Source organism: Ciceribacter ferrooxidans, assembly GCF_004137355.1.
Classification (GTDB): domain Bacteria; phylum Pseudomonadota; class Alphaproteobacteria; order Rhizobiales; family Rhizobiaceae; genus Allorhizobium; species Allorhizobium ferrooxidans.
The window spans coordinates 1-57,236 of record NZ_SDVB01000216.1 but is presented as its reverse complement, the minus strand read 5'-3'; the positions used below and the strand labels follow the sequence as shown (position 1 = coordinate 57,236).

Annotated in this window: 53 protein-coding genes and 1 pseudogene (1 of these 54 running past the window's edge); 34 read left to right on the top strand and 20 right to left on the bottom strand. The window is 60.8% G+C overall.

Annotated elements, in window-relative coordinates; genetic code table 11:
* The 25 genes from EUU22_RS10580 to EUU22_RS10460 form a co-directional block, all read left to right on the top strand.
* Positions 1-1,138: the 3' portion of a KpsE/RkpR family capsule polysaccharide export protein gene (locus EUU22_RS10580; protein ID WP_129331981.1), read on the top strand. Its footprint begins 125 nt before the window's first position; 1,138 of the gene's 1,263 nt are visible here — the last part of the coding sequence; the start codon falls outside the window, past its left edge; the stop codon is at positions 1,136-1,138.
* A complete protein-coding gene (locus tag EUU22_RS10575) occupies positions 1,138-1,962 on the top strand; it encodes an ABC transporter permease (RefSeq protein ID WP_245484981.1) in 825 nt (274 codons plus the stop codon). The genes EUU22_RS10580 and EUU22_RS10575 overlap by 1 nt, the downstream gene beginning before the upstream one ends.
* Positions 1,963-1,967: 5 nt before the next feature.
* Complete coding sequence (locus EUU22_RS10570; protein WP_245484979.1) at positions 1,968-4,166, top strand: glycosyltransferase family 2 protein; 2,199 nt, start codon at positions 1,968-1,970, stop codon at positions 4,164-4,166.
* Positions 4,167-4,428: 262 nt separating this feature from the next.
* The gene (locus EUU22_RS10565) at positions 4,429-5,748 is read left to right on the top strand and encodes a hypothetical protein (protein WP_129331980.1); all 1,320 of its coding nucleotides are present in this window, start codon (positions 4,429-4,431) and stop codon (positions 5,746-5,748) included.
* A gap of 15 nt (positions 5,749-5,763) precedes the next feature.
* Positions 5,764-6,516, top strand: coding sequence for a glycosyltransferase family 2 protein (locus EUU22_RS10560; RefSeq protein WP_129331979.1), 753 nt, complete (start codon positions 5,764-5,766; stop codon positions 6,514-6,516).
* Positions 6,498-7,496, top strand: coding sequence for a glycosyltransferase family 2 protein (locus tag EUU22_RS10555; protein WP_165351141.1), 999 nt, complete (start codon positions 6,498-6,500; stop codon positions 7,494-7,496). Before EUU22_RS10560 ends, EUU22_RS10555 begins: the two co-directional genes overlap by 19 nt.
* Positions 7,497-7,628: 132 nt before the next feature.
* The gene (locus EUU22_RS10550; RefSeq protein WP_129331977.1) at positions 7,629-10,595 is read left to right on the top strand and encodes an FkbM family methyltransferase; all 2,967 of its coding nucleotides are present in this window, start codon (positions 7,629-7,631) and stop codon (positions 10,593-10,595) included.
* A gap of 55 nt (positions 10,596-10,650) precedes the next feature.
* Positions 10,651-11,382, top strand: coding sequence for a DUF6270 domain-containing protein (locus EUU22_RS10545; protein ID WP_165351140.1), 732 nt, complete (start codon positions 10,651-10,653; stop codon positions 11,380-11,382).
* An 89-nt stretch (positions 11,383-11,471) separates the two neighbouring features.
* Positions 11,472-12,068, top strand: a complete 597-nt coding sequence (locus tag EUU22_RS10540; RefSeq protein WP_129331975.1) for a hypothetical protein — start codon at positions 11,472-11,474, stop codon at positions 12,066-12,068.
* 115 nt (positions 12,069-12,183) lie between these two features.
* Positions 12,184-13,236, top strand: a complete 1,053-nt coding sequence (gene rfbB / locus EUU22_RS10535; protein WP_129332026.1) for a dTDP-glucose 4,6-dehydratase — start codon at positions 12,184-12,186, stop codon at positions 13,234-13,236.
* Positions 13,237-13,283: 47 nt separating this feature from the next.
* Positions 13,284-13,856 (top strand): dTDP-4-dehydrorhamnose 3,5-epimerase, encoded by a 573-nt coding sequence (gene rfbC / locus EUU22_RS10530; protein WP_129331974.1) that lies wholly within the window; start codon positions 13,284-13,286, stop codon positions 13,854-13,856.
* Between the two features lie 13 nt (positions 13,857-13,869).
* The gene (gene rfbD / locus EUU22_RS10525; RefSeq protein ID WP_129331973.1) at positions 13,870-14,775 is read left to right on the top strand and encodes a dTDP-4-dehydrorhamnose reductase; all 906 of its coding nucleotides are present in this window, start codon (positions 13,870-13,872) and stop codon (positions 14,773-14,775) included.
* Positions 14,772-15,680, top strand: a complete 909-nt coding sequence (gene rfbA / locus EUU22_RS10520; RefSeq protein ID WP_129331972.1) for a glucose-1-phosphate thymidylyltransferase RfbA — start codon at positions 14,772-14,774, stop codon at positions 15,678-15,680. Before rfbD ends, rfbA begins: the two co-directional genes overlap by 4 nt.
* Positions 15,681-15,794: 114 nt before the next feature.
* Complete coding sequence (locus tag EUU22_RS10515) at positions 15,795-17,174, top strand: UDP-glucose dehydrogenase family protein (RefSeq protein ID WP_129331971.1); 1,380 nt, start codon at positions 15,795-15,797, stop codon at positions 17,172-17,174.
* Positions 17,175-17,252: 78 nt separating this feature from the next.
* Positions 17,253-18,251 (top strand): capsular polysaccharide export protein, LipB/KpsS family, encoded by a 999-nt coding sequence (locus tag EUU22_RS10510; RefSeq protein WP_129331970.1) that lies wholly within the window; start codon positions 17,253-17,255, stop codon positions 18,249-18,251.
* A 139-nt stretch (positions 18,252-18,390) separates the two neighbouring features.
* Positions 18,391-19,137, top strand: coding sequence for a FadR/GntR family transcriptional regulator (locus EUU22_RS10505; protein ID WP_129331969.1), 747 nt, complete (start codon positions 18,391-18,393; stop codon positions 19,135-19,137).
* 39 nt (positions 19,138-19,176) lie between these two features.
* Positions 19,177-20,154, top strand: coding sequence for a sialic acid TRAP transporter substrate-binding protein SiaP (locus EUU22_RS10500; RefSeq protein WP_129331968.1), 978 nt, complete (start codon positions 19,177-19,179; stop codon positions 20,152-20,154).
* Positions 20,155-20,227: 73 nt separating this feature from the next.
* Positions 20,228-20,800, top strand: a complete 573-nt coding sequence (locus EUU22_RS10495; RefSeq protein WP_129331967.1) for a TRAP transporter small permease — start codon at positions 20,228-20,230, stop codon at positions 20,798-20,800.
* Between the two features lie 3 nt (positions 20,801-20,803).
* Complete coding sequence (locus EUU22_RS10490; RefSeq protein WP_129331966.1) at positions 20,804-22,210, top strand: TRAP transporter large permease; 1,407 nt, start codon at positions 20,804-20,806, stop codon at positions 22,208-22,210.
* Between the two features lie 10 nt (positions 22,211-22,220).
* Positions 22,221-23,264, top strand: coding sequence for an L-idonate 5-dehydrogenase (locus EUU22_RS10485; protein WP_129331965.1), 1,044 nt, complete (start codon positions 22,221-22,223; stop codon positions 23,262-23,264).
* A gap of 148 nt (positions 23,265-23,412) precedes the next feature.
* Complete coding sequence (locus tag EUU22_RS10480; protein ID WP_112691827.1) at positions 23,413-23,550, top strand: DUF1127 domain-containing protein; 138 nt, start codon at positions 23,413-23,415, stop codon at positions 23,548-23,550.
* A 494-nt stretch (positions 23,551-24,044) separates the two neighbouring features.
* Complete coding sequence (locus tag EUU22_RS10475) at positions 24,045-25,643, top strand: peptide ABC transporter substrate-binding protein (protein ID WP_112691826.1); 1,599 nt, start codon at positions 24,045-24,047, stop codon at positions 25,641-25,643.
* Positions 25,644-25,761: 118 nt separating this feature from the next.
* The gene (gene oppB / locus EUU22_RS10470) at positions 25,762-26,685 is read left to right on the top strand and encodes an oligopeptide ABC transporter permease OppB (RefSeq protein ID WP_112691825.1); all 924 of its coding nucleotides are present in this window, start codon (positions 25,762-25,764) and stop codon (positions 26,683-26,685) included.
* Positions 26,678-27,826, top strand: coding sequence for an ABC transporter permease (locus tag EUU22_RS10465; protein ID WP_129331964.1), 1,149 nt, complete (start codon positions 26,678-26,680; stop codon positions 27,824-27,826). Before oppB ends, EUU22_RS10465 begins: the two co-directional genes overlap by 8 nt.
* 2 nt (positions 27,827-27,828) lie before the next feature.
* Complete coding sequence (locus tag EUU22_RS10460; protein WP_112691823.1) at positions 27,829-29,421, top strand: ABC transporter ATP-binding protein; 1,593 nt, start codon at positions 27,829-27,831, stop codon at positions 29,419-29,421.
* Between the two features lie 107 nt (positions 29,422-29,528).
* Here EUU22_RS10460 and EUU22_RS10455 read toward each other — a convergent pair whose 3' ends face one another.
* From EUU22_RS10455 to EUU22_RS10450, 3 genes are read right to left on the bottom strand one after another with little or no spacing between them, the layout of a single operon-like run.
* Positions 29,529-29,966 (bottom strand): hypothetical protein, encoded by a 438-nt coding sequence (locus tag EUU22_RS10455; RefSeq protein ID WP_439329137.1) that lies wholly within the window; start codon positions 29,964-29,966, stop codon positions 29,529-29,531.
* Between the two features lie 27 nt (positions 29,967-29,993).
* On the bottom strand, positions 29,994-30,239 hold the full coding sequence (locus tag EUU22_RS26260; RefSeq protein ID WP_439329136.1) for a nucleotidyl transferase AbiEii/AbiGii toxin family protein: 246 nt from the start codon (positions 30,237-30,239) through the stop codon (positions 29,994-29,996).
* A complete protein-coding gene (locus EUU22_RS10450) occupies positions 30,240-30,509 on the bottom strand; it encodes a hypothetical protein (protein WP_165351139.1) in 270 nt (89 codons plus the stop codon). It abuts the gene before it with no gap.
* A gap of 374 nt (positions 30,510-30,883) precedes the next feature.
* Here EUU22_RS10450 and EUU22_RS10445 point away from each other — a divergent pair, with 374 nt between their 5' ends.
* The 4 genes from EUU22_RS10445 to EUU22_RS10430 all read left to right on the top strand — a co-directional run bounded on the left by EUU22_RS10445 (position 30,884) and on the right by EUU22_RS10430 (position 35,907).
* Entirely contained in the window at positions 30,884-32,944 is a 2,061-nt protein-coding gene (locus EUU22_RS10445) for an ATP-dependent helicase (protein ID WP_129331962.1), read from the top strand.
* A gap of 141 nt (positions 32,945-33,085) precedes the next feature.
* Positions 33,086-34,135 (top strand): aromatic ring-hydroxylating dioxygenase subunit alpha, encoded by a 1,050-nt coding sequence (locus tag EUU22_RS10440; protein WP_112690530.1) that lies wholly within the window; start codon positions 33,086-33,088, stop codon positions 34,133-34,135.
* 5 nt (positions 34,136-34,140) lie between these two features.
* Positions 34,141-34,884, top strand: a complete 744-nt coding sequence (locus EUU22_RS10435) for a GntR family transcriptional regulator (protein ID WP_112690467.1) — start codon at positions 34,141-34,143, stop codon at positions 34,882-34,884.
* A gap of 42 nt (positions 34,885-34,926) precedes the next feature.
* On the top strand, positions 34,927-35,907 hold the full coding sequence (locus EUU22_RS10430) for a PDR/VanB family oxidoreductase (RefSeq protein WP_129331961.1): 981 nt from the start codon (positions 34,927-34,929) through the stop codon (positions 35,905-35,907).
* 63 nt (positions 35,908-35,970) lie between these two features.
* Here EUU22_RS10430 and EUU22_RS10425 read toward each other — a convergent pair whose 3' ends face one another.
* Complete coding sequence (locus EUU22_RS10425) at positions 35,971-36,891, bottom strand: nucleotidyltransferase and HEPN domain-containing protein (protein WP_129331960.1); 921 nt, start codon at positions 36,889-36,891, stop codon at positions 35,971-35,973.
* 559 nt (positions 36,892-37,450) lie between these two features.
* Between EUU22_RS10425 and EUU22_RS10420 the strand changes: the two genes are divergently transcribed.
* Both EUU22_RS10420 and EUU22_RS10415 read left to right on the top strand, forming a co-directional pair.
* Positions 37,451-37,729, top strand: a complete 279-nt coding sequence (locus tag EUU22_RS10420) for a helix-turn-helix domain-containing protein (protein ID WP_112690470.1) — start codon at positions 37,451-37,453, stop codon at positions 37,727-37,729.
* Positions 37,726-38,958: a type II toxin-antitoxin system HipA family toxin gene (locus EUU22_RS10415; RefSeq protein ID WP_129331959.1), complete on the top strand. Its 1,233-nt coding sequence runs from the start codon at positions 37,726-37,728 to the stop codon at positions 38,956-38,958. The genes EUU22_RS10420 and EUU22_RS10415 overlap by 4 nt, the downstream gene beginning before the upstream one ends.
* A gap of 58 nt (positions 38,959-39,016) precedes the next feature.
* On the opposite strand, the gene EUU22_RS10410 is transcribed toward EUU22_RS10415, so the two are convergent.
* The 13 genes from EUU22_RS10410 to EUU22_RS10350 all read right to left on the bottom strand — a co-directional run bounded on the left by EUU22_RS10410 (position 39,017) and on the right by EUU22_RS10350 (position 51,246).
* Positions 39,017-40,435: a 4Fe-4S binding protein gene (locus tag EUU22_RS10410; protein WP_129331958.1), complete on the bottom strand. Its 1,419-nt coding sequence runs from the start codon at positions 40,433-40,435 to the stop codon at positions 39,017-39,019.
* Positions 40,432-41,268 carry an FTR1 family iron permease gene (locus tag EUU22_RS10405; RefSeq protein WP_129331957.1) on the bottom strand — a complete coding sequence of 279 codons (837 nt, stop codon included), beginning with the start codon at positions 41,266-41,268 and terminating at the stop codon, positions 40,432-40,434. Before EUU22_RS10405 ends, EUU22_RS10410 begins: the two co-directional genes overlap by 4 nt.
* A gap of 72 nt (positions 41,269-41,340) precedes the next feature.
* A complete protein-coding gene (locus EUU22_RS10400; RefSeq protein WP_129331956.1) occupies positions 41,341-41,685 on the bottom strand; it encodes a cupredoxin domain-containing protein in 345 nt (114 codons plus the stop codon).
* 57 nt (positions 41,686-41,742) lie between these two features.
* Positions 41,743-42,300 carry an iron transporter gene (locus tag EUU22_RS10395; protein ID WP_439329135.1) on the bottom strand — a complete coding sequence of 186 codons (558 nt, stop codon included), beginning with the start codon at positions 42,298-42,300 and terminating at the stop codon, positions 41,743-41,745.
* A gap of 181 nt (positions 42,301-42,481) precedes the next feature.
* Positions 42,482-42,964, bottom strand: a complete 483-nt coding sequence (locus EUU22_RS10390) for a GNAT family N-acetyltransferase (protein WP_112690475.1) — start codon at positions 42,962-42,964, stop codon at positions 42,482-42,484.
* Positions 42,964-43,248, bottom strand: a complete 285-nt coding sequence (locus EUU22_RS10385; protein ID WP_112690476.1) for a type II toxin-antitoxin system TacA family antitoxin — start codon at positions 43,246-43,248, stop codon at positions 42,964-42,966. The genes EUU22_RS10390 and EUU22_RS10385 overlap by 1 nt, the downstream gene beginning before the upstream one ends.
* A gap of 124 nt (positions 43,249-43,372) precedes the next feature.
* Positions 43,373-43,951: a cysteine hydrolase family protein gene (locus EUU22_RS10380; protein WP_112690477.1), complete on the bottom strand. Its 579-nt coding sequence runs from the start codon at positions 43,949-43,951 to the stop codon at positions 43,373-43,375.
* A gap of 86 nt (positions 43,952-44,037) precedes the next feature.
* Complete coding sequence (locus EUU22_RS10375) at positions 44,038-45,327, bottom strand: amidohydrolase family protein (protein ID WP_129331954.1); 1,290 nt, start codon at positions 45,325-45,327, stop codon at positions 44,038-44,040.
* A gap of 16 nt (positions 45,328-45,343) precedes the next feature.
* Positions 45,344-46,288, bottom strand: a complete 945-nt coding sequence (locus tag EUU22_RS10370; RefSeq protein ID WP_129331953.1) for an ABC transporter permease — start codon at positions 46,286-46,288, stop codon at positions 45,344-45,346.
* Positions 46,285-47,334: an ABC transporter permease gene (locus EUU22_RS10365; RefSeq protein WP_129331952.1), complete on the bottom strand. Its 1,050-nt coding sequence runs from the start codon at positions 47,332-47,334 to the stop codon at positions 46,285-46,287. The genes EUU22_RS10370 and EUU22_RS10365 overlap by 4 nt, the downstream gene beginning before the upstream one ends.
* Positions 47,324-48,844, bottom strand: coding sequence for an ABC transporter ATP-binding protein (locus EUU22_RS10360; RefSeq protein WP_129331951.1), 1,521 nt, complete (start codon positions 48,842-48,844; stop codon positions 47,324-47,326). The genes EUU22_RS10365 and EUU22_RS10360 overlap by 11 nt, the downstream gene beginning before the upstream one ends.
* Positions 48,841-50,250, bottom strand: a complete 1,410-nt coding sequence (locus tag EUU22_RS10355) for an amidase (protein ID WP_129331950.1) — start codon at positions 50,248-50,250, stop codon at positions 48,841-48,843. The genes EUU22_RS10360 and EUU22_RS10355 overlap by 4 nt, the downstream gene beginning before the upstream one ends.
* A gap of 9 nt (positions 50,251-50,259) precedes the next feature.
* Positions 50,260-51,246 carry a BMP family protein gene (locus EUU22_RS10350; RefSeq protein ID WP_129331949.1) on the bottom strand — a complete coding sequence of 329 codons (987 nt, stop codon included), beginning with the start codon at positions 51,244-51,246 and terminating at the stop codon, positions 50,260-50,262.
* A gap of 317 nt (positions 51,247-51,563) precedes the next feature.
* Here EUU22_RS10350 and EUU22_RS10345 point away from each other — a divergent pair, with 317 nt between their 5' ends.
* Positions 51,564-51,980 carry a TadE/TadG family type IV pilus assembly protein gene (locus tag EUU22_RS10345; protein ID WP_245484975.1) on the top strand — a complete coding sequence of 139 codons (417 nt, stop codon included), beginning with the start codon at positions 51,564-51,566 and terminating at the stop codon, positions 51,978-51,980.
* Between the two features lies 1 nt (position 51,981).
* Complete coding sequence (locus EUU22_RS10340) at positions 51,982-53,706, top strand: pilus assembly protein TadG-related protein (RefSeq protein WP_245484973.1); 1,725 nt, start codon at positions 51,982-51,984, stop codon at positions 53,704-53,706.
* Between the two features lie 111 nt (positions 53,707-53,817).
* Here EUU22_RS10340 and EUU22_RS10335 read toward each other — a convergent pair whose 3' ends face one another.
* Positions 53,818-54,642 (bottom strand): transporter substrate-binding domain-containing protein, encoded by an 825-nt coding sequence (locus tag EUU22_RS10335; protein ID WP_129331947.1) that lies wholly within the window; start codon positions 54,640-54,642, stop codon positions 53,818-53,820.
* 160 nt (positions 54,643-54,802) lie between these two features.
* A complete protein-coding gene (locus tag EUU22_RS10330) occupies positions 54,803-55,732 on the bottom strand; it encodes a LysR family transcriptional regulator (RefSeq protein ID WP_129331946.1) in 930 nt (309 codons plus the stop codon).
* A gap of 158 nt (positions 55,733-55,890) precedes the next feature.
* Here EUU22_RS10330 and EUU22_RS10325 point away from each other — a divergent pair, with 158 nt between their 5' ends.
* Positions 55,891-57,060 carry an NAD(P)/FAD-dependent oxidoreductase gene (locus EUU22_RS10325; protein ID WP_129331945.1) on the top strand — a complete coding sequence of 390 codons (1,170 nt, stop codon included), beginning with the start codon at positions 55,891-55,893 and terminating at the stop codon, positions 57,058-57,060.
* A gap of 8 nt (positions 57,061-57,068) precedes the next feature.
* On the opposite strand, the pseudogene EUU22_RS10320 reads toward EUU22_RS10325, so the two are convergent.
* Positions 57,069-57,236, bottom strand: a pseudogene (locus tag EUU22_RS10320) (IS110 family RNA-guided transposase); the annotation flags it as partial.

The following is a 57,236-nucleotide window of genomic DNA, read 5'->3' as shown; positions in this document are numbered from 1 at the left end:
CAAGGCGGTTGGCCTCAGACCGCGGCTCATTGATCGCATCTTCCGCTGGATGTTCGTCTTGAACACGGTGTTCCTGCTGATTGTGCCTATTATCGGGTCCGTAGTGTACTTCGGTCTGATCGCGTCGGCTCAATATCAGTCAGAAACCCGTTTTGTCGTACGGACGTCAACTCCGGCGATCGGCAAGGATCAGCTTGGAAAAGTGACAGGGCTTCCATCGGCGAAGATTGCGCAGGACACGCAAATCGTCATCAACTTCATCCATAGCCGTACCATTCTCGAAGAACTCGAAAAGAGCATGGACATTCGCTCGCGTTTCTCGCATTCAGACATAGATTTTGCGGCTCGATTGAGATCGGACATCACTTACGAGGAATTCCTCGATTACTGGAACGGAATGGTCAAAACCACGGTGAGTCCTTCCAGCGGTATCATTACGGTGACTGTGAACGCTTTCTCGGCGGAAGACGCGCGTGATATTGCAGCCGGTGTCACCGCGGCGTCTGAAAGAATGATCAATCAGCTCAGCGAGCGGATATGGCAGGACGTGAGCGACTCTGTTCAGGTCAACCTTGACCGTGCCACGGAAAAACTTCGGGAGGTGCGCGAGCGCGTTGCCACGCAGCAGAACGAAAGCGGCGTCCTGACGGTAGAAGGTGCCTCGGCAATGCTCTCTGCGTTACTGACCAAGCTTCAGCAGGAGAAGATCGCGCTGGAGCAATCCTACACCGTCAAGCTGGAAAGCGTAGCCAGCACAGCACCACAAATGAAGATTCTCGCTCGGGAGATCGAAAGCAAACAAGCGCAAATAGACGATCTTCAACGTCAGATTGCGAGTCCCGAAGGTGATGGCGTTGGAAACCTGGCGAGCGTGTCCGCAGAGCTCTCAAGCCTCGAGTTCGAAACCCGGCTTGCGGAGGAGCAGTTCGCGGCAAGCGTCCGTACGTTCGAACAGGTCCAGTTCGCCAGCAAGCAGCAACTCATGTATCTCGACAGCTTCTTGCCTCCGAGCCTGCCTGACGACGCGCTTTACCCTCGGCGCGGCCTTTCGATGGCGCTGACGGTGCTTGGTTGCTTTTTCGTTTGGCTGATCTCGATAGGCCTCTTGAAGGTGGCCAGAAGCAAGGTCGACGTCTGATGACACGGACGATTACGCAATATGATCCCGGTCACGATCCCAGATCGACGCACTACGCTTTGAAGCAGAAAGGGCACGTCATGCAGGCTGTAATCCTGCGTGACGTGAGAACTCGCTTCTTCAATCATGGGCTCGGCTTTCTGCTGGTACCGCTCTGGCCGCTTGCCCATATGTTTATTCTGTTAATGATCTACACGTTCATGGGACGAAAGGCGCCATTCGGGGACAGTCTAAGGCTCTTCTTCGCAACGGGCCTGTTGCCTTGCTTGACATTTATGTATGTCTCGCGGTTCATGGCGCTATCGATCGTAATCAATCGCCCTATGTTGGCCATACCTGCGGTAAAAGTGCTTGACATCTTGTTTGCGCGTGCCTTCTTGGAGGTCATCGCCGCGTTCTTGATGGTCTTTCTGACCTTTTTGATCTTGCTATCCCTTGGAGACAACCCATTCCCCAATGACTGGGAACAGGCTACGCTTGCATTTCTGTCGACGATCCTTCTCGCCATCGGCGTGGGCGTTCTGGTCGGTGTGATCACCTCAATGTTCACCTTCTTCGCGACCGTCTATGCCTTGACGCTAATTGTTGTCTATATTAGTTCCGGTACGCTCTTCGTGGTCTCCGCTCTCCCGGCTCAGGCCGCCTATGCGCTTTCCTGGAACCCCGCGTTGCAGGCAGTCGAATGGATGCGTTCGGCCTTCTTCCCTACCTATAACAGCCCCGTCCTGGACAAGTACTATCTCTTGTCGTTCGGCCTTGGAGCTCTGTTCCTAGGTCTGGTGTTGGAGCGAAGCGTCCGCCGCATCGTTCTGGAAGGGAAGTAAGTCTAGTGGTTGAAATTGTTGCACAGAATGAGCTGTCTGCCGACCTTACGGATCATTCCATTTGGCTTGCGGAAGGCGATGATCCATTCTTTCTCCTGCGCTTTCCGTTCATTCGGAAGCGCTTTCTCGCGATTCGCCTGACGGCGTGTGACGGAGAAATCGAACCGAAAGTCTACGTCAACAAGGGGCGTGGTTTTCGAGAGGAGGATAGCCGCGAGATTGGTCGCGGTAAGGACATCATCATCATCGTGGACGTAGGTCACTTCGGTACAATAGGAACCGTGCGCCTCGATCCTGCAACAGAGCCTTGCCGCTTTGCCATAAACGTCGAGGAATTTGATACGACTATCGCCGTCGAGCGTCATGTTGCAGAGCAGGAGGGTTTATCTTCGATACTGAAGTGCGTACGGCTTGCCAAGCTGCCGCGCTTCTGGAAGTCATTGCCAATCTTGTCATTTCGGCGGAAGAGCAGTGCCTTACAGAATTATATCCGAACAGCAGCCGGTCTAGCTGGCGAGATAACCCTTGCCGAGGCACAGTCCTCCGACCCGCCATGGCTCAGCATTGTTGTTCCCGTCTATAATGCGCCGGCCCGGTACCTTAATGAGCTTGTGTCATCTTTTCTCGAGCAGGATGTCGCCGGCGCCGAACTGATCTTGTCTGACGACGGTTCGACGGCGGAGGAGACTCTTGGTTGGTATGCCGCTCACGAACATGACGCCAGGGTCAACTGCATACTCAACCCGGTCAACAGCGGTATAGCGCGCGCTACCAACGTGGGCCTAGCCGCCGCTAAAGGCGATTGGGTTACTTTCCTGGACCACGACGACGTGATTGCGCCGCATGGACTAAAGGTCATTCGTCAGGCGATGGAAGCTTCTCCCGACTCCGGCTTTTTCTATACGGACGAGTTGGTTGTCAACGACGATCTCAAGCCGACCGGGCTTCTGCTTAAGCCCGCATACGACCCCATCCTCCTCTCCGGCGTTAACTACATCAATCATTTCTCGATTTACCGTCGCGAGAGATTGCGTGATCTGAACTTTCTTCGTCCCGAATTTGACGGCTCACAGGATTACGACCTCCTGTTGCGCTACCTGGACGGATTGGACAACTCTCAAGTCTTGCATATACCCTATCCTGCTTACTGGTGGCGCCGAAACGGCAAGACGTATTCGCGCACGTTTCTCGGAAAGGCGACCAAAAGCGCGCGCCGTGCATTGCAAGAGCACTTCGAGCGCAAGCACAAGCCGAATACCATCCTGCCGGCGCTCACCGAGACGCTTCACCGAGTTAGCTTTGAAGCAGGCGCCGAGGCGACTTGCCCGAAGATTTCGATCATTATCCCTAACAAGGATTCCCATGCTCTTATCTCGACACTTCTGACGGGCATCTATGAAGAAACGAACTACGCCAACCTTGAGGTGATCGTCGTCGACAACGGAACGACGGATCCTGCTACGATTGAACTCTACCAAGAATATGGAAATCGCCATTCTACGTTCCAGTTCCATATAAAGCCTGCACCTTTCAATTTCTCTCGTGCGATTAACGAGGGTATGGCGCGTGCCAGTGGAGATCATTTCCTCCTGCTCAACAATGATGTCGAAATCATCAGTCCGGACTGGCTCGATGAAATGGTGCAGTGCCTGAACTATGACGACGTGGGTATCGTCGGAGCGAAGCTTCTTTATCCGGACAGAAGAATCCAGCACGCGGGCGTCATTGTCGGTTTCGGAGGATTGGCCGGTCACTGGTATTTGAATAAGCCTGAGACGTTCGGAGGCCCGATGAACCGTCTTCATTTGCGTAGCTCGATGGCATGTGTCACTGGCGCGGTCATGCTGATCACGCGTGAGTGCGCAGAGGAGATCGGGCCCTGGGATGAAGAGAACTTCGCTGTCGCCTACAACGACGTGGACTACTGTTGCCGTGCGTACAAGGCCGGTTATCGTATCGTTTGGACCCCTTTCGCGTGTCTGATCCATCACGAATCTGTTTCACGCGGGTCGGACAAATCTGGAGAGCGGCGCGCGAGGTTCGAGGTGGAGAAAGCCAATCTCTGGAGGCTACATGGGACGCAAGACTTTATCGATCCCGCGTCACATCCGGCTTACAGCCGGGATCGATCGGATCCGCGACTGGTTGCCCCGGCCCGCTTGGCGAGGGAGCGCAGATGGTTCGTTTTAAGCGAGCGGAACTGAGGCCACGGTTGGCCTTATTGAATCTCCCGGAGGATTGTCAGTTCGTGCAGCCGATACTCCAAATGAGACACAAGCGCGATATTCAGTCGCCCGATCACCGAAAGGATGGACGGACCGAACCTATGGGCGTGTATGGCAGAAATCTCAGTTGCTCAGCGCCACTCGCTGGAGCTGAAGAACCTGAGGAGATCACGCTATTCTGCGTTTGGCGAACAACAACGGGCACCTTAGGAAGCGAGAGTAGACCGCACTTGGAAATTAGATGCCGCCAAACCTCATCGAAATATTTGGATGTCGCAATCACCGAGGCTCCCGCGTCATGTTTCCGTTAAAATGGAAAGGCAGAACCGGAAAGAAACCAACGCGGAATCGTGGGCGCCTGTCATTGCAGCGTGCCAGCATAGCTATTGATCGCCTATCCCGCTTCCGCTTCTTTTCCGCTTCCGACTATCGTGCATTGCACGATGACCTGGGAATGATGGATCCGGCTGTTCACTTTATCGGCTACGGTGGGGACGAGCGTCGTAAGGCGGCGATCCCAACCCACATCGCGCGGACCTTGGGTATTCTGCAGGCGGAACCCTTGGCGCCATATCGGGGTAGGAAAGATGCCCCTCAAGTGCTTACGATCGGAGTATTTGTTAGCAGCCTAAGCGACCCGTTCTTGCGGGAAACTTCGTATGCAATAGCAACATTGATGCGTCGGGCAGGACATCAGATAATTATGGCAGACGAGAAGTCCGAAATCGAAGAGAGGCCCCGCCACTGCATTTATGTCGCTCCGCACGAGTTCTTCTTTCTCGGCAATGGTCCAGCTTGGGTGCGTGACGACGTACTCATCGACGCTTGCATGTATTGCACTGCGCCGGCACATAGGAGTGAATTCTGGCACAGCCTGCACGTTGTACTGATGGGGCAATCTGTTATCACCTCATCAAGGCCGGTGGCAGTCGCCTTTTCCGAGGTAATGCCGTCGATCAACGTCATTCCGTCAGTCGTCCGCGATGGGACGATGCCGTCAGAAACTGCGACATTGGAACATCCGCTGCTGAGCGGACAGAGATGGTGGGAAGACGCCGAACGGCCCCTAGATTTGTATTTTTTTGGGTCAGCGAGCCCCCACCGAGCTCGATTCTTCGCCAAGCACAGCGACAGGTTAAGTAACTATGACAGTTTCATCTATCTCAAGAAAAGCACAAGCCCGAACAAAACGGGCGGAACTCATTTCGCCGGTGCATTTCCGCAAGTAGCGCAGCATATAGCGCGACATTCTCGGTTGCTAATCAACGTACACCGTGACGAATTTCCTTACTTCGAATGGCATAGGATCGTCGATCAAGCCATGATTAATGGTTGCGTCGCCGTCTCAGAACCATGTTTCTTAACTCCAGAATTTCAGCCAGGCATCCATTATTTGGAGGAAGAGACCCATCGGCTTGTAGCGCTTGCTGAATGGGCTCTTAATGACGCAGATGGTCGAGACATGATGGCCGCCATAGCGGCGGCTGGACAGGCAGCAATCCGCGATCGGCGAAGTGAGCGGGCGAGCGCGCAGATGATCGCTGATGTCTTGACCACTTGAGGTGAAGAGGTGAAGATGCGAAGAAACAAGAGCCTTACAGTGTTGAGTTGGGGCCAAGTAGATCCCAAGCGGGGCGTGTCAGTCGCCATTAGTCTTTACAACTACGCGCAGTTCATCCGAGAGTGCTTAGATTCTGTTGCTGCCCAGGACTGGACCGACATTGAACTCATTGTGGTCGACGATGCGTCACAACGTGATGAATCTCTCGAAGTAGCAACGAGATGGATGAACCAACACCAGAGTCGTTTTGCCGCAGGCCTGTTGTTGCGGCACGAGTCAAATAACGGTTTGGCGGAAACACGCAATACCGCCTTCCAGGCAGCGGCATGCGAGACAGTTTTTGTGATGGACGCTGACAACGTCATTTACCCGTCATGCATTAGGAAACTAAAAAGGGCCATGGACGCGGCAGATGCAGACGCAGCCTACAGTCAACTTGTCATGTTCGGTGATATCGCCGATATAGGCTATGCAGACTATTGGTCGAAAGCCCTGCTAGCGACCGGTCCATACGTCGACGCTATGGCGCTCGTCAACAAGCGCGTTTGGGAGCGAACCGGGGGCTACTCTCATCTGGAGGGCGGATGGGAAGATTACGATTTCTGGTGTAAACTTCTCGAAGAAAGGGCCACGGTCTGTTTCCTCCCGGAACTGCTATGCAAGTATCGCGTGCACGGATCTTCAATGCTGCGCACAGAATCGGCACAGAACTACGAAAGATTGTTCAATACGATAGCGATGCGCCATCCATGGGTGCAGTTGACATGACATGGAAAGCAGACGCCCTACGTGACGACGCCCTCCTGAGCTTGTACGACGAATATCGCCGGACGGTACTTGAACCCGTGATTATCCGCAACGACATCCGGAGCGGTGATCTCTTGGTCGTGTCGGTAATGCGGGATGAGATCGCCCTAGCGAAGGAATTCCTGCGACACTACCGCGGGGCCGGAGTTCAGCGCTTCGCCATCATCGACAACAATTCTAGTGACGGTACGTTCGACTACCTCTGCCGCCAACCAGATGTCGATGTCTATCGCGCCGCCACCGACTTCACCACGGCACGCAAACAGGCTTGGTTGACCATGCTGGTGGACCTTTACCGCAAGGAAGGTCAATGGTTTCTCCATGCGGACGCCGATGAACATATCGTTTTTGATGGTCTGGAATTTGGCTTGACGTTCGCCGATCTGGCGGCGGCGATGGACCGCCAAGGCATTCGCCGCGCACGCGGCTGTCTCGTCGATATGTACGCTGCTGACGATGGGCAAGCTCGGGATAGCGAGAACGAGTTTCTGCCATTGCAGCTAGCATATCCTTGCTTCGACGGCGAGGGGTACCGCGAATACCACTTGACCGAACTAATTGCCCGAGAGGGCGGGCCACGACAACGACTGTTCGGCGCGGTGTCTGAACGGTTCAGACCGCAGCTGACGAAGTACCCACTATTTAGACCGGAGTCTGGCTGTGTCTTCGTGAATCCACACTTCCTTTGGCCGTACCCTGGAAATTTCCGCTCTGCTTGCTTTCTGGGCATCCTGCACTTCAAGTTTCTCCCGGATTTTGAGCGCAAGGTCGAGAAGGCCGTCGAGGAAGGAAATTACTGGCAAGATAGTCTCGAGTACCGGTGCTATCAGTCGGTCATATCACAGACTGGTCGTCTGTCCCTCGCAGACAAATGCACACACGTGTATCAAGGACCAGCCTCCCTGTTGCGTTGCCAAATCATTGCGCCAGTGCCGTGGTGAGACCTGCAAAAATGTCAAAGCGACGTGTTCACGTTCGGGGCGCTCCGTAGTAGATGAGTGCTGCGAGCGAGAGGCCCTAGGCCTAACTGATCAGACATACGGCAACCGGTGAAGACGTGGTGGACGGATAAAATGGAAATAGCGAACGAAGAGTGGAAAAAGGCAGACGTTGTTTGGGACGGGAAATCGTTTGTCTTTTTTCACAAAGACGAGAACGATCACATATTCTCAAGCATCCGAAATTCAAAAAATTTCTACGAACTTGAATTACTTAACGTTTTGGGAGCGTTGCTTCGTCCGGGCGACTGTGTAGTTGATGTCGGGGCAAATATTGGCAATCACGCGGTTTACTTTGCCGGCGTGTGCGGCTGCCGTGTTCTGGCTTTCGAACCCAATCCCGCTGCTGCGGAAACTCTGCGTAAGAACATTGAAACGAATGGTCTTGAGGATAGGATTCAAGTATATGAAGTCGCACTCGGGTCACAAACCGGGAGCGGAAACTTGGTGGTGCCCGTCAACCACAATCTGGGCATGGTATCTGTCGAGGAAGTTGAAGGTGGCGGTGGATCTGTGCGTATTGATCCCCTGTCGAACTATGTTGGCTCCGCCCCTGTTCGGCTAATCAAGATCGATGCCGAGGGCATGGACTATCAAGTTCTCGCCGGTGCGGAGGACGTCCTTGCACGCGATGGCTGTGCCGTGTCTATAGAGGCAGCCACACGGGAAGAGTATCTGAAGATTGACGCTTTGATGGAGCGGCACGGCTACGTAGCGGCGGGCTCGCACAATTACACGCCAACGCATCTTTTTCTTCACCAGCGCTGGGACGAGTCGCAATCTTTCATGCGATGGATGTCTCGTCAGATCTCCCTCGACTACATCGATCGTGCCATCATAAGGGAGGCGCTGAACCGCGGGCGGAGGGAAACCTCTTCACAGATTGAACATGCAAACGAGGAAATCTCTTCACAGGTTACGCGAGCGACCAGTGAAATCTCGTCGCAGGTCCAACAGGCAAACAGGGAAATCTCTTCACAAGTCGAAGAGACAAAAAGAGGGCTGGACTCGATCGCCAGCGCTATCCGCGATCTGGAGGAGAGAGTCAGCCGCCGTGTGACGGACGTAATCCAAGTAGTGCAGGAGTTCGAAAAACGCGTGCAGGACCGCTACAATGCAGGTCAACAACTCACCGAGAACTTGTCAAGCGAAATGACAAGTTGGAAAGACGAGATCAAGGCCCTTTTCCAGTGTACAGTGCTTGCGGCAGAGGTCGACAATCTTCACGAAGCGGTACAGGCGCAGGAACAAGTTTGGTTGATAAGAGAAGTTCAAACGCTCAAGCAGCGGGCTTTTGCCGAATTGCAGCAAGTTGACCTTGTGTCCCATGCTCCGAGGCCCGCAGGAGAAGACATCACGTCAACGATGGAGCAAAAGGAAAAGGACCAACCGCCCCCCAGTAGCGCCGTCCCACCCAGTCTTCTAGACGAGCAGTTTGCCCGGGGAGTGATCGTAAGTCAGGACGTCGTTCGACATAAGGAACTCGTTTCGCTCATCATACCAAGTTACAACAACGAGGACTGGCTGACGCGAGCGATTAACTCGGCACTTTCTCAAAGGGGAGTTAAGGTCGAGATCTTGGTAGTGGACGATGGATCGACCGACAATTCAGTTACCCTTGCACGCGCTATTTCTAATGAACACAAAAATGTGCGGGTCATTTCGCTACTGCGGAACTTTGGCTGCTATTATGCGCGTAACATCGGCGTCATGAATGCAACAGGTGACTACGTCACCATCCTTGATAGCGACGACATCATGAGCCCCGACCGGGTTGCTCTGCAACTTGACGCCCTCAAATCTAGTCCTAACAGCGTCGCATGCCAATGCCGCCTAAGGCGGTGGACCGGCGATTTCAGTCGTCCACTAAACGAACTCCGATATGGTGAGAACAGTCTCTTATGGCGGCGTGAAATTGTAGAAACGATGGGCGGCTATGACACTGTCCGTTTTGGTGGTGACACTGAATTCCGGATGAGACTTCAAGCCAATTTTGGTCCTGCAGCGATCGTGAGAATTCCGGATGAGCTCTATTACCTGCGAACAACAGAAAGTTCACTGACGAACACACGCGGAAGCGAAGCCTACTCCATCGAGAGCGGAAATCTAAAGCCCGCGCTATCTCCCGAACGGCAATCATACGCGAAGAACCTTGAGGAGTGGCACCGAGGACCAAAGCCACTAACCCTGGAGTTTCCGCAATTTTCGCGCCCGTTTGCCTTAGGGTCGGGAGTGCAGAACGCCTCGCCTTCACTCGGACAGAGACGCATCGGCGCAATGGCCAGTTTCCCGCCTCGGCGCGAAAGCCTGAAGGCGACCATCGAAAGCATCTTACCTCAATTGGACGAGCTAATTCTATACCTGAATGATTACGACGACATTCCTGAATTTGCCATCGACCCAAAAATCCGTGCTGTACGAAGCCATGAGGCTCGTGGCGATCTTCGCGACAACGGTAAGTTTTATGACTTACCGTCGGACAACAATTCCTATTTGTTTACATTCGACGACGACATTATATACCCGAAAGACTACACAGCGCGAATGATACACTATATTGAGACACTTAATAGAACAAGCGTGGTTGGTTTGCACGGAGTCATATTTCCGGAGGGAGAGTTTCATAGTCTTTCTCAGAGGACTGTATATCACTTTGCCTTTAAACAAGATGGCTACTTTGTTGACCTGCTCGGCACTGGCACAACGGCTTGGCACAGTTCTACGATGAAGCTTTCCCTAGACGATTTTGGCTCCACAGGTGTCTGCGACCTTTGGTTTGCCGCCGCCGCCGCAAAAAGGGAGGTTCCCCTTTTCTCCATTCCACGAGAGAAAGGTTGGCTGAGAGTGTACGCCAACTTTGAAGAGAGTCTCTATCAGGAAGCGCTTAGCCATCCGCAAAGGTACTTTGACACGTACAGAAAATACGTCGCCCCGGTGATTAATAACGGGTCTATCCGCCGGGGAGTTGAACGCAAGTTGGCGATCAACTTTGAGCGAGACATCCTAACCGCTGCGGGAATTCGCTTATCTGAATGGCACTAAGCTGCAGACTTCGCAGCTATTCATAGAGAAACGGACGACAGAAGAGATGCGAGATGTGTCAATCATCGGGAGCTGCGTTTCCAGAGACGCCTTTGATGTCAAAGCGGGCCCCCAGCTTCCGAATGTGAAATTCTATGCAGCGAGAACGTCGTTTGGCAGCGCGTTCGTGAAAGAACGTTTCCCACTGTCGCTGAGCGAGATCGATCCAAATGGCACGATTGCGAGCCAGTGGCAGAGGAGAATGATAGAGAGGGATTTCGACAAGACCCTCATATGCGCCCTTGAACAGTTCCAGCGCCATGACACCGTCATTTTGGACTTCATCGACGAGCGGTTTGATCTTTTGTGCTATAGGGGATACATAGCGACGTATTCCGCAGAGCTCAGAAAGAACACCAATATGCACAATACCTTGGACGGTGTACGTCTGATACAAAGCGGCTCTCATGAGCACGTTGAACGCTGGATCGAGGGGTTCTGTCGGTTCGCTACAATAGCGGACAAGCTATCACTGCGGTTAGTTCTAAATAATTGCCGATGGGCCGAGTACACAGATACAGGGGAAAGGGTGGCGCCTGAGGAATACGTCGTGAGAAGCAATTCATTTCTTCGTAATCTATATGACATAGCAAGAAATACGTGCGACCTGCGAACCATATACGACGACGACCACGAATTTGTTGCATCCTCAAAACACAAATGGAGTACGGCACCATTCCACTACACGGAAGATAGTTACATAGTTTTTAAGGAGAGACTAGTGAGCATTCTGGAGAGTCGGCAGTAATTTCGCGACAAAAATGAATTGACCTCAACTCAGAAGAAGATGTTCAACCCGGCCCGAAAGACTGGCTACGTATAATTGGAGACATCGCCATGCAAAGCACGACAAGCAAAGTGTCCGCTTCCAATCCGCAGACGGAACAGGGCTTGACGGCAGAGTTGGTCTTGCGCATGCAGACCGTTTTGCGCGAACGCATCGATCGTATGCGAGAAGGACTTCGCATGACCGAGAAGGCGGTTTCTGAGCTTCAAGTCGCCGAAAAGAGGATCGTCACGTTGGAGGCCGAACTGCAGGAAGTGAGGAAATCCTCGAAGGAGCAGGAAATTCGTGCTCGTAAACTCGACGCGGAGAACACCGTATTACGAAAGCGGATTGCAGATCTTGAGGAAACGGAGGATCGGGCGTTGCGCCTACAGCTGCTGCACCAAACCGCGGTCATTGAAGTAGGCCGAATCGTCAAAGCGCTATTGCCTATGATTAGCGGACGCCCTTGGAAAAAGAATATGCCCCTTAACGACAAAGCGAAGTTGTTGATCGCGAACGAGATTGTTGATCCTGTTTGGTATCTCGAACGGCATCCAGATGTGGCCGCGGCAGGTATGGAAGCGGCAGTGCACTATGTACTGCATGGTGCGAGCGAAGGCAGAGCTCCCAAACCATCGCTTGACGAGGGGAAGCCGCTACGATGAACCTCTGGTTTACGCTGCCGACCGCTGCTGTTACGCAACGATCTCAAGCCCGCATCGGTTGCGCCTTGCAGCCGTGCGCTACTGGAGCCGTATCTCAGCGGAGAACTATAAACCCATGCGCGTGTTAGTGACCGGCGGTGCCGGATTCATAGGTTCGGCGGTGGTGCGCCACCTGGTTTCTGACAAAGGCTACGACGTTCTCAATGTTGACAAGCTCACCTATGCCGGGAGCCTGACGTCGCTAAGGCCGGTGGAGAACAACCCACTCTATCGCTTTATGAAGGCGGATATCTGCGACGGACGGGCAATGGCGGAGGCTTTCGAGAGCTTCAGACCGACGCGCGTTATGCATCTGGCTGCTGAAAGCCACGTCGACCGGTCCATCACAGGCGCGCGTGATTTCGTCGAGACCAATGTCCTCGGCACCCTCACAATGCTGGAGAGCGCACGAGCGTACTGGCAGCGCCTCGACGGTGCGGAGAAGGCGGCCTTTCGCTTTCTTCATGTGTCAACGGACGAAGTCTACGGATCGCTCGGGGAGGACGGGCTTTTTGAGGAGGCGACCCCCTACGATCCTAGCTCGCCCTACTCGGCCTCGAAGGCTGCTTCCGATCACCTCGCCAAGGCGTGGGAGCGCACCTACGGCCTTCCCGTCGTTGTTTCCAACTGTTCGAATAACTACGGCCCCTACCATTTCCCTGAGAAACTGATCCCGCTCATGATCATCAGTGCGCTCGAAGGGAAGTCGCTTCCAGTTTACGGAAATGGTGCAAACGTTCGCGACTGGTTGTTCGTTGAGGATCACGCCCGTGCTTTGGATCTCATTGCCGAACGCGGCCGCCCCGGTCAGACATACAACGTCGGCGGCCGCAACGAACGTCGCAATATCGAGGTTGTAAAGCGGATCTGCTCGCTGATGGACGAATTCCGGCCAGCCGGCAAACCGCACGAGAGGCTCATTACCTACGTCCAGGATCGTCCTGGACACGATGCTCGTTATGCAATCGACGCCACCAAACTGGAGACCGAACTCGGGTGGAAGGCCCTCGAGAATTTCGACACGGGCATAGAAAAGACCGTAAGATGGTACCTTGAAAACGAGTGGTGGTGGGCGCCGTTACGCGATAATTACGATGGCACTCGACTTGGTCTGGTCGCGGCACAATAACATCGGCAGGCGGGCGCCTTTAGTTTCTCTTTGGTCAGGATTGTCTGATGTCTTCGAAAGTGCTGCTCATCAAGCCGAAACGTTTCGGGGATGATCGCGGATGGTTCACAGAAGTTTATAATAAGAAGAAATTTGCCGAGTACGGAATAGTCGAAGATTTTGTGCAGGACAATCATTCGTTGTCCGTTCCCGTCGACACATTAAGGGGGCTGCATTTCCAGACTCCTCCGTTCGCGCAAGCCAAGCTGGTGCGCTGCATAAAAGGAAGGATATTCGACGTTGCCGTCGATGTTCGCCGCGGGTCGCCGACTTATGGACGATGGGTAGGCGCCAAACTATCGGCTGAAAACGGCCATCAGCTCTTCATTCCAGTCGGTTTCGCACACGGCTTCCTGACGCTGGAGCCTGCGACCGAAGTCACCTACAAGGTGACGAATTTCTATTCGCGCGAGAATGATGGGGGTATCCGCTGGAATGATCCGCAGGTGGATATTGAATGGCCCTTGCCTGCCGGCGACACGCCCCTGCTGAGTGAGAAGGATGAGGTCCAGCCGCTTCTCGCCGATTTTGAAAGTCCGTTCGCATACGACGGAATACCCCTCACTCTTGTCGAAATCTGAAGGAAAGGCCGGCATGCGCATTCTGATTACCGGCGTTACCGGACAAGTTGGTCACGCGTTGTGCCGGTACGACTGGCCTGAGGACGCAGAAATTGTCGCTGCGTCGAGACACGATCTCGACCTAGCCGAAACCGAGTCGATCGCGTCTTATATTTCTGCTGGCCGGTTTGATGCGGTAATCAATCCCGCGGCGTACACAGCAGTCGACAGAGCGGAAACCGATCTTGTGGCCGCTTGGAGAGTAAACGCCCTGGCACCCGCGGCGATGGCAGCGGCGACGTGGAAGGTCGGAATTCCACTGATCTGCGTTTCAACAGATTATGTCTTCGACGGGACAAAGGCGGGGGCCTACAACGAGGACGCGCCGATCAGCCCTTCTGGTGTCTATGGCGCATCGAAAGCCGCCGGCGAGCTGGCAGTTCGTACAGGTAATCCGCGGCACGTAATTTTGCGGACATCTTGGGTGTTTTCTGCCCATGGCGCGAATTTCGTGAAGACGATGCTGCGGTTGGCAGAGGAAAGACCCCGCCTAAGGGTCGTGGACGATCAGCGCGGGTGCCCTACGTCTGCGCGCGACATCGCCGCAGTTCTTGCAAAGATCACTCTGAGACTTATTGCCGACCCGCAGGCACCGACCGGCACCTACCACTTTTCCAATGCAGAACCCACCACCTGGTGTGACTTTGCCAAGGAGATATTTCGCCAGACAGAGCCTTTCGGCTACCCCGTGCCGGACGTAGAGGCGATCGCGACCACGGAATATCCGACGCCTGCGCGACGGCCGGCGAATTCAGTTCTGGAGACGACGAAGATAGAGCGCGACTTTGCGGTGGTGCCTCGACCTTGGCGTGAAGCACTCGCCGAAGTGCTATCGGACCTCGCTCACGGCGTGACAGAGGAATCAGAGGTAACTCGATGAAGGGCATTATTCTCGCCGGTGGTTCTGGCACGCGGCTCCACCCCGCAACGCTGGCAGTCAACAAGCAGCTCATTCCGGTTTACGACAAGCCCATGATCTACTATCCACTGTCCGTTCTGATGCTCGCGCAAATACGGGATATCTTGATCATCTCCTCGCCCGAGTACATTGACAGCTACAGGCGATTGTTCCGCGACGGCGCAGATTGGGGCCTGAACATTTCGTATGCTGTACAGCCGAGCCCGGACGGACTAGCGCAGGCTTTCACAATCGGAGCCGAATTTATCGACGGCCACAAGGTAGCACTGGTTCTTGGAGACAATATCTTCTTTGGGGCCGGCATGCAGGAGCTGCTCGTCAGTGCACGGGATCGGAAGGACGGCGCAACAGTCTTCGCCTATGAGGTGGACGACCCGGAACGTTACGGTGTCGTCGAACTGGACGCCCAAGGGCGCGCCTTGTCTCTCGAAGAGAAGCCGAAGCAACCGAAGTCACGCATGGCGGTGACGGGCCTCTATTTCTACGACGAGAATGTCGTCGAGTACGCCCGCAATCTGCAGCCCTCTGCAAGAGGGGAATACGAGATCACTGACCTGAATCGCATTTATATGGAAGCTGGCTCCCTTTACGTCGAGCGCATGTCGCGTGGCTACGCCTGGCTGGACACCGGTACACACGATAGCCTGCTAGAAGCCTCGGAGTTTGTTCGCACGATCCAGCACCGTCAGGGCACCAGCGTCGCATGTATCGAGGAAATCGCCTATCTCAACGGCTGGATCTCGCGCGATCGACTGATCGAACACGGAGAAATGTACGCCAAGACGGCGTATGGGAAGAACTTGCTGAAACTGGCGGAAGTGCGAACAGCGGCAATTGAAGGCGTCGAGAAAGTCGTGGAGGGGTAGTCCTCCCCGTCTTAACAGGGAGGACTACCATTTCATTTGCCACTTCTTGGCTTTTCACTGCGCTTGCGGTAGGCATGCGAATCTCACGTATTGAAATCTGAGGTGGAGTGCATCTTGCGGATAGCGATCATTGGTACCGGCTATGTCGGTCTGGTTTCTGGAGTTTGCCTGTCGGAGTTCGGGCACGACGTGGCCTGCATCGACAAGGTGGAGTCGAAGATCGACCGACTGAACAAAGGTGAGGTTCCGATCTACGAGCCCGGTCTGGAGGAGATGATCGCCCGCAACGTGGCTGCCGGGCGGTTGCACTTCACGACGGAACTTGCCGGCCCCGTCTCGAATGCGGACGTGGTGTTCATCGCGGTCGGGACGCCGTCGCGCAAGAGCGACGGCCATGCGGACCTGAGCTACGTCTACTCCGCGACGCGCGAAGTGGCTGAAGCGCTGCGCGGCTTCACCGTTCTCGTCACCAAGTCGACCGTTCCGGTCGGCACTGGTGATCACCTCGAGCGGATCATCGGCGAGGTCAATCCGGATGCCGACGTTGCCGTCGTTTCCAATCCGGAATTCCTGCGGGAAGGGGCGGCGATCGCCGACTTCATGGCCCCGGACCGGGTGGTCGTCGGATCGAATGATGATCGCGCGAAAGCGGTCATGGCCGAGGTTTACGGCCCGCTCGATTCCGAGAGGCACCCGGTGGTCTTCACCTCGCGCCGCACCGCCGAACTCACCAAGTATGCGGCGAATGCCTTCCTTGCGCTGAAGCTCGCCTACATCAATGAGATCGCCGATCTTTGCGAGGAGGTCGGGGCGAACGTCCAGGACGTTTCGCTGGGCATGGGCCTCGACAGCCGTATCGGCCGGAAGTTCCTGAATGCCGGCCCGGGTTATGGCGGTTCCTGCTTCCCGAAGGACACGCTGGCGCTCGTGAAAACCGCCCAGGACCACAACAAGCCGATCCGCCTTATCGAGACGATCGTCGGCATCAACGAAACCCGCAAGCGCGCCATGGCCCGCAAGGTGGAAAGGGCGGTCGGCGGCGATGTTCGCGGCAAGACGATCGGCATTCTCGGGCTGACCTTCAAGCCCGATACTGACGATGTGCGGGAATCCCCGGCGCTTTCGATCGTCCAGGCGCTGCTCGACAAGGGGGCGCTGCTGCAGGCCTACGATCCGGAAGGCATGGAGGCGGCACGCGAACTGATGCCGGAGATCGGCTACCGCGACGATGCCGAAGGCGTGGCACGCGGAGCCGATGCGCTGGTGATCATTACGGAATGGGAGGAATTCCGTGTCCTCGACTTCCCCAAGCTGAAGGATCTGATGAACGCGCCGGTTCTGGTCGACCTGCGCAACATCTATTCGCCGGCGCATGTCGCCGACCACGGCTTCATCTACGAAAGCGTCGGGCGACCAGTTGAGTACCGACTGCGCACAATTCAGCCACCCGCACGAGACCAGCGTGTTGCGGACGTAGAGCTTGAGCTTCAGTAGCGGGGGTAACCAGCTTAAATGACTCGCCGCTCAAGTTTCCTAACTGGAACAATTGGAGTTGCGAAGAAGAGATGTGACATGGCAGGTTCTGATAAACGCAGGATCGCGGTAACCTCGACAGGGATTCTCAAGTCACCCCTAATTGAGACCTTTCTGGGCGCTACCGTATGCCGAGCGCCCCTCTTTCTGAGGCCACGGAACATCGACGCAGTCGCTGGGTGGGGCACCAAGGAAAGTGGGCGACGAGCCTCCGAGGTCGCGCGCAAATTGGGTGTGCCGGTTCTCTATCTCGAAGATGGGTTTCTCCGATCCATCCGGCCGGGAAAGACGTCGCCCGGGTTTTCGCTCGTGATCGACTATGAAGGGATCTATTACGACAGCACTCGCCCGTCTACTCTGGAGAGCCTACTCAACTCCGATAGCCAATTGCTGGTGGGCATAGAAGGATCTGTCGCACGCGCAAAGCACCTGATACTTACGCATCAGTTGAGTAAATACAATCATGCGCCTCGACTGGCCACGAGGGATCTCCGGGAACACGACAGCCAACGCGTGCTGGTCGTCGACCAGACAGCCGGCGACAATAGTGTCGAAACGGGTGGAGCAAATGCCCATACTTTTCAAAGAATGCTGGCTGCAGCGCTTACCGAGAATCCCCAGGCAACAATCTACGTGAAGACCCATCCGGAGGTCAGCGCCAAGACGAAACGTGGCTATTTGACCGACATCGTAGAGGACGAGCGAACAGTAGTTCTCCGCCATCCGATCAACCCGATGAGCCTGGTAGCCAAAATGGATCGCGTCTACACTGTAACATCGACGATGGGTTTCGAGGCTCTCCTGGCAGGTCGCCAGGTGTCGTGCTTTGGCATTCCCTGGTACGCGGGTTGGGGGGTAACCGACGACCGGCAATCTTGTAATCGCCGCCACCGCAGTCGCTCGATCGACGAGTTGTTCGCGGCTGCATATTTTCACTACACGACGTACATAGACCCCCGCGATCAGAAACGTGGCGACATCTTCGACGTCATCAGTTGGCTTGTGGAGCATTCCACGACCTCCGACACTCACGAATAGTCCCCTTCGAAATACACCTCAGAACGTCAACCGGACACCACCGTCGATTTGACTCCCACCCGACCTCAGTATACCTTCACCTCAAATTGGCTTGACCACCTGACGACCTGATTGGAAAGTCGACGCGATGGTGTCATCGATGTTCACGGTCATGGAGACGCGGCGGCTCTACCGCCAGGTCGCGGACCAGATGCGCAGCCTGATCGAGCGCGGCGAGCTGCCGGCCGGTTCGCGCCTGCCGGCCGAGCGCGAGCTCGCGCAGCGCCTCGGTGTCTCGCGTCCGACGGTTCGCGAAGCGCTGATCGTGCTGGAAGTCGAGGGCCTGATCGACATCCGCATGGGTTCCGGCGTCTATGTCGCCGCGCGCAAGGCGCCGGCGGCAGGCGCGCCGCCGGAAGATTTCGAAGGACCCTTCGAGTTGTTGCGGGCACGCGCCGTGGTGGAATGCGCCGTCGTCGAGGAGGCCGCCCGTCTCGCCCGGCCCGAGCACGTCGCCCATCTCGACCGGAACCTCGAAGAGATGGCGGCGGCGGTCGACGACCGGCATCTGGCGCTGGCACTCGACCGGGAATTCCACGTCATTGTGTCGAGCATCATCGCCAATGCGACGCTCAACCGCTTCGTCGGCAGCATGCACGACATGCGCATGACGCCCTATTTCGAGAAACTGGCGAGCTATTTTGAGAACCGCCGGACCTGGCAGGCCGCGACGGAGGAGCATCGCGCGATCCGCAATGCGATCGCCGCGAACGATCCGGCCGCCGCCCGCAAGGCGATGTGCGACCATCTGCAACAATCTGAACTCCGGCTCTCGGAGAGCTTCGGGGAAGACCATTCGTCCGAGACAGCCGCGACGGCGGCGGGAGGACAGGCCGGAGGACTTTGACGACACGTTTCAGCGACTTCAACTTGGGAGGAGAAAAAGATGAAGTTCAGACTGACAATGCTACTCGGCGCGACTGCTGCAATTCTCGCCTCGGCGATTACTGCCCAGGCGGAGACGGTGCTCAAATGGGCGCATGTCTATGAAACATCCGAACCCTTCCACACTGAATCGGTGTGGGCGGCGGAAGAAATCGCCAAGCGCACGGACGGGCGCTACAAGATCGACGTGTTCCCGGCTTCGCAGCTCGGCAAGGAAGCCGACATCAACCAGGGCCTGAAGCTCGGCACCGTTGACATCATCATTTCCGGATCGAGCTTCGCCGCGCGTGAACATCCGCCGATCGGCGTCACCTACTATCCTTATACCTTCCGCGATCCGGCACATCTGATCGCCTATACCAAGAGCGACATCTTCAAGAAGCTCGCCGCCGGCTACGAGCAGGCCTCCGGCGGCAACCACATCACCGCCGTCACCTATTACGGCACCCGCCACACCACCTCCAACCGGCCGATCGCCACGTGCGCCGACATGGCGGGTCTGAAGATCCGCGTTCCGGACGTCCCGGCCTACCTCGCCATGCCGCGCGCGTGCGGCGCCAACACGACGCCGATCGCGTTTGCCGAAGTCTACCTCGCACTCCAGAACGGCACCGTAGAGGCGCAGGAAAACCCGCTCACCACGATCGAGGCGAAGAAGTTCTACGAAGTCCAGAAGAACATCAGCCTCACCGGCCACATCGTCGATCACCTCAACACGGTGGTCTCCGGCATGCTGTGGGCGAAACTCTCCGACGAGGACAAGAAGATCTTCACCGAGGTGATGCAGGAGGCGGCCGAGCGCAGCACGAAGATCATCGAGGAGCGCGAGAAGGCGCTGGTCGACAAGTTCAAGGAGCGGGGCATCACGGTGACCGAGGTCGACAGGTCGGACTTCGAGAAGGCGGTCATGGAGAAGGTGAGCTTTGAGGAGTTCGGCTACGACAAGGCCGACTGGGAAGCCATCCGCGCCGTCAAGTAAGGCGGCACACGCCCATCGCGCCCGGTGCCACGTCGCCGGGCGCTCCCCTTCCCCGAGATTGGCGGAGTTTCCGATGAAGGAACAACAGCACGCTCAGGTCAGCGTCGAAGAGATGGCGCACGCCTTCGAGGAGGACACGGGCCCGGCGGACCTCTCTGCCTATGCGGTGGAGGACTGGGTCAACATGGCCGTCTTCTGGTTGATGGCCGCCTGCGTCTTCCTGCCGTTCTTCACCCGCTATGCGCTGAACAACAGTCTCGCCTGGACCGAGGAAATCGCCGCGAACTGTCTCGTGGTGATCGTGTTCCTCGGCTCGGTCATGTGCGTGCGCATGGCGCGGCACATCCAGGTGGACCTTCTCTACCGCTTCCTGCCACCGAAGATCGGGCGTCTGCTGCAGCTCCTGGTCGATTTCATCGTCATCGGCTTCTTCGCCTACACGACCTGGCTGATGTGGCGGTATATCGCGATCGTCGGCAATGAACGCATGGTGACGGTCAACCTGCCGCGCGGCTACGTCTTCTACACCGTGTTTGCCGCCTTCGCGCTGATGCTGGCGCGCGCCGTGCAGAACTTCGTCAGGGACATGATCAACGAAAAGACCGTTCGCGAGCAGGCGAACGAATCCGGCATTCAAGGGGTGTGACCAGTGCTGCTGCTCATCGGATCCTTCCTCGCCCTCCTAATCGTCGGCACGCCCGTCGCCGTCTCGCTCGGCGTCTCGTCGCTCCTCTATCTTCTGATCTACGGCGTCGCCCCGGACATCATCGCGGCCCAGCGGATGATCGCCGGCGTCGAGAGCTTCCCGCTGATCGCCGTTCCCTTCTTCATCCTCGTCGGCAACCTCATGAACATCGCCGGGGTCACCGGCCGCATCTACCATTTCGCGCTCTCCCTCGTCGGCTGGATGAAGGGCGGCCTCGCACAGGTCAACATCATCGGCTCGGTCGTCTTTTCGGGGATGTCCGGAACGGCGCTCGCGGATGCCGCCGGCATCGGCACGATCGAAATCAAGGCGATGAAGGACCACGGCTATCCCGTGGAAGCCGCCGTCGGGGTGACGGCCGCCTCCGCGACCCTTGGCCCGATCTTCCCGCCCTCGCTCCCCTTCGTCATCTACGGCATGATGGCCAACGTCTCGATCGGCGCGCTGTTCATGGCCGGCATCCTGCCGGGCATCGTGATGGCGGGCCTGATGATGCTGACGGTCTTCATCTTCGCGCATCGCAAGGGCTGGGGCTCGGACACGCCGTTCGAACTGAGGCAGCTCGGGGCGGCCTCGCTCGAGGTCGCCATCGTCTTCTGCTTCCCGGCCGCAGTCTACCTGCTCATTCTTGCCGGCCTGTCGATCAACATCGCCGTCTTCATCGCGCTTGCCGCGCTCATCGCGCTCGACTGGTATTTCGATTTCCATGCGGTCATGGCCCTGATGACGCCGGTGCTGCTGATCGGCGGCATGACCATGGGCTGGTTCACCCCGACCGAGGCCGCAGTCGCCGCGGTCATCTGGTCGCTCTTCCTCGGGCTTGTGCGCTATCGCACCATGACCCTGCGCACGCTGGCGAAGGCGAGCTTCGACACGATCGAGACCACCGCCTCGGTGCTCTTCATCGTCACGACGGCGTCGATTTTCGCCTGGTTGTTGACCGTCAGCCAGGCGGCACAGCTCTTCTCCGACTTCATGTTCTCGCTGACGGACAACTGGTGGACCTTCCTGATCATCGTCAACGTCCTGCTGCTGATCGTCGGTGCGTTCCTCGACACCATCGCGGCGATCAGTATCCTGGTGCCGATCCTGATGCCGATTGCGGCTCGCTACGGCATTGATCCGGTCCATATGGGCCTGATCTTCACGCTGAACCTGATGATTGGTCTCCTGACGCCACCAGTCGGCATGGTGCTCTTCGTGCTCTCACGGATATCGAAGCTGTCGGTGGAGCGCACCTCGATGGCGATCCTGCCGTGGACGATCCCGCTGTTCATCGCCCTGTTGCTGATCACCTTCATCCCGGCGATCACGCTCTGGCTGCCGACCGAACTCGGCCTGCTGCGGTAGAGGTGCGAGGATGCAGACGCGCTTCGCTCGCCTCTACGGCCGCCGTGATCTCAGGGTCGAGGATGCGCCGGTTGTGCCGCCCGGGCCCGGCGAGGTCCTCCTGAAGATGGCGGCGGGCGGCATCTGCGGCTCGGACCTCCACTACTATCAGGATGGCGGCTTCGGCCCCGTCAGGGTGCACGAGCCGATCATTCCCGGCCATGAGGCCTCCGGCCATGTCGCGGCCCTCGGCGCTGGGGTCACCGGCCTTTCGGTCGGCGATCTCGTGGCGGTCAATCCGAGCCGGCCCTGCGGCACCTGCCGCTTCTGCCGGGAGGGGCTTCCGATCCACTGCCTCGACATGCAGTTCATGGGCAGCGCCATGCGCCTTCCGCATGCGCAGGGCATGTTCCGCGACTGGCTCACGGTGCCGGCGTTCCAGTGCCTGCCGGCGGGCACCCTCGTCGGCGCGGACGAGGTAGCCTGCGCCGAGCCACTCGCCGTCTGCCTCCATGCGGCAGCCCGCGCCGGCGGCCTCGCGGACAAGCGCGTGCTGGTGACGGGCGCCGGTCCGATCGGCGCGCTCGCCGTCGCTGCCGCGCGCTATGCGGGGGCCGCCGAGATCATCGCGACCGACCTTGCCGATGCCGCGCTCGACCGCGCGATTGCCATGGGAGCGACACAGGCGATCAACGTCGGGAAAAAACTCGACGGACTGGCGGCCTACGAAAGGGACAAGGGGTATTTCGACGTCGCCTTCGAATGCTCTGCCGCCGAGACCGCGCTCCGCAATGCCATTGCAACGGTTCGGCCGCGCGGGACAATCGTCCAGGTCGGCGTGACCGGCGACATCACCCTCCCCCTGAATGCGCTCGTCGGAAAGGAACTCCAGCTCGTCGGGACGCAACGCTTCGATCGCGAGTTTGCGCTGGCCGTCGACCTCATCGCCGCCCGACGGATCGATGTTCGGCCGATCATCTCGCATAGCTTCCCCCTCGAAGAGGCAGTCGCTGCCTTCGAACAGGCCGGCGACCGCACGAGGGCCTGCAAGGTCCAGGTCACCTTCTTGCCCTGAAGCAGTCCCGATCACGGCTGGATTTTGCGGTCACGGCGAAATTCAGGCCGCAGTTTTGCTGCCAACGCATGCCTCCCGTGCAAAATCTGATCTCCTGTTTTTTCGGCAAACGCCTAAATAGAAGGCGTCAGATCGAAGGACAAATGCTATGAAAATCGGCAACGCAATCACCGAATACTTCCGCCTCCGCAAGGCCTATCGCGAACTCTCCCGTCTCGACGACGCGTCCCTGAAGGACATCGGCGTCTCGCGGTCGCAGATCCGCCAGGCCGTTTTCGGCCGCTGAGGCAAAGAGGCCCGGCGACGGGCCGACCAAAGAAGCCGGCAGGATGATCCTTTCCCGGCAGACGACGAAAACCCGGCCATGGCCTTCAAAAGCCCGCGGCCGGGAAATTTTTTGAAAGTCCCGCGGGAATCGGCAGAGCGACCTTCCTCGCCTCCTTGCCGCTCCGCATCGGGAACAGCCTCCCCGCCGCACGGCTCCTGCGGCATTCGGCCTCACCGCTTCCCATACTTCCCTTCCCCTTGCGTCAGCAGATATGGCCACCCGCCAAGCCCGAGGTCATCGGCAACTGTGGACAAGTGCGGACCGGGCCAAAGACTCTCCCGCAACCCCCTCTTGCTTTGTCAGAACTCAAGTCGTAGCGTCGGCGCACGTGCAAGTATTAGCTGTTTCTCCCCAAAGGAAGCCAGCTTATTCAAGCATTTAGGAACATGAAAACCTTGAGGAAAACGGCTCCTCAGGGCGGATCAACTGACAAGACAATAGGGGATACAACAATGAACGCTTCAATCAGGCGTACCCTCAAGGCAGTTCTGCTTTCCAGCACGCTGCTTGCCATGACCGCCAGCCTCGCTTCCGCCGAGACGGTCATCCGACGCGGCAATGGCGGCGAACCTCAGACGCTCGACCAGGCGCATATTTCCATCGACATCGAAGGCTTTGTCGTCCGCGATATGTTCGAAGGCCTGACGATCTACAATCCGAAGGGCGAAGTCATTCCGGGCGTCGCCGAGAGCTGGACGATTTCGGATGACGGCACCGTCTACACCTTCAAGCTCCGCGAGGATGCCAAGTGGTCGAACGGCGATCCGGTGACCGCCGACGATTTCGTCTTCGCCTGGCGCCGCATGGAAGATCCGAAGGAAGCGGCCGAATACGCCAATATTCTCTATCCGGTGAAGAACGCCGAGGCCATCAACACCGGCAAGGCTGCCGTCGACACGCTGGGCGTGAAGGCCGTCGATGCCAAGACGCTGGAAGTGACCCTGGAGCGCCCGACGCCCTACTTCCTGCAGCTCGCCTCGCACTACGCGGCTCTGCCGGTCAACGCCGCCGTTGTTCAGAAGTTCGGCGCGGAATGGACGAAGGCCGGCAACATGGTCTGCAACGGCGCCTACTGCCTGACGGAGAACGTTCCGAACGACCACATCACCGCCGTCAAGAACGACAAGTATTGGGATGCGGCCAACGTCAAGATCGACAAGGTGATCTACAACCCCTCCGAAGACCAGTCCGCCACCGAGCGCATGTTCGAGGCAGGCGAGCTCGACGTCGTCTACAACTTCCAGACGGACCAGAAGGCCTTCCTCGAAGAGAAGCTCGGCAAGGACCAGGTTCTCGCCGGCACCGACCTCGGCACCTATTATTACGTCTTCGACACCCGTCACGAGCCCTTCAGCGACGTGAAGGTAAGACAGGCGCTGTCGATGGCCGTCGATCGCGACTTCCTTGCCGAGAAGATCTTCTCCGGCGCCCAGCTCCCGGGCTATTCCTTCGTTCCGCCGGGCATGGAAGGCTATACCCCGGCCGCGCCCGAGTGGGCTTCGCTCGATCAGCTCGACCGCGAAGACAAGGCAAAGGAATTGCTGAAGGAGGCCGGTTACGGCGAGGGCGGCAAGCCGCTCAAGATCGACATCCGCTACAACACCAATGAAAACCACAAGAAGGTGGCGACCGCCGTCGCCGACATGTGGAAGGCCGTCGGTGCGGAAGTCACGCTCCAGAACCTCGACGTGAAATCGCACTATGCCTACCTGCAGGAAGGCGGCGCATTCGATGTGGCGCGCGCCGGCTGGTCGGCCGACTACGCCGATCCGGAGAACTTCCTCAATCTTCTCGTCTCCTCCAACACGAGCTTCAACTACGGCCACTGGGCCAATGCGAAGTATGACGAGCTGATGAAGTCCTCCTACGCGGAACGCGATCCGGCCAAGCGTATGCAGATCCTCCATGACGCCGAGCAGATCGCCATGGACGAACAGGGCAATGCCCCGTTGATGGTCCACGCTTCGACCTGGCTCGTTTCCCGCAAGGTCAAGGGCTTCGAGATGAACGCCGTCAACGAGCACCTGACCAAGTTCCTCTCCATCGAATAAAGCACATGCAGGACAGGCGGAATCCGGGACGACCGGCTTCCGCCTCTTCGCGTTTTCGCGCGTAGGCCGGAGGAACCCTCCGGCTTGTCCTGCTGTTTCCGGATTTCAGGAGAGAGCAATGCTGTCATTCATCCTGCGACGACTGTTGTCGTCGATACCCACGATCTTTATCGTGATCACCCTTTCCTTCTTCATGATGCGGCTGGCGCCCGGCGGCCCGTTCAACCTGGAGCGGCCGCTCGAGCCGCAGGTCCTCGCCAATCTGAACAAGGCCTTCCTGCTGGATCAGCCCTTGCCGGTGCAGTACCTCCATTACCTCGGCAACCTTCTCCACGGAGACCTCGGACCGAGCTTCGTCTACCGCGATTTCACGGTCGGAGAGCTGATCGCCAAGAGCCTGCCATACTCGCTGATCCTCGGCTCCTGGGCACTCGCCGTCGGTGTCACGGGCGGCATCATCCTCGGAAGCTTTGCCGCAATCCGGCAGAATTCGGCGTTCGATCATCTCGTCATGAGCTTTGCCAATATCGGCATTACCGTGCCGAGCTTCGTCGTCGCGCCCATTCTTTCGCTGGTCTTCGCCGTCATCCTGCGCATGACGCCGGCAGGCGGCTGGGGAGACGGCGGATTCAACAATCTGGTCCTGCCGGTCATCGCGCTCGCCTTGCCGCAGGTCGGGATCTTCGCGCGTCTGACCCGCGGGTCGATGATCGAGATGCTGCGGGCCGACCACATCCGCACGGTGCGCGCCTATGGTCTTCCCCAGCGCAGCATCATCGTCGTGCATGCACTGCGCGGCGCGCTGATGCCGGTCATCTCCTATTTCGGCCCCACCGCCGCAGCCGTCCTGACTGGTTCCGTCGTGGTCGAGACGGTGTTCTCGCTGCCGGGCGTCGGACGCTATTTCGTCCTCGGCGCTCTCAACCGCGACTACACGCTGGTCATGGGAACGGTCGTCCTCATCTCCGTCTTCATCGTGGTCTTCAACCTGATCGTCGACATCCTCTACGCGCTGCTAGATCCGAGGGTCCGCTATGAGTGAACCACAAATCCAAACCGGACCCGGCGCAGTCCCCCTCGAGACGGACGCCCGGGAGGGCCTCAGCCTCTGGACGCTGGCCCGCATCCGCTTCCGCCGGAACACGGCTGCCATGCTCTCGCTCGGCTATCTGCTGCTGATCGTCGTCTTCAGCTTCGGCGGGCCGATCTTCTGGCCGCATCGCTACGACGCGGTTTTCACGAGCTATGTCGCCGTGCCGCCCTCGCTCTCGCCGTACCCGCACGAGGCAACGCTGCAAGAGGTCATGACGAAAGCCGTCGAGCGCGCCCGCGTCAGCCTGAACGCCTTCGACGTCTCGGGCTCCGCCTACACCGCCACGATCTCGTCCGACAAGCCGATCGACGAGCGCGTCCTGCGCTATCTCGATCGCCCGGACGAATTCGACGGTGCCGCTCTCCAGGAGACGCAGAACGACGGCAAGACGCTCGTCGTCACCGGCCGGGTCAACGGGCAGTATTTCCCTTTCGGGACCGACCGCAACGGCCGCGACCTCCTGCCCCGCGTGATGCTGGGCGGTCAGGTCTCGATCGTCGTCGGCCTGCTTGCGACCTTCGTGTCGCTGATCATCGGCGTCACCTACGGCGCGACCTCGGGCTTCATCGGCGGACGCATCGACAACGTCATGATGCGGTTCGTCGAGATCCTCTACTCGTTGCCGTTCATGTTCTTCGTGATCATGCTGGTGGTGTTCTTCGGTCGCCACTTCGTGCTGATCTTCGCAGCGATCGGCGCCATCGAGTGGCTGGACATGGCCCGCATCGTTCGGGGGCAGACCTTGTCGCTCAAGCGGCGCGAGTTCGTCGAGGCCGCCCGCGCCATGGGGCTATCCAACTGGCAGATCATCCGCCGTCACGTCATCCCGAACACGATCGGCCCCGTGGTCGTCTTCGTCACGGTGCTCGTGCCCAAGGTGATCCTGCTCGAGAGCTTCCTCTCCTTCCTCGGGCTCGGGGTGCAGGAGCCGATGACCTCGTGGGGCACGCTGATCGCCGAAGGCACCGCCAGCATGCAATCCGCATCATGGTTGCTGATCTTCCCCGCGATCTTCTTCGTAAGCACGCTGTTCGCGCTCAATTTCGTCGGCGACGGCCTGCGCGACGCGCTTGATCCCAAGGACCGCTGACGATGACAAAGACAGATATGCTGCTTCAAATACGCGACATGCGGGTCTGGTTCGACACGCCGCTCGGCAAGGTCGAGGCGGTCAAGGGCATCAGTCTCGACGTCAAGCGTGGCGAGACGCTGGCGATCGTCGGCGAGTCCGGTTCCGGCAAGAGCCAGACCATGATGGCGATGATGGGTTTGCTCGCCGCCAACGGCTCTGCGTCCGGTTCGGCGAAGCTCGACGGTGCCGAAATCCTCGGACTGCCGCTGAAAGGGCTGAACCACATCCGCGGCGAGCGCGTGACCATGATCTTCCAGGAGCCGATGACCTCGCTCGATCCGCTCTACAAGATCGGCTACCAGCTCGCCGAGCCGATGATCCACCACAAGGGTCTCTCGGCGAAGGAGGCACGGGCGAAGGCGATCGAGCTGCTGAAGCTCGTCAAGATTCCCGATCCGGAACGCCGGATCGATTCCTACCCGTACGAGCTTTCCGGCGGCCAGCGCCAGCGCGTGATGATCGCCATGGCGCTCGCCAACGATCCGGAGCTCCTGATCGCCGACGAGCCGACCACCGCGCTCGACGTCACCATCCAGGCGCAGATCCTCGACCTGATGCGAGAGCTGAAGGAGCGGATCGGTCTCTCGATCATCTTCATCTCGCACGATCTCAACGTCGTGCGGCGCTTCGCCGACCGCGTCGCGGTGATGAAGCTCGGCGAGGTGGTCGAACAGGGGGCCGTCGAGGCGATCTTCTCGAACCCGCAGCATGACTATACGAAGATGCTGCTCGCCGCCGAGCCGACCGGCCACAAGGACCCGGTTCCCGCCGATTCTCCGAGGCTGCTCGAAGGCCGGAACGTCGCCGTGACGTTCACCGCCGGCGGCGGGTTCCTCGGGCGAAGAAAACTGGAAGTGAAGGCCGTTCGCGACGTCAGTATCACGCTCCGCAAGGGGCAGACGATAGGGATCGTCGGCGAGTCCGGGTCGGGCAAGTCCACCCTCGGGCGCGCCCTGCTCCGCCTCTTCGACAGCGACGGCAGGGTCATCTTCGACGGTCAGGACATCTCGAAGGCAAGCCCGCAGCAGATGCGTGCGCTGCGCCGCCAGATGCAGCTCGTCTTCCAGGATCCGTTCGGCTCGCTCTCGCCGCGCATGACCGCCGGCCAGATCGTGACCGAGGGCCTGCTGGTCCACGAGCCGCAGATCAGCCGTGCCGAGCGCGACAGGATCGCCATTCAGGCGTTCAAGGACGTCGGCCTCGATCCTGCCTCGCGCAACCGCTATCCGCACGAGTTTTCAGGCGGCCAGCGCCAGCGCATCGCCATCGCGCGCGCCATGGTGCTGAAACCGAAAGTGCTGGTGCTCGACGAGCCGACGTCTGCGCTCGACCGGTCGGTGCAGAAGCAGATCATCGAACTGCTGCGCGATCTGCAGCAGAAGCACGGCCTCTCCTATCTCTTCATCAGCCACGATCTCGCGGTCGTGCGGGCACTCTCCGACTATATCGTCGTGATGAAGAACGGCGTGATCGTCGAGGAAGGCGAAACTGCAGCCATCTTCGACGCGCCCCGGCAGGCCTATACGAAGGAGCTCATGGCGGCAGCCTTCTGAGACGTGCATGGGCTATGGCTGACGCCGGCGGCAAAACGCCGGCGTTGGCAGATCGATGACAATAGAGGGCCTGCGGACCTCCACGGAGGAGCCTTCGTCAGGCCTTGTCAATCCGGACTGCAATCGCACGGGTCGGAAATTCCGTCTGAAGGCGCACTGACGGTCTCCAGGAGTTCGATCGTCATCGCCTGAGCGTGTCTCGGAACGTCGGAGAAGCGGTCGCGATAGAGAAGGTTCGTCATCACCGCCTCCGCGAACTGCGGGTCCATACGCCGTGCGACAGACAAGGCTTTGCGGCATTCTTCTTTGAACGGTGACAAGGCATTGACGGCGTATTCCACACCCAGGACCGTCGTCACGCAGGCCATGTCGAACATGTCGCGCGGCTGCATCGACGCGCCCCGATAGCAGATCTTCTTGGCGATGATTTCCGCGGGCGTCTCAAGCTGGATATTGCGGCCGCGGACCTTCGCTGCCCGTGTCGGGCTGGCAGTCAAGCCGGCGGCGCAGATGAAGTCGACCTCGCCCATTTTCTCGAAGACCACCTTTAATGCCCTCGTTCCATCGAACTGCTAGCCATCCGGTGTAAGGGAGAGAGTGTACCCTTGGGTCCAAGGATTCAGAAAGGGCAGGACTTGAGGATCATCGATAAAGATGTCGACATCGAAGCTCTCGCGGTGATCGATCTGCAGCATCAGTGCTGTGTCACCCCCGAAACTCCAATTGTCAATCAAGGTGAACTTGGAGTTCGCAAGATCTATGATGTGCGCGGCCTGATCAAACAGGTCGCCCCACTTGCTGTTCACATGTTTCGACAACTAGGCCGCCCGCGCCAGCGGCAGCGTGTAACCGGCCAGCACGGAAAACTTCCGCGCCAATTCGGTGGCGATCTTCGGATCGACGCACATCTCGTCCAGGAACGAGTGCTGAAGGTCTTCATCCACTTCCGAAAAGAAGCAGAACGCCGAGGGGTCATAAAGAACGGCGCTGACGGGATCAGAAATCTTCGACGCGAGCTGCTCAGCCGAAAGCGCCGTCCCATAAGGGGCGTTGACTGTGGACAGAACTTTTACTGCAACAACCGACATGTCTCCGGACCGCATAGCGCTTTCGACCATTTATATAGCGCCACAAAACTCGGGAAACAAGAATTCCGCTTCCATGTGCCTTTGGGCGGCTAGCGGAGACCTTCCGATCTACCGCCAATACCGGCCGATGCTGCGTAACCCTCATTCACACCGACGCCCTTCCCATCTGCCGCAAGTCGAGCTATGTTCTCAATTCGTTCTCTGCGTGCCTCTCGCAGGCGCAGAGAGCGATGACGAGGAAATGCGGCGGCAAGGTCAACCCACGGAATCACAGACGCACCGGGCACGTCCCGGCGCGCGCGTGGTGTTGCTCCCTCCGCCTGTCCGGCGACGTGCGGCTGCACGCCCCGGCGCATGAGGGGACAGAGTTTTCGATGAGCCTTGCCTATCTGGAGAAACTGAACGACCGGCAGCGCGCCGCGGTCGAGCACGGTGTCGGTGCGGCCGGATTGCCCGGACCGCTGCTGATCATCGCCGGCGCCGGCTCTGGCAAGACCAACACACTCGCCCATCGCGTCGCCCACCTGATCATGAACGGCGCGGATCCGCGCCGCATCCTCCTGATGACCTTCTCCCGCCGCGCCGCATCGGAAATGGGCCGCCGTGTCGAACGCATCTGCCGCCAGGTGCTGGGCGACAAGGCCGCCGTCATGACCGATGCGCTCGCCTGGGCCGGCACCTTCCACGGCATCGGCGCCCGTCTTCTCCGCATCCACGCCGACCAGATCGGCCTTGCGGAGGATTTCACCATCCATGACCGCGAGGACAGCGCCGATCTCATCAATCTCGTGCGCCATGAGCTCGGCTTCTCGAAGACCGAGAGCCGGTTTCCCACCAAGGGCACCTGTCTCTCTATCTATTCCCGGGTGGTGAATTCGGAAACCTCGATCGCCGAGGTGCTGAAGGCGCATTACCCCTGGGTCGCCGGCTGGGAGGAGGAGCTGAAGCAGCTCTTTGCCGCCTATGTGGAGGCCAAACAGGTACAGAACGTGCTCGACTACGACGACCTCCTGCTCTACTGGGCGCAGATGGCGAGCGAACCGGACCTCGCGGGCGAAATTGCCGGCCGCTTCGACCATGTGCTCGTCGACGAATACCAGGATACCAACCGGCTGCAGGCGGCGATCCTGGTGGCGCTGAAGCCCGGCGGACACGGGCTGACGGTCGTCGGCGACGACGCGCAATCGATCTATTCCTTCCGCGCCGCGACGGTGCGCAACATCCTCGATTTCCCGGCGGCCTTCTCGCCGCCGGCCCATGTCGTCACGCTCGACCGCAACTACCGTTCGACGCAGCCGATCCTCGCCGCAGCGAACGCGGTCATCGGCGAGGCACGCGAGCGCTTCACCAAAAACCTCTGGAGCGACCGGGAGTCCGAGGAGCGGCCGGCGCTGGTGACCGTCCGGGACGAGGCCGATCAGGCCCGCTACATCGTCGGGCAGGTGCTCGAAAACCGCGAGCGCGGCATCGGCCTGAAGCAGCAGGCCGTACTCTTCCGCTCGTCGAACCACAGCAGTTCGCTCGAAGTCGAGCTCACCCGCTCGAACATTCCCTTCGTCAAGTTCGGCGGGCTCAAATTCCTCGACAGCGCCCATGTGAAGGACATGCTGGCGGTGCTGCGCTTCGCCCAGAACCCGCGCGACCGGGTCGCCGGCTTCCGCCTGCTGCAGCTCCTGCCGGGGATCGGCCCGCAGACCGCCGGCCGCATCCTCGACACGATCGCCGCCGATCCCGAACCGCTGGTGGCGCTCGCCGAAATCCCCGCGCCCCCGAAATCGGGCGCGGACTGGCCGGGCTTCCTCGACCTGCTTCTCGGCCTGCGCAAGGCGGGGCCCGGCTGGCCGAACGAAATCAGCGCGGCGCGCACCTGGTACGAACCGCATCTCGACCGCATCCACGAGGATGCCGAAACCCGCAAGGCCGACCTGCTGCAGCTCGAACAGATCGCGGCCGGCTATGCCAACCGCGAGCGCTTCCTCACCGAGCTCACCCTCGATCCGCCGGACGCCACCAGCGACCAGGCAGGCGTACCGCTCCTCGACGAGGACTATCTGATCCTCTCGACCATCCACTCGGCCAAGGGGCAGGAATGGCGCTCGGTCTTCATGCTGAACGTCATCGACGGCTGCATTCCCTCCGATCTCGGCGTCGGCACGACCGCGGAGATCGAGGAAGAACGCCGGCTCCTCTATGTCGGGATGACGCGCGCGCGCGACAGCCTGACGCTCGTCACACCGCAACGCTTCTTCACCTACGGCCAGAATGCGCAGGGCGACCGCCACGTCTATGCCTCGCGCACCCGCTTCATCCCGGCAGCGATGCTCGGCCTCTTCGAGGCGAAGAGTTGGCCGATCGTTCCGACCACGGCCGGCGAACGCAGCACGCGACCGATCCGCGTCGACGTCGGCGCGCGCATGCGGGCGATGTGGAAGTAGGGGGCCGGCGGGCTCAGGATGAGTGCAGTACGGCAATCCATATCGCTGTATACATTCTGGAGCATGCGAGACGGAATTTCGCTTCCATCTTGACGAATTGTATACATTATGTCTTCCTTGTCTGCAGAGGAGGACATGACCATGAACAGACCGAGCTTTCCGCTGAACGCCTGGTATGCGGCCGCCTATGATGTGGAACTGAAGCGAGCGCTTCTGCCGCGCACCATCTGCAACAAGCCGATCGTCCTGTATCGCAAGGAAAACGGCGCCCCGGCCGCGCTCGCAGACGCCTGCTGGCACCGCCTCGTGCCGCTCTCGCTCGGGCGTCTCGACGGCGACAATGTCATCTGCGGCTATCATGGCCTCGAATTCGACGATACCGGCCGGTGTGTATACATGCCGTCGCAGCAGACCATCAATCCGTCGGCCTGCGTAAAATCCTATCCCGTCGCCGAGCGTCACCGTTTCATCTGGATCTGGCCGGGCGACCCCTCGCTCGCCGATCCGGCGCTGATCCCCGACCTGCACTGGAACGATGATCCAGCCTGGGCCGCCGACGGCAAGCTGATCGAGCTCAAATGCGACTACCGGCTGGTGGTCGACAATCTCATGGATCTCACCCACGAGACCTTCGTCCACGGTTCCTCGATCGGCAACCGCGCCGTCGCCGAGGCGCCGTTCGAGGCGAGCCATTCGGATCGTTTCGCCTACATCACCCGCTGGATGGAGAGCATCGACCCGCCGCCCTTCTGGAAGAAGCAATACGGCAAGGCGGGCAAGGTCGACCGCTGGCAGATCATCCGCTTCGAGGCCCCCTGCACCATCGCGATCGACGTCGGCGTCGCAGCGGCCGGGACCGGTGCCCGTGAAGGCGATCGCTCGCAAGGCGTCAACGGCTACGTGCTCAACACGATCACGCCGTCGACCGACAAGACCTGCCTCTACTTCTGGGCCTTCGCCCGCAATTACGACCTTCACAACCAGGCCCGCACCCACGAGCTGCGGGAGGGGGTCGCGGGCGTCTTCCGCGAGGACGAGGTGGTGCTGGAGGCCCAGCAGATCGCCATCGACGCCAATCCGGACCACCAGTTCTACAATCTCAACATCGACGCCGGCTCCATGTGGGCGCGCAGGCTGATCGACCGGATGATCGATGCCGAGACCGGTCCGGCGACGATGGCGGCGGAGTGACCGCGATGACGAAGGAACGTGCGGCCAGCCCGCGTCAGCAGTCGGTGAAGGCCCTGCTGGGCCTGCGCGATCTCGTCTTGAAGGGCGAGATCGAGCCCGGCGAGCGACTGTCGGAGGTGGCCCTTTCCGAGCGGCTGGACGTGTCGCGTACGCCGCTTCGAAGCGCCCTGCAGAAGCTCGAACAGGAGGGTCTGGTCACGCTCATTCCCTCCGGCGGCTACGCGGTGCGCAGCTTCAGCCGGCAGGACATCGTCGACGCGATCGAATTGCGCGGCGTTCTCGAAGGGACGGTGGCGCGGCTCGCCGCCGAGCGCGGCGCGGTACCGGCACGACTGAAGGCGATCCGCGATGTGGTGGAGCAGCTCGACGCGGTGCTTGGAGGAGGGCCGGAGGCGCTGGATATCAGTCGATATGAAAGCCTGAACGGTCGCTTTCATGCGCTCCTTTCCGAGCTGGCCGGCAGCGAGGTCATGCGCCGCGAGCTCGACCGGATCACCAGCCTGCCCTTTGCGAGCCCGAACGCCTTCGTCAACACCGATGTCGACGTGCCGGCTTTCTACCGCTCGCTCGTCGTCGCGCAGGCACAGCATAGGGCGATCGTCACCGCAATCGAGCTTCGCGAAGGCGCTCGCGCCGAGGCACTGGCGCGCGAGCATGCGCGCATCGCGCGGCAGAACCTCGACTTCGTGCTCGAGGAAAACCCGGACCTGCGTCGCAAGGTTCTGGCGCTGGCGCTGATGTCGGGCTGAGTGCCACGGCGGACAGTTTTTGAAATACGGGAGGAGAAATCAATGCGCTCGAGAGAAGAATGGCGCAAGGCGCGGGTCATCGCTGTCGAAACGCCCGCCGAGGACGTGAGGGCCGTCACCTTCGCCGTCGAAGGGCCGCTGCCGCCTTTCGACCCCGGCTCGCACACCAATATCAGGGTGGTGATTGCCGGCAGCCCGGCGATCCGCACCTATACGGTCGTTCCGAGCGCGCCCGGCACGCTGAAGATCGCCGTTAAGCGGCACCCGAACAGCCGCGGCGGCTCGGCCTGGGTCTGGACGCTCGAACCCGGCGACGAGACAGAGGTGACGGTACCGGAGAACCGCTTCGAGCTCTCCTGGCGGGCACCACACTATCTGCTGGTCGCCGGCGGCATCGGCATCACACCCATCTACGGCATGGCGAAGGCGCTCGCCGCGCGCGGCCAGCCGCTCCGCCTCGTTTACGCCGCAAGGGCGCGCAGCCAGATGGCCTTTGCCGACGAGCTCGAAGACCTGCTCGGTGACCGGATGGAGTGCTTCGTCGACGAGGAAGGCTGCACGCTGGACCTTACCGCCGAATTCGCCCGCCTGCCGCAGGACGGCGAGGCCTATGTCTGCGGACCGCTCGGCATGCTCCACGCGGCCCGCGCGGCCTGGCAGAAGAGCGGCCGCTCGATGAGCCGGCTGCGTTTCGAGGTCTTCGGAGACAGCGGTCGCTTTGCCGAACGGCCCTTCCGTGTGGAGGTTGCGGGTCTCGGACGGACTGTCGAGGTCCGGGCCGACCAGAGCATGCTCGACGCGCTGACGGAAGCCGGCGTGCCGATGATCTACGACTGCCGGCGCGGCGAATGCGGGCTCTGCGCCGTCGATGTCGTCGCCGCGGAAAACGAGATCGACCACCGCGACGTCTTCTTCTCGGAGGCGGAGCGGCGCGAGAACGACCGCATGTGCGCCTGCGTCTCCCGCACCCTCGGCGGTCACCTCGTCATCGACACCGGCTACCGGCGAGAGGATGCAGCGTGAGGAGCAACACGCGTACGGCTACTCTGCAATCAAGCGAAGCCGTGCAGTGATTGTCCTCTCAGTTCAGTTCGCTTTTGCGGCTTCCGTCCCTCCGAGTCTCTCCAGATGCTCGACGCAGATCGCCTCGATCTCGGAGATCAGCCGGTGGGCGAGTTCGAGGAGCCAGACGAGCGCTTCCTCGCTGATGTCGTAGTGCTTCGAGTAGCGGGATTTGACGTAGGCCTCGTTCAGGATGTTGAACCAGGCGACATATTGATGCTGGTCTGTGGGCCAGACACCGGCCAATCGCTGGTCACGCCCCTCTGCGAGGCTGCGCAGGTGCTTGAGGTTGTGGGATGCCGGACTGTAGCTCGTCAGGACAAGCAGGAGCGCGGAGTAGGCCTGCTCGATTGACTGATGAAGCAGAAAGGCCGCTTCCTTGAGATCACCTTCCTCGGTACAGAACCGGGCGGTCTTCAGAAAGACCTTTGCATGTGGCAGCCGTTCTTCGAAATAGCCGTTCGCGATGCGCAGCGCCTCTGCCGCTGTTCGTTGCTTCGGTTCGGCAAGAGGCTCATCGTCCAGTTCATAGAGCACAATGCCATCCCGGCGGATGTCGACGAAGAAATACTGCCCTTCGTAGAGGGCCGTGTTCACCTCGCGCCGCGAGTGGACGATCAGGCTGACCGGTGTCTGGACCTCCGGCAGATGCATTAGCCGATCCTGCGCCTTGTGCCAGTAGGTGGCGAAATCCGTGAGCTTCTTGTTGTTGACGATGATCAGCAGATCATAGTCAGATTTGTATCCCTTCTTGGTGTACGGCTCGTCGACCCATGTCCCCCGGGCATAAGATCCGAAGAGGATGATCTTCAGGATGCGGCCACGCTTTTTGAAATCGGCCGTTCCTTCCTTCAAGGCGTCCTCGAACTCTTCGTGCAGCACCTCGACGATGCGCGCGAGCTCACGCTGCTTTCGATGCGGGAGATGATCGAGGCTGGTCTTCATGGGATGCGGAGCGGTCCTTGAGGTCATTCAGAATGAATAGCGCCGAATTCATAGAGTGCCTATAGCGCGACAGATTTCAACACAGTGTTGCAACAAAATTCCCGGACAACCGCCGACTCCGCTCGAAGACGAGGTGCTCCGAACTCATGCGCGGTCGAGCTCCGTGGGCTCAATCCACCGGGTGCCGACACGGGGTTCCCTCCCACATTACGACAGGCGTTGCACGACTGGACCACGTGTCGCCTATCCGACCTCGGAGCACCGCGCCGCAGAACTGCCAATCTGGCTCCACCGCTACAAATGGCATGGGCCACACGACCCGGCAAACTAAGGTCCCAAACGCCAATCAGCCGCCTCGGTCTTACGTGGACAGTCTTTCGAAGCTCCAAAAGCCGGCGCTGAACGTAGGACACCGTCAGTTGTCCCGGAGCTAATGTCGCGCGGCCATCTTCCCGAGTGGTAAGTTCACGCAGTATGCAAGCAATACTTACCGATCGGGATGAATAATGTTGCATGCCACAAAATCTTCCTGTACGGTAAAGCAATTGTGAGAGGTTCTATGATCCGATCTGCAGAAGATTTCGGCAAACTCGTCAAGCTGGCGCGCAAGGGTCTAGGCTGGACGCAAAGAGAACTGGCTGCTCGCTCCGGAACGGGTGAGCGGTTCATCGTCGATCTGGAAGGTGGGAAACCGAGCTGCCAGCTCGACAGGGCCTTGCTCGTCGCGAGGACGGTCGGTCTGGAACTGGGAGATTTAAGAGAAGCACGATCTATCGCTCCGCAGACAGGAACCGACGATGACCTCGCGTTTTTGCCGTCCTTCGGGAGCGACACATGACGACGGTTTTCTACGAGAACATCCCCATTGCTCAACTGAATTTCCGAGACGAATGGCAAATGAGTTACGAACCGAGCTGGGAGGCCCGTCCCAACGCGTTCCCGATCTCGCTGACGATGCCATTGCGATCCGGTGGCTTCGGAGCCGCTACCCTGTTGCCCTGGCTCACCAATCTTCTGCCGGAAACGCACCTGACCGAGATCGGGCTGCGGCTGAAGGTTTCACCACAAGACATTGTCGGTCTGCTGGAGGCCATCGGTCGCGATACGGCCGGAGCGCTTTCCATCGGCAAGCCACGGAAACCCGGCATTCATCTCATGTCGATTCCGGATGACCGTTCTTTGGAGCGGATTATCGGGGACCTCCCGGAGAGGCCATTCCTGGTCGGCGAACACGGGGTTTCGATGTCACTCGCCGGCGTTCAGGAGAAGCTTCCCGTTTTTGTCGCAGGTGATGGAACGATTTCCATTCCGGTCGAAGGAACTCCATCGACACATATCCTGAAGCCCGACACGAGGCGTCTGGCTGGAAGCGTCGAGAATGAAGCCTTCTGCCTTTCCTTGGCACGGGCGTGCGGGCTCGACGCTGCCGACGCCACGATCGGTCATGCGGGAACGAGGCGCTACCTCCTGGTGAAGCGATACGACCGCTTCCTGGACTCTCAAAGGGAACTTCGCCGCCTTCATCAGGAGGACCTGTGCCAACTAACCGGGCACTTCCCCTATCAGAAATATGAGAGGACAACGGCTGGACGCGGTGTCGGTCTCAAGCAGATGTTCGACACGGTCCGGGACCTGATTTCACCCGGCGAGCGCCTCAGGTTGTTGGACGCCGTGATCTTCAACGTCCTCATCTGCAACTCCGACTCACACGCCAAGAACTATTCGATCCTGATTGGCGCGCGAGGGACGGCACGACTGGCCCCCCTCTATGATCTCATGTGCGCTGCAGTGTACGACAAGGTTGACCAGAATCTTCCCCAATCGGTCGGTGGAAAAGCAATCGCTGCAGAACTTCATGGCCGACACTGGAAGGCCTTCGCCGAAGAGGTCGGGCTCAGCCCCGCGGCAACGGTCCGGCGAGTGGGAGAGATCGGGGATATGGTTGTCGACAAGTGCGACCAAATTGCTGCAGACTCGCTCGCTCGCGCAGGTGATCCGTCACGCGTTCTCGAACGCATCAGGCACGCGATCAAGAGACGGTGCCGTCGCATCCTGCACCAATTGTGAGGATGACGCCTCCTCCAGACAAATGTCGAGCGGCGCGCGCTAGCTGCCGGGTCAGATCCTACCAGACCCAGAACAACAGCACCCACGGCAGCAAACCGGCCGCGATCGCAACGCTGCTCGCCGCCGTAGCGGCCGCGCGACGAGGACCGGCGCTGTAGCGCCCCGCGATCCTCCAGACCAACAGCAGGCTCCAGGCGGCGGCAAGCGTCAGCGCCACCATTCTGACGTCGTTCGCCCAGGCGAGGCGGAAGCCGTCAGTCCGGAGCAGCGTGACGGTCTGCGCCGAGAGGCCGAGGATCACACCGCAGGCGGCGAGCGGCAGGAGGCCATGGATCAGATGATGGAAGCGCCGCGCGCTCCAGGGGCCGACGACGCGGGCTGCAAGCGCCAGCGGCAGCAGGATCGCGACGCTCGCGATGACAGCGGTCGCGGCGATGTAGAACAGCAGCATGGCGCCGTCGAGCACGCTCAGCACATCGTTGTGGGCCGGATAGTTGGTGAGCAGCCACCACGGCAGGCTCTGTTCGAGCGGCCAGGTTTCTCCGTTTCCGACGAGCCACACGGCCGCCCTCTGCTTCAGCGCCACGAACCACGGCGAAGACGCCCAGTGGAAGGCGCCGACGGCAACGCCCATGAGGCCTGGCACGATCAGCAGGGTATCCCAGAGGTTCGCGGTCTTGCCGCTGACCTCGACGATCTCGGAACCCGGCGGGCGCGCCGCGAGTTCGATCGCGTTGCGGAAGCCGGCGCAGCGCCCGCACATATGACAGGACGACGCGCTCTCCATCGTGCGGAGCGGCACCATGGGCGCGCAGGAAACGCTGAGCGTGCGGCCGAGTTGCGGCGGACACTGGTCCCATTCGCCGCGATCGACGCGGTAATGGACGGGTGCGAGCTTCGCGAGCAGGCCGAAGACGCCGCTCACCGGGCAGAGATAGCGGCACCAGACCCGGTGGCCGCGTCCGTAGAGATAGCCGACAGCGATGGCGGCGGCCGTCGATCCGCCGAGGATCAGAAGTGCGGGCAGCGGATACTGGTAGACGCTGACCAGCTGGCCGTAGACCGTCGTCAGCACGAAGGCGGCGAAGGGCCATCCCTGCCAGCGGATCCAGCGCGGGATCGCCCGGCCGAGGCCGCGCTTGCTCGCCATCTCCGTCAGCGCCCCTTCCGGACAGAAGATGCCGCACCAGAGCCGACCGAACAGCAGCATGCTGATGAGCACGCCCGGCCACCAGATGCCCCAGAAGACGAAGCGGGCGAAAAGCGAGACGTCGTTCCAGATATGCGCGGCATTGTCCGGCAACGGCATTACCGCCGGAACGATCAGCAATACGGCATAAACGAGGACGACACCCCATTGCAGCCGAAGCACGGCCTTCTGGTGCAGGCGGAGCCAGTCACCGACTGCCGCCAGCCTTGCGCTTGCCCCGGCGCGTGATGCCCGCGGCGGTGCAGCGTAGAGCGTGACGGGTGTCATGCCGAAGCCTGCACCACGGGTCTCGACTGCCGCGCCTGCATTCGGAACGCGAGCACGATCCCGCTCCAGAAGACGACCCAGGTCGCGACCGTCACTGCGTCGGGCATTGCCCGGTATCCGGTGAGGCCGGCGACGATACCGCCGAGGCGGGTCATGTCGTCGAGCAGGAACGAGGTATCCCAGAGCGGCTCGGAATAGGGCAGCAGGCCGAGAGAGACGAGATAGCCGGTTCCGGTCACCAGCAGCGCGGAGGCGAGCAGCAACAGCATCGTCTCGGTCAAGCGAAAGAACAGCCGCCAGGACAGATAGCGTCCGCCGAGCTGCAGCAGCGAATAGGTCAGGCCTGCAGCAAGGACGGCAGACACGATCCCGATGGCGATCTCTCCTCCGGCTCCGGCAGCGGAGGCGATTGCGCCCTGCAGGAAGATCACCGTCTCGGCGCCTTCTCGCATCACGGCGATCGCCGCCACCGCGAAGATGCCCCAGAGGTTGCCCTTGCGCAGGCTTTCCGACAGTCCCTGTTCCAGGTCGCGTTTGAGCGTGCGGCCATGGCGGCGCATCCAGAACACCATCTGCACGATCAGGGCGCAGGCAGCGAGGATCAGTCCGGCCTGGAACCAGTCCTGCCCTTCCGGCGCCAGGACCGCGCCGAAGCGCATCAGCACAACCGAGAGCAGGCCCGCGCCGACAATACCGGCCGCGACGCCGCCCCAGAGATAGGCCGTCGCGCCGCGCCCGGTTCCGTTGTGGCGGAGCCAGGCATGCAGGATGCCGACCACGAGGAGGGCCTCGATGCTTTCGCGCCAGACGATGAAGAAGGTTTGTACGAACATGATCGGCTGTCTGTTCCGGTGGGAGGAAGATGTCGGGCGGCGGAACGGTCCGCCACCCCCGTCTGATGCGTCTCAGTCCTGGCGCGCAATGATGACGCCCTGGCCCTTGTCCATGTGGAATTCGTCATAGAAGGGATATTCGCCCGGCGAGGCCTTGCGGATGACGACGAAGGATTCCGCACCCGGCGCCAGCACCTTCTCCTTGCGCAGGCGCAGGCTCTCGAACTCGGCCGGCGTCGTCCCGGTGTTGCGCAGGATGATCTTGACCTCGGTTCCGGCCGGTATCTCGATCCGTGCGGGGGTGAGGACACCGTCTTGCATTTCGAGGACGAAAGTCGCCGGGTCCCCAGCGTGCGCCGCGGCGGGTGCCGCGAGAAGGGCAGCCAGCAGCAGCGGCGTCAGTCTGTTCGATCGCATCTTGTCTCCTTGCGAAGCGAGGCGGGGAACAGGTGGTTCCCCGACGGCGCCGTCTCGTCAGTAGGAACCCTTCTTGCCGGTGCCGGCGAAGGTGAAGGTGTATTCGGTGGTGACGGGAGAAAACCAGGCGGCGACGCCGGTCTCCTTGTCGGTATGGCGGCCGAAATGGCCCATCGGATCCTTGTCGGGCGGAGAAACGGTCAGCCTCAGCCGGTAATTACCCATGCCGGATATCTTCACGTTGTCGCCGTAGTGCGGGCCGTCGCTCGCGACCATCGGCATCATTCGGCCAGAGATTGCCTCGCCGGTGTCGGCCTTGGTCAGTTCGTAGTCGACCACGAGATACGGCACCCACTCACCTTCGGCAAAGCCGTTCGGATTGTCGGCAAGCGCGTGGATATCCGCCTCGAGATGGATGTCGGAGTCGGCTGCGGGACGCATCATGCCCGGCGGGTCCATCTCGATCGGCTGCAGATAGACCGCTGCAATCTCGAGCCCGCCGCCGGACTGCGGCTCCCCGATCGGGTATTCCGCGGCAGCGACCGCCGATACGGAGAGAAGAAGAAGGCCGGCGACTGCGCCGGATCTCCCGGCTCGGCGAAGATGTCTCATCATTGTCCCTTGTGCTCGTTCGACACTGTTGCGAATGACTTGCATTCGCCGCGACAATGAATACCATACTTAAACAGTCATCTTTGATCCAGCGCAAATCAATGAAAAAGGTGGAGCCGCACCGGCCTGCGCCCGCGACGTGTTGCCGCTCCCCCGCGGCCAACCGGATGTCTCATCGCGCGGCTTACGAGCCATCCCTCCTCAACGACAGGACGAGCGTCATAGGCTGCTGTGGCGCCGCGACAAAGCCATAATGCTCGTAGAAGGCCTTAGCCTCCTCAGAGAGGGCGTGGACGAGGATACCACGGATACCCATGATATGCGCCGCCTGGCCGGCCCGAAGCGCCGCATCCTGAAGCAGCGCCGCGCCGAGTCCTCTTCCCTGCCACGCCCTGTCAACCGCCAGTCGACCGAGGATGGCCATAGGAATAGGATTCGGCATGTTACGGCGTAGCGACCCCGGCGCCTCGCCAACAGCGAGTGCACCGGACGAGAGGCTGTAATAGCCAATGACGCAGCCATCTTCGCAGATGACATAGGTCCGGGATGCGCCGCTGACCTGATTGGCACGAGCACGCCGTCGCAGCCACTCATCGAGGATATCGTGGCCACTGTCGAAAAGATCGAGATTATGCCCGTCGACAAGCAACGTCGGTGCCGACAGCATCACGACTGCCAAGGTTTGGGCGCATTCATCAGGCGTGTATAACCCTCGCCGCCCGGCGACTGATCGAGCACATCGAGATAATGCCGGAAGCTCTCAGCATCGACACGAACGAGTGTCCTGTCGAGAAGCGCATCTTCCGCAGCACGGCGAGCGGCATCAATCATGAAGTCGGATCGCGTCTTGCCCTGCGCTCTGGCGGCCTGGTCGATCATGTCCGAAATATCCGTGCGGATACGAAGCTGGACCGGTTTGGTGCGAGTTTCTGTTTGGGTCTTTGCAGTCATTGTCGTTACCTCAGCACCTGTTCTATGTTGCGTAGATATACGCTGTATATCTTATTATTGCAAATGCCGGCCTCAGCCATATCCGGTCGAGCGTCGGGCTCCGCCGCTGTCGGAATGCCTCTTCTCACAGTGACGACAAGAACGCCTCGGTCCGGCATATCTCCACCTGCACGGAGAAGCGCTCGCCGAGCACTTCGAGCGATGCGTCATGCGTCTCGTCGGCGCCGCTGCAAACGGCGTCCGAGAGGACCACGACGTGGTATCCGAGGTCGACCGCGCCGAGGACGGTGGCCAGGACGCAGACATCCGTCTCGCCGCCCGTTATGACGAGGCTCGAAACCCGTTCTCCTTTCAGCATCCAGTCGAGGCTGCCGTCGAACCAGGGGGAGTATGTCGCCTTGTCGAAGACGCGGGCGGGCGGGACGAGGCGGCCGAGTTCCGGCACGAGACGGAGGAGTTCCGGCTCCAGATGCTCCCGCGTCATCATCGGCCACTTCTCGTAGTAGCGCCGCCACATGCCCCACATGACATCCGGCTGCTGCGGCGGGATGAACCGGGTGAAGATCGTCCTTTCGCTGAAGCGGTCGGCCACCTCGACGACCGTATCGGCAACTCGTGCCATCCACGGCACGTGCCAGGGAGTCGGCTGCTTGAACATCTCCTGCATGTCGATGCAAAGGTGGATGAAGGCTCCTACGCGCATCGGGCAATCCTCTCCTCGCTCCTGCCGGAACCACTTCGCCGCCCGTCCGGTTCCTCTGCCGGCAAGCGGGGCGAGAAGCCGGTCGCTCAGGAACGCGGAACGTAGTCCCTGCCGGGGTCGATGCTCGCCGGACGGCCTTCGAGGAAGAGTTCACCGATACGTGGTGCGGAACGGGAGATGACCTTGCCGCACTTCACCACCAGGAGCCGCGTCGGCTTGAGCCGCAAGGCTTCGACGACGTCCGCGGCCTGCAGCACGACGAGATCGGCCCTGTTGCCGACCTCAAGGCCGTAGCCTTCAAGGCCCATGGTCCTCGCCGAATTGACGGTCAGCGCCTCGTAGATCCGCTTCTTGTCCTCGATGCCGCCCATCTGCGCCACATGGATCGCCATGTGGCCGACCTCCAGCATGTCGGCCGAGCCCATCGCGTACCAGGGATCCATCATGCAGTCCTGCCCGAAGGAGACGTTGAGACCTGCGGCCATCAGTTCGCGCACCCGCGTCATGCCGCGGCGCTTCGGATAGGTGTCGTGGCGACCCTGCAGCATGATGTTGATCAGCGGATTGGGGATGACGTTGATCTCGGCCTCCGCCATCAGCGGAATGAGTTTGGAGACATAATAATTGTCCATGGAGTGCATGGAGGTGAGATGCGAGCCTGCAACGCGCCCTTGCAGCCCGTAACGCACCGTCTCCGCAGCCAAGGTCTCGACATGGCGGGACATCGGGTCGTCCGTCTCGTCGCAATGGATGTCGACGGGAAGCCCCCGCTCGGCGGCGATCCGGCAAAGCGCCTCGAGGGAGCGCCGCCCGTCCTCCATCGTTCGTTCAAAATGCGGGATGCCGCCGACGATGTCGAGGCCCATGTCGAGGGCGCGTTCGAGCGATTTCTCGCCCTCGGGCGCGCGATAGTATCCGTCCTGAGGGAAGGCGACGAGCTGCAGCTCGATATAGGGTTTCACCCGCTCCCTGACCTCGATCAGGGCCTCGGCCGTCACCAGCCGCGGGTCGGAGGTGTCGACATGGCTGCGAATGAAGAGAAGGCCCTGGGTGACGGCGAGATCGCAGTAACGCAGCGCCCGTTCGACCAGCGCCTCTTTCGTCAGCAGCGGCCGCAGCTCGCCCCAGAGGGCGATGCCTTCGAGAAGCGTGCCGGAGACGTTCATGCGCGGCAGGCCGAGCGAGAGCGTCGCATCCATGTGGAAATGCGGATCGCAAAACGGCGGACTGACGAGGCGTCCCGTCGCGTCGATCTCCTCCCCGGCCGTCGCGTCGATGCGCTTTTCGATCGCGGCGATCCTGCCGCCGGCAAGGCCGATGTCGAAACCTTCCGAGCCGTCTGGCAGGTTGGCGTTGCGGATGATCAGGTCGAACATGGTGAGCCTCGTCGTGTCAGCGCTCGCCGCGCCGGTAGGGTTGCATCAGGGCCTGTGGAACGCGGGCGCGCCGGGCCGTCAGCGCCAGCGCCGCAATCGACAGGATATAGGGGATCATCAGGAAGAGCTGGTAGGGAACTGCGCCGCCCAGCACCGTCTGCAGGCGGAGCTGGAAACCGTCGAAGAAGGCGAAGAGCAGCGCGCCGATAAGCGCCCGCGCCGGGCGCCAGGAGGCGAAAACGACGAGCGCGATGCAGATCCAGCCGCGCCCCTGCACCATCGTCGGGAAGAAGCTGTTGAAGGCGGAGAGCGTGAGGAAAGCGCCCGCCATGCCCATCAGCGCACTCCCTGCGATAACGGCACCGTAGCGCACGGCCATCGGATTGATGCCCTGCGCCTCTGCGGCATGCGGGTTTTCGCCCGTCATGCGGATCGCGAGGCCGAGTGGCGTACGGAAGAAGAGATAGGCAAGCGCGAACGCGAGCAGGATCGCGAGATAAGTCGGCGGCGTCTGCGAAAAAAATGCCTGTCCGATGAACGGCAGGTCGCTGAGACCTTCAATCGAAACCGGCTGAAACGGAACAGTTGTGGGCGGTGTACCGGCGACCGGTACCAGGAGGCGGAAAACGTAGTAGCTGAAGCTTGCGGCAAAGAGCGTGACACCGAGCCCCGATACGTGCTGTGAGAGGCCGAGCGTGACGGTGAGCCCCGCATGCAGGGCGCCGAACATCCCACCGGCGAGCGCCGCGACGAGAAAGCCGGTCCAGAGATCCGCGCCGTTATAGACCGCGAGCCAGCCGATCATCGCACCGAAGGTCATGATGCCCTCAATGCCGAGGTTGAGAACGCCGGCACGCTCGCAGAGCAGCGCCCCGAGCGTCCCGAGGATCAGCGGCGTGGAGATACGGAGAACCGCGGTCCAGAGGCCGGCGGACGCGACGATGTCGAGAATCTCCGTCATCGGCGGATCCTGTATTGAGTGAAGAAGACGGCGACCAGCATGGTCAGCAGGGAGAGCGCCACGATTACGTCGGCGATGTAGCTCGGAATGCCCATGCTGCGGCTCATGCCGTCCGCGCCGACGAACATGCTCGCCGTGAAGAGTGCGGCCAGCACGACGCCCAAAGGACTGAGATTGGCAAGCATCGCGACGACAATGCCGGAATAGCCGTAACCGGGCGAGAGATCGGTCGTCACGTAGCCCTTCACGCCCATCACCTCCACGGCACCCGCGAGGCCAGCAAGTCCGCCGGATAGACATGCGACGGCGACCAGCGTGCGCCCGATCGGAACCCCTGCGAAGGCTGCGCCCTGCGGGTTGAGCCCTGCTGCCCGTGACTGCATGCCGAAGACGGTACGCGACTGCACGAAATGCAGCACGAGGGCGAGCACTACCGCGACCGGCAGGCCGAGATGGAGACGCGAGCGAGCAAGAAGCTTCGGCAGCGTCGCTTCGTCGGTCACGGATTGCGATTGGGGCCAGCCGAAAGCCATTGGGTCCTTGAGCACCGTATCGATCAGCATCGAGACGAAAAGCACGGCGACGAAATTCAGGAGCAGCGTCGTCACGACCTCGTCAACGGAAAACCGCAACCGCAGCCAGAGCGGCACAAGAAGGAGCACCATGCCAGCCAAGGCGCCAAGCGTGAAGAGCAACGGGATCTGCAGCACCGGCGACAGGCCGCCGAACATCTGCGAACTCGCCCAGGCGACGGTGATGGCACCGAGATAGAGTTGGCCCTCCGCGCCGATGTTCCAGAGGCGGGCGCGGAAGGCGACGGCCGCGGCAAGACCGGTGAGGATGAGCGGGGTCGCCCGCGTCAGCGTCTCCGTCACCGAAAGTCTGGAGCCGAATGCCCCCTTGAGGATGCCCCAGTAGGCCTCGATGACCGGCGCGCCGGCGACCGCGATCAGAATGCCGGCGATCGAGAGCGCCGCAATAATCGCAATCAGCGGTGTCGCCAGCACCAGCGCCGCAGGTCTGTGTTCGCGCCGCTCAAATCGCATGGGCGTCCTCGCTTTCCCATTCACCGGCCATCATCAGGCCGAGCCTGCGTGAAGAAACCTCGTCCGCGGAAACCGGCGGCGACAGTCGACCTCCGACGATCGCCTGGATGCGGTCGGCGAGCGCCATCACCTCGTCGAGATCCTCCGAGATCAGGAGAACGGCCGTTCCCTGCCGCCGAGCCTCCAGGATGCGTTCCTGCACGGCGGCGACGGCACCCTCGTCCAGCCCGCGGGCCGGCTGCGCCGCAAGAAGGATGCGCGGCCGGTTGATCAGGTTGCGCCCGAGGATGAGCTTCTGCATGTTCCCCCCGGAGAGGAGCCGGGTCCGGCTTGCCGGCGTACCGCCGCGCACGTCGAATTGTTCGATGATCTTTCCCGCAAGCGCAATGCCTGCTTGCCGGTCGACGAGCCCGCGACGGGAGAAGACCGCCAGCCGCTCGAGGACGGCGTTCTCCCATATCGCCATCTCGCCGATCACGCCTTCCCTGTTCCGGTCCTCGGGGATGCGCCCGATGCCGGCGGCGATGACGTCCGCGACGGAAAGCTCATCGACGGGCGCGCCAAACAGCAGAAGGTCACCGGAGGCTTTAGGCAACGTGCCGGAGAGCAACTGCGCCAGAGCCGCCTGGCCGTTGCCGGAAACCCCGATAACGCCAAGCACCTCGCCGGCGCGGAGCCTGAAATCGACGGACTTGAGCCTGTCCACCCCATCCGTCCGCACTGTTATGGCGGCCGCCTCCAGCACGACCTCCCCCGGGGTAGACGGCTCGCGCACCGGTCGAGTGACGGTGCGCCCCACCATGAGCTCGGCGAGTTCCGCCTTGCTGGTTTTAGCCGTCACCCGCTCGGCGATACGGCGTCCGCCACGCAGCACGACGACACGGTCTGCAGTCGACATCACCTCGTCCAGCTTGTGGGAGATGAAGATCAGGGAGAGCCCGTTCGCGGCCATGTCCTTCAGTGTCGAAAACAGCCGTTCTGCCTCGATCTGCGTCAGCACTGCGGTCGGTTCGTCGAGCACGAGGATGCGTGCATCGTTGTAGAGGGCTTTGAGGATTTCCACGCGCTGCTGCTCGCCGACAGAAAGGTCGCCGAGCCGCGCATCGGGGTCAACCCTGAGGCCAAAGCGCTGGGAGATCGCGAGAAGCTTCTCCCGCGCCTCGGCGCGGCGTGAGCGCCACGACCAGAGGCTTTCCGTGCCGGTCGTGACGTTCTCGAGCACCGTCAGGTTCGGTGCCAGCGAGAAGTGCTGATGCACCATACCGATTCCGGCGCGGATCGCCGCACGGGGGCGTCCCGGCGGCAGTTCCCGACCGTCGACCAACACACGGCCGCTGTCCGGCACGTAGTGGCCGAAGAGAATGCTCATGAGCGTCGTCTTGCCGGCGCCGTTCTCGCCGAGCAGCGCGACGATCTCACCTCGCTCGAGCGTCAGCGAAATGTCGTCGTTGGCGAGGTTGTCGCCGAAGCGTTTGCTGACGCCGAGGATTTCCAGAACCGGGGAGCTCATGCGTTCAATCCTGCAAGGGAAAAGCGATGCCGCCAGCGCTCATCCTGCTCCAGCCGTGCCGCGAGTCGCAACAGCAACGCCTCCTCTCCCATCGGCGCCATCAGTTGCACCGGCAGGGGCAGGCCGTCGGCATCTTCGCCGAAGGGCAACGTGACCGCCGGGAAGCCGGAGGCGTTGGCGAGCGCGGCGAGTGGTGCGAACGCCGCCATCCGTTCGAAATGGCGATCCGTATCGGCATGATCGGTTGGGAAGGAGCCGATCGGCAGGGGCGCCGATGACAGGATGGGAGAAATCAGACAGTCGATACCGTCGAAAAGGCGCCATAGGTCTCGGCTCGCGATCACCATGGCGTTCAGGCTCTGCCAAAGGTTGCGCGCGGTAAGCGACAGGCCGCGCTCGATGACGGCCTGGGTCAGGCGCTCCGTCTTCGAAGCGTCGAGATTGAAGCGGACGATGGTGTCGGCAAGGTTGATGCAGACAATGTCGGCGAAGGCGCGGCGGCTCGTCGCCGCCATGACTTCCAGCATCGCGAAGTCGACCGGAACCAGCGCATGACCTTCCGCCTCCAGGAAGCGGCCCGCCGCCTCGACGACCGCGCTGCGCTCCGGCGCGGTCGGGAACTCCGCCCCGGTGTCGGTGAGGACACCGATCGTGAGCCTCCCCTGCCCGGCGTCTTTGCGCGCCATGGGCGGAAAGGGGCCCCGCGCTTCGCCACCGAGAGCAGCGAGGATCGAGACGGTGTCGCGGACCGACCGGCAGACGGCAAGCTCGCTTGCGATGCCGGCGAGATGGTTGCCGAAATGCGGGCCTGCCGGCATCAGGCCACGGCTGGGCTTCAGTCCGACAAGGCCACAGCAGGCGGCAGGAACACGGATCGACCCGCCCGCATCGGTCGCGTGCGCGATCGCGACGATGCCGGCAGCGACCGCCGCAGCCGCACCCCCGGACGAGCCGCCGGCCGACAAACCCGGCGCAAGCGGATTGCGTGCGATCGGACCCGTCGCCGGCTCGCTCGCCAGCGAAAGACCGAACTCCGGACTTGTGGTGAGGCCGAAGAGGCAAAGGCCTGCAGCGCGGAAACGCTCGGCAAGGTCGGAATCGACGAGGCCGCCCCGACGTGCCATCAGCCGTGACCCCGCTGTCATCGGGAACCCGGCGAAAGGCCCGCCGAGATCCTTGCCGAGCGTCGGGACACCGGCAAAGGGCATCCTGCGGCGCGGCGGCGCATCGGACGCGACAGCATCAATGCGCGAAGCTGCGTCCAGGCCTCTGGCGGCGTCCGTATAGGCGACGGCCCCGAGATCCGCCAAGGCCTCGCAAGCCGAAAGGGAGGCCTGCATGGCCTCCACGCTGGTGAGGCGACCGCTTGCGATCGCCCCGGCCAGTGCCGTTGCATCCGCCAGCATGGAGAAGGCTTACTGCGGCGCTTCCATGATCTTCGGCACTTCGAAGGAGCCGGCCTTGATCTCGGCGCGCTTGGCCTCCATCGCCGCTTCCGCGTCGGCAGGCGCCATGCCCTTGACGTAGACGATGTCGCTTCCGCCTTCCTTCATCAGGCCGTAGGCGGTGTAGTCGCGGCCAGTCGGCTTGCCGGCGGCGACGTCGGCGAGCGCCGCGTTCAGGATCGGCCGGAAGTTCCACAGCGCGTTCGCGAAGACCGTGTCGGGATAACGCGGTGTATAGTCGATCAGCGAGCCGATGGACTTGATCCCGCGCTCCTTGGCGGCGTCCGCCGTGCCGATACGCTCGCCGAAGAGGATATCGGCGCCGGCGTCGATCTGGGCAAGGCCTGCCTCGCGCGCCTTCGGCGGATCGAAGAAAGTGCCGATGAAGGTCACAAGGTGCTTCGCGTCCGGATTAACCGCCTTGACACCCGCCGCAAAGGCGTTGATCAGCATATTGACTTCCGGGATCGGCATGGCGCCGACCGAGCCGACGACATTCGACTTCGTCATCTTGCCGGCGAGCATGCCCGCCAGATAGGCGCCGTCGAAATTCCAGGTGCCGAAGACGCCGAAATTGTCTCCCGCTTCCTTGCCGCTCGACCCCATCACGAAGGCGGTTTCCGGATAGTCGGCCGCCACCTCGCGCGCCTGCTTCTCCACGGGGAAGGTCTCGCCGATGACGAGCTTCACGCCCTGCTCGGCATATTCGCGCATCGCCCGCGGATAGTCCGTTCCGGAAACACCCTCGGAGAAAACGTATTCGATCGCGCCTTCCGCGGCGGCGTCCTGCAACGCCTTGTGGAGGACGGAATTCCAGGCGTTCTCGACCGGCGATCCATGGATGCCGGCGACCTTGATCGGCTGAGCGGCGCGCAACGGCGACAGGAAGGAAGAGGCGCCGAGCGCCAGACCGGACGCCAGAATGGTGCGCCGGGTAAGCATGAAGTCGTTGGTCATTGGCGAGTTCCCCATTTTTTTACCAATTGGTAGAAATTGTTAAGCTCGGCCCAAAAAAGTGTCAAGAAGATTTGATGACCAATAATTGGGCAGCGCGTGAGGCGGATCTATCTCCCTTCAGATCATGAGCCTTCCATTGGGAGACAAACTATCGCTGATCGAAGTAGAGCGAGCCGCCACGGCAAAGCGTCCAGATTGCATCGAAGATGCGCGACGTCTGGCGACGAACACATGTGTTAAATTCAAAGCGCTTATTTAACGAATTAGAAAATCAATACATATAAGAAACATGTATGTATTTATGAGTGGAGGTAGCATTGAATTTCGCGATCAGAAGGGACACTGCAGGCGCCTCCGCCGTCGAGTTTGCGATCGTCGCGCCTGTATTCATTATGGTCGTACTCACCATGATCGGCTACGGCATCTATCTCAGCGCAGCGCACGCGGTGCAGCAGCTCACTTCCGACGCCGCCCGCGCAGCCGTGGCCGGCATCACCGCGACCGAGCGCTCGCAGATCGCCAGCAACTACATCTCTTCGTCGGCGGACCGCTACTCCTTCATCGACACGAGCGCGATGGCGGTGACCGTGAACGACGATCCTGACAATCCGAGCCAGTTCACCGTCACGATCAGCTACGACGCAGGCAACCTGCCGATCTGGAACCTCTACGGGTTCGTCATGCCGGATGAGCGTATCACCCGCTTTGCCACCATTCGCCTTGGAGGTCTTTGACTTGAGGAAGCAGGTCACACCCCGTGCCACGTTCCTTCGAAACGGAGAGGGAAACGTCGCCATATCCGCCGCACTTGTCGCGCCACTCATCATCGGCGCCCTAGCGCTCGGCGTCGACTACGGAAACCTGACATTGCAGCAGAGGGCCCTGCAGCAGGCCGCCGATCTCGCCGCGATTTCCGCGGCTGCGCAATTGGGAACGCCGGAGGCGGCGGTCGCCGCCTACTTCCGCGCCAACAACATCTCGATCCCGGTACTCCAGGGAGATCACCTTCTGCTCGATGGCGGGGCGGTGGTGACCACCCCGGACAGCGTGCCGGAAGAAGTCGCGAAGGTGAGTGTCGGCCGGTACAGCCCCGACGTTGCACTCCCGGTCGCAGAGCGGTTTCAGGTAACGGAGAGCAGGTCGGACGCGGTTAAGGTCGAGGTGACACGCAAAGCCGATCTCTACTTCGCCTCCGCCTTTGCGAAGGCCCCTGTCCTGTCGGCGAGGGCAGTTGCAGCAGCCGACAAGATGGCGGCTTTCTCCGTGGGGAGCCGCCTGGCAAGCCTTCACGGTGGGGTCCTCAACGCGCTGCTCACAGGCCTCCTCGGCACGTCTGTCGATCTCGACCTTATGGACTACGAAGCCCTGGTGGATGCACGCATCGACGCATTGAAGACCGTCGATGCACTCGCCACGGACCTGGATCTTACCGCAGGCTCCTACCAGGACGTTCTTGACACCAACGTCAAGCTCGGCGCACTCATCGACGCTATTGGCCGCAATCCCGGACTGTCCAGCAGATTGAATACGGTACTGGACCGTCTGGCGGCGGCCGTCGGCCACACGGCGCTGACCGTGAACCTCAACGAAGTGCTCGCCCTCGGCCCGGTCGCCAGCCTGCCGGTCGGCACTGCGGAAAACCTGGCCGTCGGCGTGAACGCCTTCGATCTGCTGACTGCCGCCGCAGTCGCGGCAAACGGCAATTCTCAGCTGGCGGTCGACCTCAAGCAGAGCGTCCCTGGCCTTGCCACCGCGACTCTGAAGCTGACGATCGGCGAACCGCCGGTCGGCACACCGCCCCTCGCGGTGGGGGATCCCGGAACGGTCGTGCGGACGGCCCAGACGCGCCTCTCGCTCGAGGTAACGGGCGATGGCCTTCTCGCCCTTGCAGGCACCAAGCTCAGGGTTCCTCTCTACCTCGAGGTCGCCCACGCCGAGGCCAGGCTTGCCAACATCTCCTGCCGTTCCGACGGTAATGCCGATGTCGGCATCGAGGCGGTTCCCGGTCTGGTCGAACTGGCGCTCGGAAATGTCGATCCGACGGCATTCGCCAATTTCGGCGTCAAACCGCGCGTCACGAAGGCGACACTTCTCGACACTGCGCTCATCGACATAGCTGCCAAAGGCTACGTCAACGTCACCAATCTTTACAAGAAATCGCTGACATTCACGCCGTCCGACATCGCCGGAAGTGTGACGAAATCCGTTTCGACCGCACAGACGCTGACGAGCCTGCAGCGTTCGCTGCTTGAAAATCTCGAACTCGATATCCGCGTCGGTGCATTAACGCTCACCACACCGCAGTCGCTGCAGGCGGCCTTGGCGCAGACCCTGTCAGCCTTGACGGTTCCTCTCGACACCATACTCTACAACACGTTGCTGACACTCGGCGTGAAGGTGGGCGAGGCCGACGTGTCCGTCAGCTACGCGTCCTGCCGTCGACCGGTTCTGGTGCAATAGACAGACAACAGCGTTCGGTGACCCGCGCCAGGCACGAACCGGCGAGCACCTTCATGCTCGCCGGCGAATGCTGTCCATGGGACTGCGAAGGGATAAGGCGCCGCAGGCTTCTCAGCCGCCGAAGCCGAAGCCGGGAGGCATGTCGGTCAGCTCGACGCCGAAGGGCTTCAGGCTGTTCAGAATCCAGGTCTGGTTGTTGCCGATCCGGCGATTGTATTCGGCCCAGGCCGAGACAAAACTCTTAAAGGTTTCGTCGGCCCCGTAGTTGACGGCGATGACCGACGGTGTGGAAAGGACCGGCGTCGGAACCTTGACGCTGCCGACCGCAGGTGCCTTCTTGGCGATGACGAGCCCGTTCAGCATCGTGTTCACCAGACCGTCGGCCTTGCCCGTCGTCACGGCTACGATCGCCTCGTCACGCGTCTTGAAGCGCAGAATGTTCGCCTTCGGAAGATACTGGGTGGCCATCAGGTCCTGTGCCGAGCCGAGGTCGACGGCGAAGGTATATTTCGGGTCGTTCAGTTCGTTCCACGCCTTGCCCGTCAGTTCGTCCTTGGCCGAGACGAGCACGAAGCTGTTGTAGTAGGTTGGATCGGAGAAGGAAACGGACATGGCGCGCACCGGCGTCGCGGTCACCGCAAAGGCCATGTCGACCTTGCCGCTCTGCACGTCCAGAATGGCGTTCGACCAGCTCGATTCCACCACTTCCAGTTTTACGTCGAGGGTCTTGGCGATGTCGTTCGCCATGTCGATGACGAAGCCCTGCCACTCGCCCGTGCGGGGATCCTTGTTGAAGTAGGGCACTTCGTTGAGGATGGCCGGAATCCTGAGGACGCCGCGTGAGCGAATGTCGTCGATCGTGCCGGCCGAGGCCGATGTCGCAAACAGCGATGCCGCGACCGCGGCTATGCTGCAAAGCTTGGCGAAAATCTGCATGTTGGGTTTCTCCCTTGTTCCCCGAGAACGATTGTCTACCCGCCTTGCATTCGCCGGTTTCCGTCGAAGCAATTGCGGCCATGGACAGCGTATCGCCCAATGGAAGCGGCACAATGCTAGAGAACCGGACACACTTATCGGCATTTTTGTATGTTGCTGCTCAAAGGCTACCGCGGGGGAAGTCGCCGCCCTGCGGCGGGTCGAGCACGGGTCCGACCAGTTCGCGCTGGCAATCCTCGAAGAGCTTCAGGACCATCGGATGTTTCTGGAGAAAGCCGGCCGTGCCGAAATAGACCCGCACCTCCGGCAGCGTGTCCAGTTTGACCGAAGCAATCGTATGGTCTTCGGGACCGATGCACCAGGACGGGATGATCGAAAAGCCGAGCCCCTCCTCGACACAGCGCTTGACGCTCGAGCTGCCGGACGTCGAGATGACCGGCTGGACGGCGGCGCCGTCGCGCGCGAGAAAGTCGACCGTCAGGTTTCTGAGCGTCTGGCCCGGCTCGTAGGTGACGAACGGCCGCCCCTCCGTCCAGGCCGGAATGTCCGAGGCCGCCGGCGGTTCTCCCCAGGCACGGGGATAGACGAGGCTCAGCCGGTAGCTGCCGAGAAGTCGTTGCGGCACCACGGGGTCACCGAAATACCGCTCGGAGATGCAGACGTCGAGACTGCCGTTCTTGACGAGCTCGGCGAGCACCGTGTCACGCTCGTAAACGGCGAATTCCATTTCCGGGAAGCTCTCGCGGAAACGCGCCAGAACCTTCGGGAACAGGTAGAAGAAGATGGCCTGCGGCATGCCGACACGAAGGGACGAGCGCTGGTTCTCGATCAGCTTGGTGAGCCGCTCGAGCATGATGTCGAGCTCTGGATGCAGGAGATTATAGAGAGCACGGCCTCGGGGCGTCAGCGATATCCTCTTCGCCCCCTGCTCGCTGTCGATGAGCTTGCCCTTGAGGAGCTGCTCCAGCCGCCGGACATGGTTCGCGGCCGACTGGTAGCTCAGGTTGAGATCGCGCGCGGCTCCCGAAAAGGAGCCGTGCCGTGCCACCTGGTAGAAGGTCTGGATGAGAGTAAGGCTGATCTTCGCCATCGCTGGTCCCCTTGATACCCGGTCTCGGCATATGGGGTCTTCTCTTTCCAGCGGATACAAATTTCGTGAACTGGGAAGGCCGTCATCTTGTATCGACGGGCGAGGCCGCACTTCGCCAATATCAGATGTATCGAACGCAAGAATCTCGGTCAAATGATATGAAGTCCCGCCTGCCAACATCAGCCATCATCATCGGATCGGGGATATCCGGCGCGGCCGCAGCCTATTTCCTCGCCCGGCGCGGCGTGGACGTTCAGGTGCTCGAGGCGAGCGCTCCCGCGGCTGCGGCAACCGGGGCCGCCGACGGCGCCGTCTCGGTCGCCAGCAAGCGGCCGGGCCCGATGATGGAGGCGGCGCTCTGCGGCATCCGGCTCTACCGCGAGCTGGCCGGCGAAGGCCTGTTCGCCGATCTCTTCAAGGCCCGTTCGACCTTCATCGTCGCCTCGTCGGAACAGGAAGCGGAGGTGCTTCACGCCCATGCCGATGCGCTCACGAGTTCCGGCGTGTGCGTCGACAGGCTTTCGCGCGCCGAGACCGCACGGCGCTTTCCGGTGCTCTCACGCAGCGCCGAAATGGCGGTCGAGGTCCACGACGAGGGGCACGCGATCGGCTACCGGATTGTCCATCGCCTGCTGACGGCCGGCGGCATAAACGTCCGCCGCGACGAGCCCGTGCGCCGGCTTCTTGTCTCCGCCGGGCGTGCCGAGGGTGTAGAGACCGTCAAAGGCATTCTGAAGGCCGAGGCCGTGATCCTCGCGGCCGGGAGCGGATCGGCGCATCTGCTCGGCCTTCGCGACACGCTCGCGCCGCGCAAGGGGCAACTCCTCGTCACGGAGCGTGCACCGCACCTCAACGCCGCCATGCCGGGTGCGATCATGTCCGGGCGCTATCTGCTAAGCAAGGGCAGCCAGAAGGCCGCCGCCGGCAAGCCCGCTCGCGGGATCGGGCTGGTGATCGATCCGCTGACCACCGGGCAGTTTCTCATCGGCGGCACACGCGAGGATACCGACGACCATCGCTCGAACGATTTCGATGCCGTGTCACGCATTCTTGCGGATGCGGTTGCGCTGGTTCCCGGCCTCGCCGAGGTCCGGCTGCTGCGAAGCTTTGCCGGGGTGCGCACCGCCGTCGTCGACGGACTGCCGCTCATCGGCCGCCTGCCGGGTCTCGACAATGCCTATGTCACCACGGGTTTTGAAGGCGACGGCATCTGTCTTGGTCCGGTCGCAGCCAAGGCAATCGTCGAGCTCGCCTGCGACGAGGAGCCGTCCATCGATCTCGCCCCGTTCGATCCCGCCCGGTTTGCCGGCATCGAGGTGGCAGCCTAATGCGTTCGTCAAGCGGCAACTTTGAAGCTGGCCTGGAAGGTGGAGCGAGTTTGCAGCATGGCCCACAGAACGTTGATGCGACGTCTGGCCAGAGCGATGACGGCCTGATGATGGCGTTTGCCCTCGCGGCGTTTACGGGCGTAGAAGGCGCGGCTGTCTGGCTGGGCGAGCGAACA

Bases quoted from the DNA above. Each gene is read 5' to 3' on its own strand.
- EUU22_RS10355 (WP_129331950.1), bottom strand. From the start codon at position 50,250: ATGCTGGCGGATGCAACGGCACTGGCCGGGGCGATCGCAAGCGGTCGC.
- rfbA (WP_129331972.1), top strand. From the start codon at position 14,772: ATGAAGGGCATTATTCTCGCCGGTGGTTCTGGCACGCGGCTCCACCCC.
- EUU22_RS10450 (WP_165351139.1), bottom strand. From the start codon at position 30,509: ATGTCGGTTGTTGCAGTAAAAGTTCTGTCCACAGTCAACGCCCCTTAT.
- EUU22_RS10565 (WP_129331980.1), top strand. From the start codon at position 4,429: ATGCCGCCAAACCTCATCGAAATATTTGGATGTCGCAATCACCGAGGC.
- EUU22_RS10380 (WP_112690477.1), bottom strand. From the start codon at position 43,951: ATGCGCGTAGGAGCCTTCATCCACCTTTGCATCGACATGCAGGAGATG.
- EUU22_RS10560 (WP_129331979.1), top strand. From the start codon at position 5,764: ATGCGAAGAAACAAGAGCCTTACAGTGTTGAGTTGGGGCCAAGTAGAT.
- EUU22_RS10400 (WP_129331956.1), bottom strand. From the start codon at position 41,685: ATGCGATCGAACAGACTGACGCCGCTGCTGCTGGCTGCCCTTCTCGCG.
- EUU22_RS10495 (WP_129331967.1), top strand. From the start codon at position 20,228: ATGAAGGAACAACAGCACGCTCAGGTCAGCGTCGAAGAGATGGCGCAC.
- EUU22_RS10365 (WP_129331952.1), bottom strand. From the start codon at position 47,334: ATGCGATTTGAGCGGCGCGAACACAGACCTGCGGCGCTGGTGCTGGCG.
- EUU22_RS10425 (WP_129331960.1), bottom strand. From the start codon at position 36,891: ATGAAGACCAGCCTCGATCATCTCCCGCATCGAAAGCAGCGTGAGCTC.
- EUU22_RS10465 (WP_129331964.1), top strand. From the start codon at position 26,678: ATGAGTGAACCACAAATCCAAACCGGACCCGGCGCAGTCCCCCTCGAG.
- EUU22_RS10350 (WP_129331949.1), bottom strand. From the start codon at position 51,246: ATGACCAACGACTTCATGCTTACCCGGCGCACCATTCTGGCGTCCGGT.
- EUU22_RS10330 (WP_129331946.1), bottom strand. From the start codon at position 55,732: ATGGCGAAGATCAGCCTTACTCTCATCCAGACCTTCTACCAGGTGGCA.
- EUU22_RS10360 (WP_129331951.1), bottom strand. From the start codon at position 48,844: ATGAGCTCCCCGGTTCTGGAAATCCTCGGCGTCAGCAAACGCTTCGGC.
- EUU22_RS10420 (WP_112690470.1), top strand. From the start codon at position 37,451: ATGATCCGATCTGCAGAAGATTTCGGCAAACTCGTCAAGCTGGCGCGC.
- EUU22_RS10370 (WP_129331953.1), bottom strand. From the start codon at position 46,288: ATGACGGAGATTCTCGACATCGTCGCGTCCGCCGGCCTCTGGACCGCG.
- EUU22_RS10510 (WP_129331970.1), top strand. From the start codon at position 17,253: ATGGCAGGTTCTGATAAACGCAGGATCGCGGTAACCTCGACAGGGATT.
- rfbB (WP_129332026.1), top strand. From the start codon at position 12,184: ATGCGCGTGTTAGTGACCGGCGGTGCCGGATTCATAGGTTCGGCGGTG.
- EUU22_RS10410 (WP_129331958.1), bottom strand. From the start codon at position 40,435: ATGACACCCGTCACGCTCTACGCTGCACCGCCGCGGGCATCACGCGCC.
- EUU22_RS10555 (WP_165351141.1), top strand. From the start codon at position 6,498: ATGGGTGCAGTTGACATGACATGGAAAGCAGACGCCCTACGTGACGAC.
- EUU22_RS10440 (WP_112690530.1), top strand. From the start codon at position 33,086: ATGAACAGACCGAGCTTTCCGCTGAACGCCTGGTATGCGGCCGCCTAT.
- EUU22_RS10415 (WP_129331959.1), top strand. From the start codon at position 37,726: ATGACGACGGTTTTCTACGAGAACATCCCCATTGCTCAACTGAATTTC.
- EUU22_RS10550 (WP_129331977.1), top strand. From the start codon at position 7,629: ATGGAAATAGCGAACGAAGAGTGGAAAAAGGCAGACGTTGTTTGGGAC.
- rfbD (WP_129331973.1), top strand. From the start codon at position 13,870: ATGCGCATTCTGATTACCGGCGTTACCGGACAAGTTGGTCACGCGTTG.
- EUU22_RS10485 (WP_129331965.1), top strand. From the start codon at position 22,221: ATGCAGACGCGCTTCGCTCGCCTCTACGGCCGCCGTGATCTCAGGGTC.
- rfbC (WP_129331974.1), top strand. From the start codon at position 13,284: ATGTCTTCGAAAGTGCTGCTCATCAAGCCGAAACGTTTCGGGGATGAT.
- EUU22_RS10325 (WP_129331945.1), top strand. From the start codon at position 55,891: ATGAAGTCCCGCCTGCCAACATCAGCCATCATCATCGGATCGGGGATA.
- EUU22_RS10435 (WP_112690467.1), top strand. From the start codon at position 34,141: ATGACGAAGGAACGTGCGGCCAGCCCGCGTCAGCAGTCGGTGAAGGCC.
- EUU22_RS10430 (WP_129331961.1), top strand. From the start codon at position 34,927: ATGCGCTCGAGAGAAGAATGGCGCAAGGCGCGGGTCATCGCTGTCGAA.
- EUU22_RS10405 (WP_129331957.1), bottom strand. From the start codon at position 41,268: ATGTTCGTACAAACCTTCTTCATCGTCTGGCGCGAAAGCATCGAGGCC.
- EUU22_RS10335 (WP_129331947.1), bottom strand. From the start codon at position 54,642: ATGCAGATTTTCGCCAAGCTTTGCAGCATAGCCGCGGTCGCGGCATCG.
- EUU22_RS10575 (WP_245484981.1), top strand. From the start codon at position 1,138: ATGACACGGACGATTACGCAATATGATCCCGGTCACGATCCCAGATCG.
- EUU22_RS10395 (WP_439329135.1), bottom strand. From the start codon at position 42,300: ATGATGAGACATCTTCGCCGAGCCGGGAGATCCGGCGCAGTCGCCGGC.
- EUU22_RS10445 (WP_129331962.1), top strand. From the start codon at position 30,884: ATGAGCCTTGCCTATCTGGAGAAACTGAACGACCGGCAGCGCGCCGCG.
- EUU22_RS10385 (WP_112690476.1), bottom strand. From the start codon at position 43,248: ATGACTGCAAAGACCCAAACAGAAACTCGCACCAAACCGGTCCAGCTT.
- EUU22_RS10460 (WP_112691823.1), top strand. From the start codon at position 27,829: ATGACAAAGACAGATATGCTGCTTCAAATACGCGACATGCGGGTCTGG.
- EUU22_RS10480 (WP_112691827.1), top strand. From the start codon at position 23,413: ATGAAAATCGGCAACGCAATCACCGAATACTTCCGCCTCCGCAAGGCC.
- EUU22_RS10390 (WP_112690475.1), bottom strand. From the start codon at position 42,964: ATGCTGTCGGCACCGACGTTGCTTGTCGACGGGCATAATCTCGATCTT.
- EUU22_RS10505 (WP_129331969.1), top strand. From the start codon at position 18,391: ATGTTCACGGTCATGGAGACGCGGCGGCTCTACCGCCAGGTCGCGGAC.
- EUU22_RS10540 (WP_129331975.1), top strand. From the start codon at position 11,472: ATGCAAAGCACGACAAGCAAAGTGTCCGCTTCCAATCCGCAGACGGAA.
- oppB (WP_112691825.1), top strand. From the start codon at position 25,762: ATGCTGTCATTCATCCTGCGACGACTGTTGTCGTCGATACCCACGATC.
- EUU22_RS10500 (WP_129331968.1), top strand. From the start codon at position 19,177: ATGAAGTTCAGACTGACAATGCTACTCGGCGCGACTGCTGCAATTCTC.
- EUU22_RS10475 (WP_112691826.1), top strand. From the start codon at position 24,045: ATGAACGCTTCAATCAGGCGTACCCTCAAGGCAGTTCTGCTTTCCAGC.
- EUU22_RS10375 (WP_129331954.1), bottom strand. From the start codon at position 45,327: ATGTTCGACCTGATCATCCGCAACGCCAACCTGCCAGACGGCTCGGAA.